Consider the following 57,671-nt stretch of genomic DNA (forward strand, 5'->3'; position numbering starts at 1 on the left):
TGTGACCATAACCACCCAAGAAGGAACAGTCACCAAACGCTTGATTAAGCGATAATGTAATTGCTGACTTTACTATTGAAAAACCGCCTGATTCCTCAGGCGGTTTTTTGCTTTTAACGTGTCTATATATGTCAAATGTAAGTATTTACCTACCAATAACATGGGTGTTCACCCCAGATTATTAAATAGTCTGAGCAATCTTATATATTGCTGTTTATCAGTTATTTAAGTTATTTTAAGGCGGCGTATATATTTTTAATAGTGCAGTTCATCGAATAAATTTGCTTATTAACTGAATAAATTGTTAATATTGTCGTGTTAATAGTTTGTTAAATCTTTAACGTCCCCGAATTATGAAAATACGACTACTTAAAAAGGGTCTAGGCATTGCCCTTATGTTTTTCTCAATGCTAATTTTCAATATGGCTCATGCCCAAGTGGGTATAAACACCACCTCTCCTGCCCCGGGTTCCATGCTCGACATCGAAACAACCGATAAAGGAATCGTTATTCCTAGAGTTGATATTGCCAATCTCGCTACTATTGCACCTGTTACCGGTGGCAGCACGGAAAGCTTGTTAGTGTATAATACCAACGCCAGTACAGGCCCTGGATTTTTTTACTGGGATAGTACCCAGTGGGTTCCTGTAGGTACTGGTGAGTTTTGGGAATTGGACGGAAACGCAGGAACTACCCCAGGAACTGGTGCGGGTCAGCATTATATCGGTACTTCAGATAATCAAGATCTCGTGATAGCCACCAATGGAACTGCTGTCGCTACCATGACCACTGGAGGTCAAATTCAATCGCAGAATGGAACAACAGGGAGTCCGGCCTATTCCTTTGCCAATGACACTAACACTGGCGTCTATCGCAGTACAGCCGACCGTATCAATATTTCCGCCGGAGGGCGAGAAATGGTAGAGTTTAGAGAAGCAGGCGGAAGCTCGGTCATCTCATTTAATGATAATGGTGATGATACCGACTTCCGAATTGAAGGAGCTAACGAAGATGATATTATTTTTGTGGATGCCGGAAACGACCGCCTAGGATTCTTGGAAGATGCCCCTCAAACCGATATACACGTTGGGGGCACCACTACCCAGATTCGTATTGATGCCTTTAACGATACTAACGACACCAATAATAACGGAGTTGACTTTTCACCACTCTATGTAGATACCAACGGGAACCTTACATTAGAAGGGCCACTTATTCAGAATAATATGCCCGAAGATAACTTTTCTACCTTTGTTCCGTTAGCGACTAATATCGACTCTCCATTAGGAACGTTTGTAGCACAACCGCTCTACAATTCAACCATCACTTTAACACAAGATGCCTTAGTAGAAGTAGTATATCAAATTGGCGTGAATGTTACTGATCTCGGACTTCCCATTACCGATGGCGATCCTCGCCAATACGGAACCGCCTTGTTTATTGACACGCAATTAGTTGGATATACTTCGGAATGTTACACGAGTTCCGGAAGCGGAACCGTGACCAGTGGTACTTTCTTCCTAAACGGAAACGGATATGCGCAGTTGGCGGGTGCTGCCGCTGGAACGACTTATAACCTTCAAGTCGTTGGTTTCGTTTTCGGCGCTAATGAAGATAGCGTGCGTGGCGAATTTGGAGGAAATGTAGGTACCGATCGTTTTCAGGTAATCGTTCACCATTAAGAACATTGTTATGAAGCAATTATTTCTATTATCGTTCTTTCTTCTGATAGGTGTAACAACCGTATTCGCACAAGAAGAAACTAAGAATACGGGCATTTCGAAAGGTCTTCTTACACTGGAAAGTTTAGTGACCGCACAACATCCAGTTGGTGTCGCAAAATCAGAAGCGAATTTCCTTCCGAAGAAAAAACAACATGACCCAACGGCCCAAACGGTTAACGGGAAGCTTCAACTATCAAATGACAAAGGTGGTAAAAATGCCTTCTTATTTGTTGTGGAAGACAGTAAGAAAAAAATGGTGCAACCCACTCCGAAGAAAACCGATACGATAAAGAACGGCCAAGTATCGGCACTAAAAGCCGCTTTAGGAATCGACAATTAATCGATGTATTTTAAAAACTCCCCCCAAGACCTCGATTGTAAATAATCGGGGTCTCTTTCATGTTGGTAGGCCTCTCGTTCAAAACTGATATTTCGATAGGCCTTGTCCCAATTTCCGGAAAACATCCAGCGTATTGCAAACTCTATCAAATACCAGATATAGAAGGGAATCACCAACAACTCCAACTGTTGCCGCAGATGTATTCGTTCATGTTGCAATAAAACAGAATTTTGCAAGCATGCCTTATCGCGAACGATTACGATAGGCCATAAGGTAATGGCCCGAATGTTCTTCCGAAGAATCGCTGGCTTCACAATAATTATCACGCCTACAAGATAAGATTTTGGTATTTTTGAGGGATGGGTTTTTTTAAAAAGAAAATCGAACTCGAAGACGGCGATTATTACCTCACCCCAGAGGGATATCGTTGCTTTACCGCACAATATCATCTCAAACGAGGCTACTGCTGCGAAAGCGGTTGTCGTCATTGCCCCTACGGATACGATAAAAAAACCAACACCTCATCCTCGTCAAAAAAATAATACTGCGTTTCTATGACTTTTGCTGAAGAAATACAACTTGGAATTCCGAAGGAACTACCCCTTCCGAAACCCTACGATACTAACATCAACCACGCTCCCAAACGTAAAAAGATTCTAACGGAAGCAGAAGAAAAGCTGGCGATGCAAAATGCGCTGCGTTATTTCGACCCAAAGCATCACCACACCTTGCTTCCTGAATTCCGTAACGAATTGCGTACCTATGGAAGAATCTATATGTATCGTTTTCGGCCAGAACATGAAATTAAAGCGCGTCCGGTGACTTCTTACCCGGGGAAAAGTCTGCAAGCAAAAAGCATTATGCTTATGATCCAGAACAATTTGGACCATGCCGTCGCGCAACATCCTCATGAGTTAATTACCTATGGCGGAAATGGCGCCGTGTTTCAAAATTGGGCGCAATACCGACTCACCATGCAATACCTCAGCGAAATGACCGATGCGCAAACGCTTGTGATGTACTCAGGGCATCCATTAGGGTTGTTTCCATCCCATAAAAATGCCCCTCGTGTGGTCGTTACCAATGGAATGATGATCCCTAACTATTCGGCTCCCGATGATTGGGAACGATTCAATGCACTGGGTGTAACACAATACGGCCAGATGACCGCCGGAAGTTACATGTATATCGGCCCGCAAGGAATTGTTCACGGAACAACGATCACCGTGTTGAATGGTTTCCGAAAAATTAAAAAAGAACCCAAAGGCGGCCTATTTGTTACTTCGGGTCTGGGCGGAATGAGTGGCGCTCAACCCAAGGCAGGGAATATAGCAGGCTGTATTACCGTTTGCGCCGAAGTAAACCCTAAAGCCACCCACACGCGCCACAGTCAGGGATGGGTTGACGAGATTATCTCAGACTTGAATGAACTCGCCACACGGGTTCGAAGTGCTCAAGAAAAAAGGGAAACTGTTTCGATCGCTTACCAGGGGAATATTGTGGAAGTATGGGAGCACTTTCTAAAAGAGAACATCACTATTGATTTAGGCAGTGATCAAACGTCCTTGCATAACCCCTGGGCGGGTGGATATTATCCCGTGGGAATGAGCTACGAGACCGCGAATGAAATGATGGCGAACGATCCCGTTCAATTTAAATCGAAGGTACAGGAAAGTTTGCGTCGGCAGGCTGCTGCCATCAATGAGCACACAAAACGTGGTACGTATTTTTTTGACTACGGAAACGCCTTTCTCTTGGAAGCCTCAAGAGCAGGGGCTGATGTAATGGCTACAGAGGATGCTTCCCCACGCGAGTTTAAATACCCAAGTTATGTACAGGATATCATGGGGCCTATGTGTTTCGACTATGGCTTTGGTCCGTTTCGCTGGGTATGTGCCTCTGGAGATCCGGAAGATTTGAAAAAAACCGACGAAATTGCTTCGGAAATATTACACGATCTGATGAAAGAAGCGCCTGAAGAAATTCAGCAGCAAATGAACGATAACATTCAATGGATTCAGGGAGCGCAAGAAAATAAATTGGTGGTAGGCTCTCAAGCGCGTATTCTGTATGCCGACAGTCAAGGGCGTATTGCCATTGCCAAAGCCTTCAATAAGGCCATTTCCGAAGGTACCATAGGTCCCGTTATCTTAGGAAGAGATCATCACGATGTTTCAGGCACCGATTCACCCTATCGAGAAACGTCTAATATTTATGACGGAAGTCGTTTTACCGCAGACATGGCCATCCATAATGTGATAGGCGATAGTTTTCGAGGGGCCACCTGGGTAAGCATTCACAATGGTGGAGGCGTAGGCTGGGGAGAAGTGATCAACGGCGGATTCGGTATGGTTCTTGATGGTACTAAAGATGCACAACAACGACTCGAATCCATGCTCCATTGGGATGTTAATAATGGGATCGCCAGACGCAGTTGGGCAAGAAATGAAGAAGCGGTTTTCGCCATCAAAAGAGCGATGGAACAAGAACCTTCGCTTAAGGTGACGCTTCCTAATTTCGTCGACGAATCATTATTTTAAAACAAAAACGCTATGAAAATTATTAACGTTATTCCGCTGCTCCTCCTTACGCTGATCCTAACTTCCTGTAGTACGGTTCGGGTAGCGACTGATTACGACCGGCAAGCTAATTTTACAGGATACGAATCTTTTGCTTTTTACAAACCGGGAATTGACAAGGCTGAAATTTCTGACCTTGACAAAAAGAGAATCCTCCGTGCTATAGACGCCGAACTTTCTGTAAAGGGCATGGTAAAATCTGAGTCTCCAGACCTGCTAGTAAGCATCTTCACCAAAGAACGAGAACGGGTAGATGTGTACAACAACAACTTCGGCTGGGGCTGGGGTTGGAATCCCTGGTGGGGTGGTGGCTTCGGAAGTACCGTCTCACGATCTACTGAAGGAAGTTTATATATTGACCTGATTGATGCCAAAACCAACGAATTGGTATGGCAAGGGGTTGGAAGTGCCAATCTGGTGACACAGAATATGGAAAAGAAAGAAGCGCGTATCCGTGAAATTGTGGCCGAAGTACTGGCGCAATACCCACCCGGAATGGCCACTAAGTAAGACACGCACTAACAAAACAATTTCAAAAACAACAACGCTATCATCTTCTTCTCAAGACGAAGAAGATATTTTAGTATGAATCAATAAAAAAAAGCTATGAAAATTTTTAATGTATGTATGATTTTTCTTTTGTCTGGAATCACCTGGGTTTCAGCACAAGATTTTCAACGAGGTTCGATCACCAAAAGTGACGGAACCGTAGTGGAAGGACGCGTTGCGATTGATAACGATCGGCAGCAAGTAGTCCTCAAAACAGGCGGAACCACCCAAACGCTATCTGCGAATACCGTGGGTTCTGTTCAATTGGGAGAAGTCACGCTTCGCCCAATGACCTTGGATGGCACAACGCTCTTTGCTGCGCCTTTGGTAACAGGTAAAGCGACCCTGTATCAAGTAGGTACGAATGAGTATTTTATTCAGAATGAGAATGGCACATCACAACGCATTCCACTTCAAAAGGAAGAAGAGAAAATTCCCGGATTGTTATCGGTTCTTTTTAGCGATTGTAACGCCATTCGCAGGGAGGTAACGCAGGAAGACACCTTTAGTGAATCGGATCTTATAGAATTTACCGAAAGCTATAATTCGTGTGCTTACAGCGCATACCGTCCTACCGAAATGGAAGCTGAAAAAGCAGCGCGACACAATACCGATAAAATGCGGTGGTACTTCGGACTCGGAGCGAACTTCAATAGTGTTGCATTTTTTGACAGTGCCAATACCGAAAACCAAACAGCAGCTACCCTGCACGCCGGAGTGGCAACCACACCGTCTTTCACAGGATCGCTTCAAGGGAATTTGTATTTCTTTTTAGAAGGTTCGGCTGGTTTTTCAGAAGATAAAGACTTTTCAAATAGTCCGGAAGCGGCTAATTTTCGTGTGAATCATTTTCGTGTCATCGCGGGAACCGAATTCCATTTTAACAAAAATGGCAAATTTCAACCGTTTCTTGGTGCCGGTATAGGCGCCGCGGGTGACTATTTTAAAGGTAGCTATCAAGGATATAATTTTGAGATCAGCGGCGGAAACGTATTCTTCGCCCCAAGTGCTGGCGTCGTTTTTCCTATAGGCAACGGAAAGTCACTCGGACTCAAAGTGACGTATCTTACCGAATATGATAATGATCTTACCTTCCCTGTAGCGGCGAATACACCGCTATTCTTAGAGGTAGACAGCCAGCATATCAATGCTTCAGTGAATTTTTACTTTTAAGCCAATGAAGGAATGAAATTAAAAAAGCCTCCATTTTGGAGGCTTTTTTAGTATGCTAAGAGTTCTTCAAGTTTCTTTTTCACTTTTTCTGTAGAAGGAATCATGGTTTCTTCCAGGGTAGAATTCAACGGAATAGCAGGCATATTTTCGGAACCGATCACCATCACCGGCGCGTCTAATTGCTGGAAACACTCTTCCTGAATTTTTCCAGCGAGTGCTCGGGCGAAGGTATTTTCGGAAGGTTCTTCAGTAACTACCAAGCATTTTCCACATTTTCGAACGCTTTTAAACACCGTTTCATAATCTAGCGGGTGCAGCGTTCTGAGATCCACCACTTCTATTTGATCTTCCAATCCTAATGCTTCGGAAGCATTTAGTGCCCAATGAACACCCATTCCGTAGGTAATTACAGAAATTGTTTCTACGTCCTCCTGCTTCCAAATTTCTTGCAATACCCAGGCTTTTCCGAAGGGTAACATATAGTCCTCCGCAGGTTCTACGGAAGTGGCTCCTTTGGTTCCCGGAACTTTACTCCAATACAAGCCTTTGTGTTCAAAGATCACCACCGGGTTGGGATCATAATAAGCGGCTTTCATCAACCCTTTCAAGTCGGCCCCATTACTGGGATACGCAATTTTGAGTCCGCGTATGTTGGTCACCACACTTTCCACAGAAGACGAGTGATAGGGCCCGCCACTTCCGTAGGCACCAATAGGCACACGCAGGATCATGGAAACCGGCCATTTTCCATTCGACAAATAACAGCTGCGGGAAACTTCCGTAAATAATTGATTTAGTCCCGGCCAAATATAATCGGCAAATTGAACCTCAACAATAGGTTTTAAGCCCACCGCACTCATCCCCACGGTAGATCCGATAATAAACGCTTCTTGGATGGGCGTATTGAATACCCGATTATCGCCAAACTTCTGTGCTAAGGTGGCTGCTTCCCGAAACACACCTCCCAGTCGACCGCCAACGTCCTGGCCGTACAGCAAGCATTCCTTATGCTTGGTCATCAATTCTTCGATCGCAAATAACGCGCAGTCTACCATCACCACTTTGTCGGCGCCTTGCGGACTCCGTTCTCCGGTTTCCTCGGTGATATCAGTAGGCGCAAAATCATGGGTAAACAGATCTTCCGGTGTGGGATCTTCTGCTTTGAGCGCTTCGGAAAGAGCCTCTTTTACTTCCTGGCTGCAACGATCTTCAATTTCTTGTAATGCTGCTTCAGAAAAATCATTTTCTAACAGCAATTTCTTCAACTTCGGGTAGGGGTCTCGAGCGCGAGACTCTTCCAGATCATCACGATACCATTCCATGCGAACTCCTGAAGTATGGTGATTGAGGAGTGGTACTTTGGCGTGGATAAGGAATGGGCGACGTTCCTTTCGAATGGTTGCTATTACTTTTTCTACTGTCGTATAACTTTCGTGAAAGTCAGTTCCATCGATCGAAATAGCTTCCAATCCGTGAAATCCGGCTGCGTATTCTGCCGCGTTTTGAGCGCGAGTTTCTGCTTCATTGGCAGAAATATCCCAACCATTATCCTGTATCAAATATAGAATGGGTAATTGTTTTAGGGCTGCCATCTGAAACGCTTCAGCAATCTCTCCTTCGGTAACTGAAGCGTCACCGAGGGAACAAACAACCAACGGGGCCGCTTGGTCCTTCTCAGCCAGACCTTCTGCTTCCTTATACCACATTCCCATAGCGGTTCCTGTGGCGGGAATGGCCTGCATTCCGGTTGCCGAACTTTGATGCGGAATTTTAGGCTTGTCGTCATCCCGCAAACTTGGGTGGGAATAATAGGTTCTGCCTGCAGAAAAAGGATCGTCCTTCTTCGCCAGCACTTGTAACATCAATTCGTACGGTGTCATCCCAATCGCCAATAACATACTATCGTCACGATAATACGGGAACGCAAAATCCTGTGGCAGCAGCTGCATTCCTACTGCGGTTTGAATTACTTCATGACCGCGAGACGTCGCATGTACATATTTAGAAACGACTTTAAAGTTCTCTTCATACTGAAATGTCATGGCTTTTGCCCGACACAAATTGGTATAGGCCTTTTCCAGAATTTTTCTTGGGATGGTGTTCGCCTGTTTCTCTTTTATCTCTTCCTTCATCATATTCCTCTGTTGGTATCAAATTCTTCCATATAATCGGCTACTTTCCGAAGAAAAGAGCCTGCTAAAAATCCATCAACAATACGATGATCGAACGATAGGGACAAATACATCATGTGACGAATTTCAATAGTATCTCCATGTTCTCGTTCCATTACCTCGGCACGTTTTTTAATCACTCCGGTCGCCAAAATAGCTGCTTCGGGCTGATTGATAATTGGGGTTCCCATCAAGCTTCCAAACGTTCCCACATTACTGATCGTAAACGTACTGCCTTTGGTATCGTCTCCTGTTAGCTCGTTGTTTCGTGCGCGAACAGCAAGATCGTTAGTCACTGCGGCAAGGGATTTTAAATTCTTTTGATTGGCGTCTTTCACTACGGGAACGATCAAGTTTCCGGAAGGTAATGCTGTAGCCATCCCAATATTTATGTTGTCTTTCACAATGATTTCGGACCCATCTAAGGAGGAATTGATCTGCGGAAATTCCTCAATTGCTTTGGCCACACATTCCACAAAAAGCGGCGTAAAGGTTAGCTTTTCTCCATATTTCTCTTGAAACGGCTTTTTGTTTTTATTTCGCCAGTTCACCATTTCGGTCAGGTCCGCTTCCACGTATGCTGTTACATGTGGCGAGGTGTGTTTACTGAATACCATATGATCTGCGATCATCTGCCGCATGCGGTCCATAGGAACCCGTTTTCCTGTTCCTTTGTCGAACGTCAGCTCGGGAACTTGAAATCCAGAGGCTTGTGGCACGGGTTGTGCGAATTGATACGGTCTTCCGTCTTCAAGATAGCCAGTAACATCACTTTTTTTGAGTCGGCCGTCCTTTCCACTTCCCGGAATCCGCGCCAGTTCTTCGTAGCTGATATGATGCTTTCTAGCCATGCTATCTACCAACGGAGAAATAAAGACATTGTCTCTAACGTGCACTGCATTGGCAGCCTTGGGTGATTTCAAGGATTTCTTCTGAATCTTTTTGGTAGCAGCTTCAGCAGCCGGTTTTTGGGTTGCAGGAGAAGATTTCTTTTTGCCAATTGCACCGTCTTCTAATGCTAACATCGCAATGGGTTCCCCCACCGGAACCACCTCTTTCGGACCTTTCAAATGTTTGACCATCACCCCATGACCGGGCGCAGGTACTTCATTATCTACTTTATCAGTGGCCACTTCCACGAGAATATCCCCTGCTTCGAAGGACGCACCCTCCTCCACCAACCAATTGATGATGGTTCCTTCAGTAATACTTTCGCCCATCTTGGGCATGTTAAACTCGGTTTCAGGCATCTACCCTTGTCGTTTTATTTCGTTCAATGTTTTATAAAAATCTTTTTGTCCCGGTCGCTCCTTCGGAAGTTCTCGCAGCGGCGCTACTTCGCGAAGCGATTCATGACAGTCGGTTGGCAATTGCTGGTACAGTTTCGTTCCGGCTGTTTTCCAGGCAATCATATCTTCGGAAACTTCCTTGATCGCCTTCGCCGGATTCCCTACGATTAGCTGGCGTTCAGAAAAAACCGTTTCCGCTTTAACAAACGCCATAGCACCCACGATACATTCGTCACCTATGATAACATCGTCCATAATCACGCTGTTCATTCCAATCATGCAATTATTTCCTAACACGGCCCCATGAATAACGGCTCCGTGCCCCACATGCGCACTTTCTTTCAGAAGCACTTGTTTCCCCGGAAACATATGTAGGGTACAGTTCTCTTGCACATTAACACCATCTTCCAGAAGGATCTCTCCCCAATCGCCGCGGAGGGCTGCCCCCGGACCGATATAACAATTTTTTCCTATGATCACATTTCCGGTCACCGCCGCAAGCGGATGCACGAAACTTGATTCATGTATGACTGGAATATGACCTTGAAAACTATAGATCGCCATCTTATTCTTGAATTACGTTTAGGAGTTGCTCAATCCAATCGGAGTCGGTAGCCAGCTCTTTATCAACCGGGATCCCAACGCTCTCGTATTCCATAAAATCTTTGTAGTCCAAATCTGTAAGAAAAAAGCTAAAGCGACCTGAAGGAAGCACCACCTTTTCCCCATAATTCAGACCGTAATTAATGATACCCATGGTGCGGTCGCCATAGACCGTCACATTATCTGACTTTCTAAGTACCTGTGTAGTTTGCTCTGCGTTGCTTCCAGAACGACCATTGACCAGTATGTGTACCTTATTTTTCTTCGCATATTTCTTCACAGCTTTCCTCAGCGGTTTACCTATCTGATCCGTACCTCCGCCGTTGTGTCTCAAATCTAGAATGAGGTGTGTAGCCGAAATATTCGGAAATGTCTTTTCAAAAAAGGCCAGAGCCTTATCCACATTTCCATTCTTCCAACTAAAGGTTTCAATGCGCATGTATCCGATGTCTTCGGAAAGAGCCTCATAGAAAAAAGTCTCCGTATCCTCAGGAGCATAGTAGTAGGGCGCCTCAGCATCTTTTGCGATATTCATGATAAGAAATCTGCCATTCACAACGCGTTCAGCATTCAAGGATCGGTATCCGGAGAATTCCTGAGGTATCCACGCAACTCTATACTTATCTCCCTGTGCCGGGCGTAATTCGAAGGCAACCATTCCGGGTTTCCATGACGGCAAGGTAGTCTTGAGCACAATTCCAGTATATCCACTCCCCTCAGAAACGACCGCATAGGTCGCGTTTTCACTGTAATAGATCCCTTCCACTGCCTCAAAAGGCCTTTGCTGTAACGCTTGCTGAAGACTATCCAAATCGTAGCTAACATCGGGAAGTTGTTTATAAAACGTTGTTTGTTCGATTGGACTTTCTTCATTCTTAGGGCCCTGGGCCATCACTCGACTATGTTCATCTCTAATCACATCTTTGAGTGTGGTGAGTTTTAGAAAACAATCCCATTGCGATTCCTGGCAGCTGATAGAGTTTTGAAGTGAATCGTAAGTTTGCGTAAATTGCTTCTCGATCTCTGAGTTTTTACTCTGTTTTTTATATGAGATGGTACGGGTGTAAGCAGTTCTAAATTCCGAAAGGTCGGTACGACAATCACAATCCTGCCCGAAGAGCGTGTTAGCAACAAAGAGGAATAATATTACGCTAAACAAACCGTTCATCTTACTTTATTTAAATCGTTTTAATGTTTCCTTGGTAAATTCGGAAAGCACCAGGCGTCCGCTTATTTCGGCGCGTTCCGGTAATAATTCATCCCAGTCTTCGGTTCCGCGCCAAAACACTTTTTTCATTTCTTTCATCGCTTCCGGATTGTAGGTACACAAATGTTCCGCAAACTGCTGAACCGCTTTGTCTAATGCTTCCGTAGATTCAAACACCGAAGCAAACAAGCCTTTTTCTTTGGCCCATTGTGGTTCGTAGAAGGTGTTGGCATCGATCGCGATTTGAGACATTCCGCTGAGTCCGAGTTTTCGCTCTACGGCCGGTCCTACAACAAAAGGGCCGATTCCTATGTTCAACTCACTAAGCTTAATAGATGCATATTTTGTCGCCATGCAATAATCCACGGAAGAAGCAAGCCCTACTCCACCTCCTACAGTTTTACCTTGGACCCGACCAATGATGAACTTCGAACATTTCCGCATAGCGTTGATCACGTTTGCAAAGCCCATAAAGAAAGTTTTTCCGGTGGCTTCATCTTCAATATTGATCAACTCCTTAAAACTAGCACCCGCACAAAACGTACGATCGCCCCCACTTTTTAAAATAATAACCTTCACGGCATCATTCGTTCCTGCTTCGGTAATGGTCTTAGCAAGCTTAGCTAAGACGTCGCCAGGCAAACTATTATGAGCAGGGTGAAAGAATTCTATGGTTGAAATTCCGTTTTCTATATGTTCTTTAACGTAAGGTTGCGTCATGATAATAAGTTGAATTGTTCAAAATGGTGATTGAGGTGCTTTCGTTCCAGGAGGTACCACTCAAATTTATTGAGGGCGCCAAATACCGGACTCAATGTGCGTGCCTCAGGGTTGTGTTTGAAATAGTTTAGATATTCCTCGCGGGCTTCCAGCATCTTTTCTTTTGCTGAATCAAGCGATTGGTGTTGTAATGGCAAGGTTTCCCCTTCCTCATACAAGGGGAAATTGTACCCGTGCGGCATTTTTTTATAGTTGTAGAGGGTCGCGTGTGTTTTTTCCAGATACTCTTCAGGAGTCGCTACCTCAAAATCTTGTATTTCTCCAGAAGCGATGCGATAACTGTGCTCCAAATGTTCTACCATGTGTTGCGGCGACATATTACCCCATTGCGGTTTAGTATCTTCGGAAAGTTTTGCGAGGGAGTCTTTGATGGAGGTTTCGGTCATTTCCGCGAATACCGTTTGTTTCTTCTGAACCATGGTCAAAATCGTTGCAATAGCTACCAGTGGCTCCTGATCTTCGGAAGGTTCGGCATCGAACACTTCAACAAACCATTTCACGATACCGGAAGGCAACTCAGTACCTTTTTGTTCGCGATCTACTTTCTGTTTGCATGTCAATCGGACATAGATTGTGTCGTTGTGATAGAGCGGTCGCAAAAACCGAATCTCTTCCAGTCCGTAATTCGCTGCCACGGGTCCTTTGTTCGGATACACAAAAAGTCCGGCTGCCGCTGAAATGATAAAATAGCCGTGTGCGGTTCTCTTTTCAAAAATACTTCCTTCCAAAGAAGTTATATCGGTATGCGCGTAGAAGTGATCCCAGGTAAGATTTGCAAAATTGATGATATCAGTATCTGTCAACGTACGTTTGTGGGTTTCTAATGACATGCCCGGCTGAATGTCTTCCCAATGGTAGGCAAAGGGATGCTTCTCGGTTTCTTTATACGCCGCATTGGCTTGATAGATTCCGGTGATCTCGGTGAGGGTCGTCGGACTCCCCTGTACGGCACAGCGCTGGAGGTAATGTTTGACGCCGCGAACACCGCCCATTTCTTCACCTCCTCCGGCACGTCCAGGGCCTCCATGGATCAAATTAGGAAGTGGTGACCCATGACCGGTGCTTTGTTTGGCACTTTCACGGTTTAATACGAGAATCCGACCGTGGTGTGTGGCTGCGGAAACAGTGTATTCCTTGGCGATTGAATCGTCATTCGTAACTATGGAACTCACCAACGAACCTTTCCCCATTTTTGAAAGCGTAATGGCTTCTTGTAAATCTTTGTACGGCATCAAAGTGCTAACGGGTCCGAAAGCTTCAGTTATGTGTGCGGCCTCATTCTGAAGTGGATTATCTTCGCGAAGTAGGATAGGCTTTATGAATGCTCCTTTTTGTGTGTTGTCACCAAGGGCAGCTACCTCATCAAAATTTCCGTAGACCATTTCCGCGGAAGCGGTGATCTTCTGAATTTGCTCTTTCACACTTTCACGCTGCTTGTGATCTACCAGCGACCCCATTCGCACTTCTTTTAAGCGAGGATCTCCAATGGTTACTTTGTCTAAGGCCTTCCCGAGTGCTATTTGCACGTCTTCAACTAGCTTTTCAGGAACGATAATACGGCGGATTGCTGTACATTTTTGTCCGCATTTCACCGTCATTTCATTGCGAACCTCCTTAATAAACAAGTCGAATTCGGGAGTGCCCGGAACCGCATCTTCTCCTAGAATAGAAGCATTTAAACTATCGGCTTCCATGGTGAAAGGCACCGATTCTTCAATGAGTTGAGGATGATTTTTTAATAGTCGGCCTGTACTGGCAGAACCCGTAAACGTGACCACATCCTGAGAGGTGACCGTTTCTAACACATCTTTTCGTGTTCCGCTGATGAGTTGTAGGGCGCCTTCCGGAAGAATCCCCGAGGCAATAATTTCTTTGACAACCGCTTCGGTAAGATAAGCGGTTTGAGGCGCCGGAAGTACGACAGCCGGCATACCCGCCATCCAATTTACCGCACACTTTTCGAGCATGCCCCAAACCGGGAAATTAAAGGCATTGATATGCACTGCAACTCCTTCACGAGGCACCATGATGTGATGCGCCATAAAACGACCTCCACGCGAGAGATCAATGGGGTCACCTTCTACGTGATATGGCTGATTGGGAAATAATTTCCGCAGGGATGCATTTGAAAACAAGTTTCCGAAGCCCCCTTCAATATCGATCCAACTATCGATTTTGGTCGCTCCCGTACGATAGCTAATTTCATAAAACTGTCTTTTTTTCTTGGTGAGATAGAACGCTAATTTTTTCAGCATCAGTCCGCGTTCCTGAAAGGTCATCTTTCGCAGGGTATTTCCTTTATCTCGCCCGTATTGAAGAATTGCCGGCACGTCGAGCCCTTCCGTAGTTACGTTGGTAAAATGCTCCCCTGTCACCGAATCGAGGATCGGAATACCGTCTCCCGTTCCGTCGGTCCAATTTCCTAAAACGTAATGTTGTGTTTTGCTCATCACTTATACTTTTTCAATGATCGCCGCATAGCCTTGACCTACCCCCACACACATGGTGACAAGGGCATAGCGCTTATTTTGTTCATGTAGTTCCAAGGCTGCTGAATACGCAATGCGCGTTCCGGTAACGCCCAGTGGATGTCCGATCGCGATGGAACCCCCATTAGGATTGATGCGCGGGTCGTCATCCTGCAATCCCCATTCCCGAATACAGGCTAGCGCCTGCGAGGCGAAGGCTTCATTCAGTTCTATTACGTCCATATCGGCCATGGTCAATCCGGCTTTTTCCAACGCTTTGTTGGAGGCTGCCACAGGGCCAATTCCCATAATTCGTGGTTCCACGCCTACAACAGCAGAACTCACGATGCGAGCAAGCGGTTTCAAATTATATCGTTGAACGGCAGCTTCGGAAGCAATAATGGTCGCCGCAGCACCGTCATTTAGTCCCGAAGAATTTCCGGCCGTCACGCTTCCGTCTTTTTTGAAGGCAGGTCTCAATTTAGCCAACACCTCTTTGGTGGTGTTCGGTTTTATAAATTCGTCTTGGGAAAACAAAATAGGGTCTTTTTTCCGCTGCGGAATTTCAACCGTAACAATCTCCTTTGCCAAGCGGCCGCTTTCTTGGGCTTTAGCGGCTTTCATCTGACTATGATAGGCAAACGCATCTTGATCTTCTCTTGAAATGGCATGTTTATCAACTAAATTCTCCGCGGTGTTGCCCATGCCATCCGTTCCGTACATATCGTGCATCTTCTGATTCACGAAGCGCCAGCCAAAACTACTGTCGTACATTTTCGCATCCGTTCCAAACGCGGAAGAGGGTTTTGCAATGACGTACGGGCCACGCGTCATGTTTTCTACTCCTCCCGAAAGAAACACATCACCGTCGCCCGCTTTGATCGCACGATTGGCGTGAATAATAGCTGAAAGACCGCTGCTGCACAGTCTATTGACTGTTTCACCGGGTACGGTGAATGGCAGTCCTGCCAGCAGCAGCGCCATGCGAGCCACATTTCGATTGTCTTCACCCGCTTGATTGGCGCACCCTAAGATCACGTCATCATACGCTTCTTTTGGGATAGAAGAATTTCTTTTGACGATTTCAGCCAACACAAGTGCGGCGAGATCGTCGGTGCGAATTGTACTTAAACTTCCTTTATAATTTCCGATAGGCGTTCGCACACCATCTATGATATAGGCTTCTTTCATATTATGTTGTCCATTCTTTAGAGGTTCGGTATACAATGCCTTTGAACAAGGCCACCAGCTCTTCTCCGCGTCTTACCTCAACCACATTAAATCCTAATTTTCTATTTACTTTTTCGATCACCGATTCGGCTACGAGATAATCTCCCGCTTCCAAAGCTTCGATATGATTGATGCTCGTTTCAATAGAAACGGCATAATTTCCGTGTGTATTCGCAGCAAAACCGAAAGCCGTGTCTGCCAGTGAATAACTGATGCCACCGTGCGCTTTGTTCATGCTATTCAACATTTCAGGGCGAACGGTCATCGCCACGCGGCACCGCCCTTTTTCAACTTCAAGTATTTCAATCCCCAACCACCGACTAAAAGCGTCTTGCGCCAACATTTTGTGAGGGATGTCTGTCGCTGCGATCATGAGAAGAAGGTTTTTTGTGCTGCATTCATCTCACGGAGCAAAGGCGAACAGCGATAGCGGTCTTCCCGATAGCGCTCATAAAGCGCATCCAGTTTTGTTACACACCAATCGATTCCTTTCTCATCGGCCCAGTGTAATAGCCCTTTGGGATAGTTGACGCCTTTGGTCATGGCATTATCAATATCTTCTGCCGAGGCAACCTGCCAGAACAAGGCATCGGCGGCTTCGTTGATAAGCATCACCAACACTCTATCGAATAATTGTTGCGCCAGCGCCACGTCTTCTTTGGGCTCGGGATTCTTTGCATTCGCTCCGTACTGATAATATCCTTGTCCGCTTTTTCTTCCTAAGAAACCGGCTTCCGCCATACGTTTCTGAGTAAAGGACGGCTTGTACCTCGGGTCGTAGTAAAACGCTTCGAAGACGGTTTCAGTAACCGTATAGTTCACATCGTTCCCAATAAAATCCATCAGTTCAAAAGGGCCCATTCGGAACCCGCCAATCGATTTCATCGCCCAATCAATGGTAGCAAAATCGGCCAATCCTTCTTCATACATCCGTAAAGCTTCCCCGTAGAAAGGGCGTGCAACGCGATTTACAATAAAACCGGGAGTGTCTTTAGCAACCGCCACCGTCTTCTTCCAGTTTTGAATGTTCATTACTACTTTCCGAAGTACTTTTTCAGAAGTTTGCACCGCAGGAATCACTTCCACTAATTTCATCAAAGGTGCTGGATTGAAGAAATGAATCCCAATACAGCGTTTCGGCTTTTTGAGGGACGCCGCAATAGAAGCAATCGAAAGCGATGACGTATTACTTGCCAGGATGGTCTTCTTAGAAACAATAGTTTCCAGTTTTTCGAACACCGCTCTTTTGATGTTGAGGTCTTCAATAATGGCTTCGATTACGAGTTCACTTTTTGAAAGCCCCTCCAATTCATTGGCGTAGGTTATATGTTCTTGAATACGTTGCTTTTCATCTCCATCGATTCGTCCCTTTTCAATGAGGCGTGACAGAATTTTATCCAACGCCTTTTCAGCGTTCTGAAGGGCTTCTTCCCGCGTATCATAGAGCACCACATGACAACCCGCGGTCGCAGCCACTTGGGCGATTCCGCTTCCCATGGTTCCAGCGCCTATGATTCCAACATTTTTTATCATTACTTACTTCCCTTTAAAGTTCGGTTTTCGTTTGTTCACAAAAGCATCTACTCCTTCGGCATAATCATCCGACTGCGCAGCTTCTATTTGAAGTTTTCCTTCGAGTTCTAATTGCGCTGTCATATCATTGGTCATGGATTCATTCAGCAATCGTTTTGTCATCCCTAATGCTTTGGTGGGCATTTGCGCTAGTTGTGCTGCTGTGTTTTGAATAACTTCGGAAAAATCTTCCGCAGCCACCACCTTATAGATCATTCCTAACTTCTCTGCTTCTGAAGCCGACACTTTATCGCCAAGCATCATCAAGGCCGAAGCTTTCTGAAACCCGATCAATCGCGGAAGAAAAAATGTTCCCCCACTGTCGGGTATGAGTCCGATTTTACTAAACGCCTGAATAAAACTTGCCTGTTCGGTAGCGATGACCACATCACAGGCCAAGGCGATATTCGCACCCGCTCCGGCCGCCACGCCGTTCACCGCTGCAATAATGGGTTTTTCAATGGCTCTAAGTCTCTGAATGATGGGGTTGTAGTGTTCTTCCAATATCTTTTTGAAGCCGGGGTTTTGCTCCGCACTTGTTACTTCCTTCAGGTCTTGACCCGCACAAAAAGCCTTGCCATTTCCAGTCAAGACGATGGCGCGTACGGCATCGTTCTTCTCCATATCGTCTAAAATAGTTTGAAGTGCCAACGCCATCTCACGATTAAAGCTATTAAACACTTCAGGGCGATTTAGCCGAATCGTGGCCACATGATTTGAAATTTCTGTCTGTAGGGTTGTGCTCATTGTTATTGCTGAATTAGGTTAGGCATTTGAAATAATCAAACGGTTCTTGACAATCGTTACATTGAAAAAGCGCCTTGCAGGCCGTAGATCCAAACTGACTCACCAATCGGGTATTCTTACTACCACAGTTGGTACAGGCTACCACTTTCGCTTCCCCCAATAAGGCTTCTTTATCGGCTGTGGCATCTAGGGGGGCGGCAATGCCATAGGCTTCCATTTTCTTTTTACCCGCTTCTGAAATCCAATCGGAGCTCCATGCCGGTGCTAATACCAATTTCACGATTGCCTTTTTTCCTGCTTTCTCAAAGGCCGTTTTAAGGTCGTCTGACATCACATCCATGGCCGGACAACCCGAATAGGTGGGTGTTAATTTTATGCGCACCACGCCGTCAACTTCCACCGCTTCTCGAATCACTCCCAGATCCAAAACTGTCAATACCGGTATCTCCGGATCGGAAACTGTTTCCAGAATGTCGAGTAAGTGAGGTTCTATATGCGGTGCGACTTCAGTCAATAAACTATTTTTTGATTACCAATTCATGTTTGGATAGGTGCGCTGCATATACTGCAGATCAGATAACAAATATCCCATATGCTCTGTGTGAATCCCGTCTTTCCCGCCTTTCTGAAAGTAGGTATTATCGGGAACCGCTAGCGTTGCATCAGAAAGCACCGTTGTGATCGTTTCGTAATAGGTATCCTTCAAATGGGACAAATCGACTCCTATGTCATTATTAAACATCGCTTTATCGGCTTCCGTCATGTAAAAAAGCTCGTCTGTGTAGCGCCAAAGATCATTTACGGCCTCCTGTACTTTTTGATGACTTTCTTCGGTGCCATCGCCTAGGCGTTTGATCCAATCGGATGAAAACCGCTGGTGATAACCAACCTCCTTCACCGCCTTGTTAGCAATGGCCACTAAGGTCTCATCGGCGGACTGCTGTAGTTCTTTCAGAAATAACAAATGAAAAACATCAAAGAAAAACTGTCGCACCATCACGTACCCAAAGTGCGTATTGGGCTGTTCTACTAACAACACATTACGATACTCTCGCTCCTTCCGAAGAAAGGCAATGTCATCTTCCGTAATACCCTCATCACTAAGCCCCGCTGCGTATTGATAATAACTACGGGTTTGGCCAATGAGGTCTAAGGAAATATTGGTTATGGCGATATCTGTTTCGAGGGTAGGACCGTGCCCACAAAGTTCGCCCAGACGTTGTCCTAAGATGAGTGAATTATCGGCGATTCCTAGAATATATTGGTATAATGTATCTTGCTTCATAAAAGGTCTTTCTTACATATGTTTTACCTCATCAGGCAAATTGTAAAACGTGGGGTGACGGTACACCTTATCCTGAGCCGGTTCGAACATCTCTCCATTTTCAGAAGGGTTCGACGCCGTAATATGTTTACTCTCTACCACCCAAATGCTCACGCCTTCGCTTCTACGCGTGTAGACATCTCTAGCATTTTCTAACGCCATTTCGGCATCGGCAGCATGTAAGCTTCCGAAGTGACGATGTTCCAAACCATTTTTACTTCGAACGAAGACTTCCCATAAAGGCCAGTTGTTTTTCATTGTATATGATTTTAGTATTGAGTAGCGAGAAATGACAGCATCTAAGATCTAAATTCTCATATCTCCATTCAGCTTGCTTTCGCCACCTTCTTATGTTCTTGTTTTTCGGCGTATGCCATCGCAGCATCACGCACCCAGGCACCGCCTTCCCATGCATTCACACGCGCTTCCAGGCGTTCCTTATTACAAGGACCGTGTCCTTTCACCACTTGCCAAAATTCATCCCAGTCTATCGGACCAAAATCGTAGTGACCGGTGTCTTCATTAAATTTCAACTCCGGATCTGGAATGGTAATTCCTAAAATATCTGCCTGAGGGGCTGTCTGGTCAACAAATTGTTGACGAAGTTCATCATTTGTCTTGCGTTTTAGCTTCCATTTCATCGACTGCTCGGTGTGGGTCGATTCTGCATCGGTAGGACCAAACATCATCAAACTCGGCCACCACCAACGATTTAAGGCATCCTGTGCCATTGCTTTTTGCTCTTCCGTACCATTGCAAAGGGTGAGCATGATCTCATATCCCTGGCGTTGGTGGAAACTTTCCTCTTTACACACACGTACCATCGCACGTGCATACGGCCCAAAGGAGGTATTACACAGCGGTACCTGATTGATAATCGCCGCTCCATCTACGAGCCAGCCAATGGCTCCCATATCGGCCCAAGTAAGGGTGGGATAATTAAAAATGGAGGAATACTTCGCTTTCCCGCTGTGTAGTTGTTCGTACAATTCTTCTCTTGAAATACCTAAGGTCTCGCAAGCAGCATACAGATACAATCCGTGTCCTGCCTCATCTTGTACTTTCGCAAGGAGCGCTGCTTTCCGCCGTAGAGAAGGCGCCCGGGTGATCCAGTTACCTTCGGGAAGCATTCCCACAATTTCAGAATGGGCATGCTGACTGATTTGTCGGATATGCGTTTTGCGATATTTCTCCGGCATCCAGTCTTTGGGTTCAATTTTTTCGTCACGGGCAATCCGTGCTTCAAAAAGGGCTTCTAAATTCTTTACTTCTGCATCGCTCATAACAATTGTTTTTTCAAATTATACGTCAAAATCAACTTTTACCGAATCGGAGGTCGGTACGGCCTGGCAACTCAGCACAAAATCCTGAGCTACTTCATGTTCTTCCAGGGCGTAGTTTACTTTCATCTCTACCGAGCCCTCTAAAAGCTTACACTTACAGGTACTGCAAACGCCCCCTTTACAAGCAAAAGGAAGGTCGGCTCCCGAAGCCAACGCGGCGTCTAAGATATTATCGAAATCTTTGGTCATGGTGAAGTGGAATTCTTTTCCCCCATCGAGCAAAGTGATCTCTACGCCTTCAACATTTTGCTGTGCTAAGCGCTCGGCCCGTTTTTTATCTTCTTCGGAAAGACCCGTCACGAATAATTCGTAATGGATATGGTCTTTGGACATTCCTGCCGCCACCAGTTCGTCACGTATGAGGAAGATCATGGCTTCCGGTCCGCAAAGAAAGACCTCATCGATTTCAGAAACAGTTACAAGTTTTTTAAAAATCTCTTGTAATTTTTCCGAAGTAAACCGTCCATTCAGCAATTCAATATCGCGCTGTTCGCGTGTGAGCAAATAATAGATCTCAAAGCGTCCAAAATATTGATTTCTAAGCTGTTCAAGTTGTTCTTTAAAGATAATGGATTTCACCGTCCTGTTCAAGTAAAATAACTTGAATTTAGCATTCGGTTCTTGCGATAAATGGGTCTTTATCATCGATATTACCGGAGTAATACCACTTCCCGCCGCAAAGGCCATGTAGGTCTTAGGTGTTTCCGAAATGTCCACCCCAAACATACCACTGGGCTCCATGATCTCTAGGGTATCGCCGGCTGAAAGCTCTTCGTTCACGAAGGTGGAAAATGCACCCCCGGGGATTTGCTTGACCGCCACTTGCCAGAGTCCTTCGGTCGGACTGCTACACAGACTGTATGAACGCCTGGTATCCTCTCCATTAATCATGGCGCGAAGCGTAAGATGCTGTCCTTGGCGAAAGGTAAACGTATCTCTTAATTCCTCTGGAATCGAAAATGACACCACTGTGCAGTCGGTTGTCTCCTTATACACTTCTTGAATCGGAATGGAATAAAATTGCGCCACGTGTTTCTTTCTTACTACAAAACTAACGTTTGTTAGTTAGAATCACAAATGCAATGCCAAAGCTTATACAATGCCCCGTAAAAGGACTGAAACCATGTCTTTTTTTAAGACGTTCACATCCAGTTTTCCTCGTTTCTGATACCATATATAAAGGGTGCGAAGGGTCGATAAGATGGAAAATAAAATTACTTCGGGATGATGCGGTTGTAATTCGCCGTTTTCAATGCCTTTTTTGATAATACTTCGGAAATTCTCTTCGTAGGCTTCCCGCATGTGCACAAAGCGCTTCAGATCTTCACCTTCCAAGTGCATCCAATCGTTGTTTAGCGCCGCCAACGCTTCCGAAGCATTGACGGTAATATCAATATGAAGTTCTATAATACGCTTAATCTTTGAAACCTCAGAACCCGGTTGCTCCTGAACCGCTTCCATACCTTTGGTAAATTCTTCCGCCAGACGCAACACTAAACGAGACAACAATTCTTGCTTACCCGAAATGTGATTGTACAAACTGGCCGCTTTGATGCCCATTGTTTGGGCGATGTCGCGCATGGTCACAGCAGTATAGCCTTTTTCTTTGAACAACCTACTGGCCACCATAATGATTTCTTCCTTTCGAGTATTTCCGCTCATAGACGCTGCAAGATACGTAAATAGCATAAATGACTTATGGCTCTTGGAAAGCTGTACCGACTATAGTACATTTGATAGCCTATGGAAACTTCCTATACCTCAAACGCGTTGATAGATCGGTTGCCGCCTCATTTGAAGCAATTTATCAAGCCGCAGAATTACGACCAGTACACACCGGTAAATCAGGCGGTGTGGCGTTATGTGATGCGCAAAAACGTAGATTATTTGAGTCAGGTGGCCCATGAAAGCTATGTAGAAGGGCTTCGGAAGACAGGAATTTCTATCGAAGAGATACCGTCGATGTACGGAATGAATAGAATTCTAAAGGAAATTGGCTGGGCTGCGGTCGCCGTGGACGGTTTTATCCCTCCCAACGCTTTTATGGAATTTCAAGCCTATAAAGTATTGGTGATCGCCAGTGATATCCGACAGCTAGAAAATATTCAATACACACCTGCCCCCGATATTATTCACGAAGGCGCCGGGCACGCCCCCATTATTGCCAGTCCCGATTATGCCGAATATCTGCGTCGCTTCGGAGAGATCGGTGCAAAGGCCATTAGCAGCGCGCATGACATGGAATTGTATGAAGCGGTTCGGGAATTATCTATTTTGAAAGAAGCCGAAGGTATTTCAGACACCATGATCAACGAGGCCGAAAAACGCGTACACCAACTGCAGCAAAAAGAAGTGACCCCTTCTGAAATCGCGCTCATCCGAAACCTGCATTGGTGGACCGTAGAATACGGCTTGGTGGGAACGCCCGAACAACCAAAAATTTACGGCGCCGGCTTGTTATCTTCTATCGGCGAGAGTACGTGGTGCATGAAGCCTGAAGTAAAAAAAATACCGTATTCCATAGAGGCGGCCTATCAAGAATTTGATATTACCAAACCTCAACCGCAGCTCTATGTTACGCCCGACTTCGCCTATTTGCAAGAAGTATTGGAAGAATTTGCAAATACCATGGCAGTGCGAAAAGGCGGGTGGCGTGGTCTCAACAAACTCATTGAATCCAAACAACTTGGGACTATTGAATTGAGTACCGGGTTGCAGGTAAGTGGCGTGTTTTCCCGAATGATCCAAAACGAAGACAATGAGGTGGTTTATTTTGAAACGGAAGGTCCAACAGCCCTGGCCTACCGCGAAAAGGAGGTGATCGGTCATGGAATCGATCGCCATCAGAACGGCTTTCGGTCTCCCCTCGGAAAATTAAAAGGAATCAATCTCGCCATTGAAAATATGGGTCCGCGTGACTTACAAGCCTATAATTTTTATGACGGAAAGGCCATCGAATTTGAGTTTGAAAGCGGCATCACCGTGAGCGGAATGAACGTCACCGGAATTCGAAACCTCAACGGAGAACTGATGTTAATTCAATTTACCGATTGCACCGTCGCCTATCAGGACGAGATTCTCTTTGCGCCTGAAGACGGCGATTTTGATATGGCGGTGGGGAAAGAAATTGTTTCGGCCTTTGCCGGGGCAGCCGACTATCATTCGTTTGACGTGAACACCCATATGGTAAGCGACACCAAGACGGTTCGTGTACACTATTCCGAAGAAGACCAGAAACGCTTTGCCCTGTATCAAGAAATACGCGAGATGCGGACACAAGATTCCGTTTCCGAAGCGCGCCTGGCGGAAATATTTTCAGAAATAACGCAGCTAGAAAAAAACACCTGGTTGCTGCCGCTCGAAATTTTTGAATTGATTGCCGGTACCGATAGTTCGCTAAGTAATACCATACTTGATTACTTGCTTACACTGAAAAAAAACAAACCGGCCGTTGCCCATTTGATAGACGATGGCCTATTGCTAATTGAAAAACAAGCACACAACTTACAAACCAACTAACCATGGGTATATTAGATTTTCTCTTCGGAAATAAAAGTGAAAAAATTCAAGACTTTAAGGAGCGCGGAGCGGTTATCTTAGACGTTCGCACCAAAAACGAATATGAGCAAGGCGCCATTCCTAGATCCAAGCATATTCCATTGCAGCAATTGCAGTCGCACCTCAACAAAGTAAAAGGCTGGAACAAGCCGGTCGTCACCTGCTGTGCCAGTGGGGTTCGAAGCGGAAGTGCCGCAGCGCTTCTTCGAAACAATGGGGTGGAGGCCATGAACGGTGGCGGCTGGATGAGCCTTCATAAAAAATGGGAAGCGTGAAAGCCTACCTCGCTCAATACGAACACGTACTTTCCAGTAGGGATGCCTTATTCGCCTATTGCGATACCTTGCCTGAGGCGGCACTCTATGAAATACCCCAACCGTTTACTGCTTCCATATCGCAGCTTCTGGGGCACACGATCAATTGCTATTATTTTTGGATGGGAGAGACTGTTTTAGACAAGACTCCTGAGTTTATCGAAAAAGACGCTCAGCTTTCCCTTTCTGAACTTTCAGCGCATTATGAGAAGGTCAATGGATTTATGAACGAGCTTTGGGAATTTCCCGCAACACGAGCTATTTCCTTTCAACTACGCGATCAAAAAGGCGCTGCTTCTTTGTTAAAACTGTTTACCCATGTGATAACGCATGAGTATCATCACAAAGGACAAATTGTGATGCTCAGCAGAATGCTAGGTCATACTCCAAAAGACACCGACATTATGCGCTAAGGTTGCAGTGGTTGCCAGGCAGCTTCAGAATCGATGATTTGCTGATTGTATTGTAAGGTCCACCCCATAGACGCGGTTAGAATATACAACTTCTGAAGCTCAGAAATAAGTCGGTTTTCTGCATTCCCCATCAAATCGGAAGCACGGATCTTGGCTTCCAGTTCTTTGGAAACCCGGTTTTTGATCGTATTGTAATCGGCTGCTTCAAACTGGTTGAGATAGTCTTGCTGTACATCGTAATATTCAAAATCGGGATTGATTGTCAGCTCGGGCTCAGGTATTGCCGTGATGGTAACGGTTTTCGTTTCCGCATTCACTTCGGTTTCCACCTTTCGCAGGTCATACGCCACGGTGGCTTTGGCATTCACCACCACCAAGGCTTTCTTTCGAGCCGAGAAGATATCGACGTAGAATTTTTTCCAATCTTCATAAGTGTACACCTGCGCGTAGTTGCCTTCGGTGACGATCAACTTCCCTACATTCTTAATTTCTTTCTCCAATAATGCAGATTGTGCTTCCAACTGTTCGCGTTCCTCCTTTTGGTGTTCACAATAACGAAGCCCGAATATAATTATGAAGGTTAACACCGCCCCTAGCAGGATGTTTCTCATGGCTTGATTCTTTTCTGAAAGATACGAAAAAGCGTCACTCCTTACGAAGTGACGCTGACAAAAAACCCATTCCCATGGTACTAATTCTTGGATATGGAAACCGGAAAATCTTGACCAAATCCGAAACTTGACGGGTACTGCGGACTTCCCTTATACTGCTCTGAAATTTCGGGAACACGACTCTCAATATATGCCTTCAATTCGTTTACCGTAATACGCTTATCGCCGCTATCGGCCTTCCCTGATAAGGCTTCCAACAACACATAGGTAAAGACGCCATGTCCTAGTTCATCAAATTCGGTGGCGAATTGCTGACTCCCGGAAGCGGTAAGCCAATGGGTCCCCGTGCTGCGCGCTAACTGCGCAATCGCTTTCTCTTCGGCAGCCCCACGAGCGGTAAGACTGGTAAGCGCTCCTGCACTTTGGCAGGCATCGAGTATGTACAATTGCTTTTGCGCCGGGATGCCCGAAGCGATCAAGGTAAGTTCTTCCGCGGAAATCCCTTTTTGTGCCAAGGCTCCGTCATTCCCATACAATTGCGTCACATCGCTAGGCACCAAATAGAATTGTTGATCCCCTTCCGAAGCAATCACGCCGTGTCCCGCATAATAGAAGACGAAGATATCTTGCGGATTGGCTGCGGAAGCAATCTCGGTAAGCTGATCGAGTATCGTACCGCGAACGGCATCGGTGTTTTTGATGAAATAAAGATGTGTCTTGGTGGTGATGTCCTTCAATCCGCGCGACACGGTTTCCTGAAAACTGGAAGCATCCGCTACAGCGTAGTTCAGGTTGTATTTCGGGTTTTGGTATTCGTCAATTCCCACTACCATAATATGCGCTTGAATTCCCTGAGGCTGCAAGATTTGTTGATTAGCAGGAGTATATTGCACCAGAAGCTTTTCGGGGGCGCTTTCGGTTCCTTGCGCATTGATCGCAATAGCCGAAAATTCATTAGCTCCTTCCACCAACTTGATCGCAAACTCTCTTTTTCCGGGATCTGAAGGCACATCATCTTCTACCACTAAATTTCGGGCGCCACTCCCCACACGTTTTCCATTGTGATACAACCGCAATTCTTTTATGGCGTTACCCTTCGCGACTCCCGACAGCAGCAACGTTCCGGTACCATTCTCAGTATTGATTTCTGTAGGAGACGTATCGTCGTCCGTTACATACAGGTTGCGACTACCTTCTTTGTAGGTAAGCGAAACCACCGGAGGGGACGCTAATTTATTGATATTGGCATTCGATTTAAAACTGGATTGTGCCAGTACTTGATGGACCAGCCGCGGGGTATAGAATTGGTCAAAAACGCTTTCGAGCGGTATCAACTCCTTTTGCTTCAGAAACGCTACTTTCTCCCATCCTTTTTGAGAACCGTCAAACTGTCCTGATGGGGTATACGCAATCCAGCTGTCGTCTTCAAAGACGTACATCCGCAACACCTCCTCCTGGGTGGTAACATCCATAAACTTCAATGCGCCTGACTCGGCATAGGCCAGGATATTATCGGTGATAAAATCTCCAAAGAGTTTACTGAAGTTTCCCAGATTAAATACCTGTAATTGTTTTCCGCTAGGGATGTGAAACACACTTTCGCCGGTGGTATATCCTGAGTACAATAATAATTCTTCGTTGGGAGACATAAAGCTGTCCATCAAGGTACCGTCGAAGGAGGTAGGAATACTCCGAAGCAAGGCCCCTGTTTGCGTGTCTAGTATTTCAATTTGATTGGACGTCGCATTAGAAACCAAAAGTTCCTTCCCGTTCTTCAAATGGAAAATCCCGAAATACCTGCCCTCTTTGCTCCATTTTTCGGTGTTCGAACCAAAATCGAAGTAATGTAATTTGTCGTACATGGGTTGATCTCCCTGAATTTCCCTGCTGGTGTAGGCTACGGAATTGTTTACCGGAGACAGACTCATTCCCTTCCGAAAGGCACCAATATCCAAATCAAGGGGTTTGTAAAATACCTCCGCCTTGGTTTCGGTGTTCACTACACGCAAGCCCGAAGTATACAAAAGGGCGAGCAATTTGGTTGTCGGACTAAAATCTGCGTACTGGGCATTGCGATAATTATCGATCAAATCGTTAAAACTTTCCGGTTTTCCACGATGAAATACTTTGATGGGATCTGCCGTGGTGGTGATACCAAACACCTTATCGGAGGTAGGGTCTGCGATCATTTCTCCATAGCCATATTCATCGCGATAGGTGGGTTGGTATTTTGTAAACTGCGTCACTCGGGGATGTGCCATGAGTGAAAAAGTCTGACTCCCGTACTGTGCTGAAAACACGAGCTCGATGGCTTCCCCGTTCTGAAAACCGATAATATCCCGTGGCTCAATCACTTTATTACCGTATTGTAGTATAGGGTTGGCTTCAAACAATCGGTGTTTGGTTAGCGGCGCTTCGTAGCCCATTTGTCCATAAATATACTGGCCCGCGTCTATAAGTCCGTAGGTTTCTTCCAGTTCCGAAAAACTTCCCTTCACCGCTCCTGTTTCTGCATCGATCAAGGTTAGCGGTAGTACATAATTCTGAAGCCACACTCCCTTGCGATCTTTAGAATACATGGCATCGAAACGGGTGGGCGCAATAATGCCCTCAACCTCTTTTTCATACGTAAATGTTTGATTCCAAAGAATGCTTCTCGTCGTGGGATTCATACGCATATAGACAAGCCTCTTGTCTTCCTGACGATATACAGCACGCAGTACATCCCCATTATCAAACATCATAATATAGTCACCCTCTAGGGCGGTGTATTCTTGAGTAGCGAAAGAATACACATAGTACCTTCCATAATCGGGTGCCAAATACAGGTAGTTGCCATCGGCGCTATATTCAAAGAACAGTTGTTGCGCTTCAAAAGGAAGCGGTTGCATGTTGGCCGGAAGAAAGGTGCCGGTGATTTCATCCAGCGCGTATAAAGCGATCATATAGTTCTGATCTTGCGCCAGCAGTGTAAGCTGGCCTTTCCCCGCCTGTTCGAAATACGCAATGCTATAAATGCGCCCTAGCGGATATTCCTTCAACTTTTGAAAGGTCTCGGTACTATAGGTGGTAATCACATTATTTCCTAAGGTGTATACTATCCCTGACTTCTCGTTAATTTCTAGTTCGGTGATGTTGTCGGACAGGTCGATGGTTTTATACAACAAACCATTTTTCTCATTCCAGAATTTCAGGGTTTTGTCCATGCTCCCATGGGTTACCAAAACGTTTCGTTTAGCGTCTAAGACGGTGGCGGTAATTTGCTGTGAATGATTGCTTTGAACCACGAATTGTTGCTGCGCTTTCGCGGAAATCCCAAACAGTACACACCAAAGAATGAATACGGCTCTCATCTTATTGGTGTGTTATTTCTACCATCAACGGAACCACATAGCCTTCGGCTCCTTCTTTTACGCTAAATCCGGGTGTAGCCGATTCGTAGCTTACCATTTTTTTGTCGATGAGTTTATCGCCCAAGGCCGCCTTGATCTTGGTAGTTAATCCGCCTTCTGTCGCCTCCATTTTAGCCAGTAGATCGGCCTCGTCTAATTGTTGTTGACTGAACAAGATCAGTAGGTAGTCGGTTCCGGGGTTATCGTCCATCCGAATCACCTTCTTTTCGCTAGGGAAGGCCAACTCGGCATTGGCAGAAATCAAGGGCGACATTCCGTCTTCAAACGGAAGAATCTTGTTGATTTTTTGGGTGAGGTCGGTAGCGAAGGCATAGATATACCCTTCATTTTCGTTTTCTAAATAAAATCGGAAACGCGTCCCGCTTGGATAGGCCTTGTCCATTTTGTAGGCAACCAGCTCCTCTCCCGGAACATCATCTTCCACCACGAGATTTCGAGTAGACGTGCGCTGGGTTGGCATGTCCATTCCTGTATTAGTTACGAATCGCAAGCTTCCTTTTGGGAATTTTTGAGCAATAGGCGATTGATCCAAGGCTTCCGGTAAACTCGGTTGCCCCGGGCGCCCGGGCTTGCTAGGTGACCCTTTGGGTTGGTTGGGCACTACCTTTGGTGCACCAGGCGGACGCGGCACTACCTTCGGCTTCCCAATATCTTCTTTCTTCGTGTAATAACTGTACGCCTGTAAGGCTCCCATGGCCCACTCTTCGTATTCGGTATAGGGTACCCATATAAAGCCACCATCACCCCATTGGGTTCCCCAGCTATTCAAAAGACGAAAAGCGCCCCCTTCGTAATTGTCGTCATAGCCAACCACTACCATGGCGTGATACCCGTGTTGCTTGGCTGTAGTTCCTTTTTCTTCCGGAGAAGAACGCCAAACTCGCTGTGCTTTGAAAAAGCTCTGCGGAAGTTTCATTCCCAACAACACCGGGTAGCCTTCTGCCAATGCTTTTTTCGTAGCATTGGTTTTTACACCATAGTCGGTTGTATTAAAAAAGAATAAGGTTTGATAGTCCCGGATACGATAATCGATAGCCTCCATTTGTACCGTCGTGGAAATTTGCGGATTACAGACATACGGCAGCGTACTTAATCGCGGAGCCCCATATACTTTCAGCGCCTCTAAGCCCAACTTCGGATTGGCACCTTTATCACAATTGAGGTCGTCTTCTTTTTTGATCAAGGAATAGACAAAGGAAGGCGATAAGGCATTGGCCGTTATGGTTTGTTTGTTGGTGAGTCCGTTGTCCTTCGCTAGCATAATTGTGCGTAAGCCGTAGGCCGAAGCGTAGGCCACACAGGTTCCGTATTGTCCCTGGTTTCCGGGAATGGGAGCGTATTGCTCTAGCGAATAAGAGGAAGGTAAGGTTTCATAAGTCGAAGCGGTGAACTGCGCCTTATATGGAATGCTTCGATAGGATTCTTCATCCCAAACCATTCCGGTGGGATACTGTTGCGCAAAAGAAATACTAACGAATAATAAGAGTAGTAATGATAAGTGTTTCATAACGTAGGGTTTTTACGCTATAAAAGTCTATCAATTCAGAAAAAATTGAAATACGGCAATTGTCGTATATCTGAAAGAGACGTCTTACAAATTGTAGCGAACTACCAACATCATGATGCGTGGTAGGACGAAATACTGACTCGTTGTATTGAACTGATCGTTAAAACTGTCGTTATTCAAGAATTCCGTATTGAGCAAGTTGGTACCTCGAATGGAAAATTCCCACGGACTATCGCCTTTTTGGTAATACAGGTTGGCATTGACGAACGAATAACTATTATCTACCGTATTGTCTTTGTTGGTGTAATTGTAGTAGTTCCATTCGGCGTCAAAGGTGAAATCCTGCAGAAAACGAATATCTACATTCGCGAAGGGCTGGTGGGTATAGAACGTTTGTTCGAGTCCGCCATTGTCATAGTCATTTAAAATCAATCCGTACCCAAGCTCGAAATTCGGCCACTCTTTAAAATTACTGCGAATACTTCCGCGGTAATTCTGTGTAAAGCTCTCGCTGGTTCTTATGTTTTGGGTATCATCATTGGCATCACCTCCGCCCCCCGGAAGCGACTGAATGATATTGTTCGATTTTAAATACGCGACGTTGGCGTTGGCAATAAATTCGACCTTCTTGACTCGCTTGCTAAACCTTCCGAAGGCAGAAAGGGTTTCATCGGGAAAGTTGCTGTTTAGGTTCACAGGACTGCTTACCTGGTTGATGGCGATAATATTGGTATTGTTTTTAATCCCTTCCACACGACGGGTATAGCTAAGGTTTCCACTGATGTTGGTATAGCTGAAGAGGTTGAAATTGAAATAGGTTAGATTATACGTATGTGAAATGGCGTTTTCTAAGAATCGATTCCCACGAAAGAGTCGGTTGTAATTATTGAACACAAACGCTTCCGCATAATTGATCACGTCGGTATATTCAGCTGCCAGCGCATAATTAAAGCGCAACGATTCACTTTTCTTGATCTGCCAGATGGCATTCACATCCGGTAGCAGCATCCAATTGTTTTGTCGGTTTTCAAACCCCAATTGCTCGTTTACCAGCGTATAGTTGTGTAAGGTCACTCCGGGCGTAAAAATGAACTGTCCGGTCTTTACTTTGTAATGTAAGCCCAAAAAGATATCAGAGAATCCGTAGGCCACATCATTTTGAAGGGGTTGTGCGTTTCCGTCGATGGGAGGTGTTTCGGTAAGATCGCTTTGTGAGCCGTTGTCGAGCAACTGGAAAATGTTCGAGTCAAATTCTTGATCGCTAATTGTGGCTCCTGCTGTCACGTTTAGGTTGCTCGTATTATTCAATACATAAAACCAATCGACCTTCGCATCCAGCTTATGGGTTTTCACATTTTTTTGCTGATTCACATTAAAACGAGTTTGCGTGGTATCTACGGGAAGGATGCCGGGGAAAGGTTGCAGGTCGGTAATGGCATTGTAAAACGGATCTTCCTCCTGCCACAAATGTTGTACTTGGCCGGCGAAGATGTTCTTTTCATTTAAGGTATAATAGGCATTGATATTTTGATTGATGCTGAAGGGGTCGTTCTCTTTGGCTTCGGAAATATTGTTAGTCGCCGTTTCAAACTGCGAAACCGTCATGGCATCTTCGGTTTGCTGAGATCCTTTCACCAAGACATCGTAATCTAACTGAAAATCTACGTTCGGCTTGTACACCGCACTTCCTTTGAACATCCCCAGTTGCGTTTGTTGGTCGTTGGTAGAAGTGGTCGTTTCGGTCGTTCCGGTAGCGATATATCTTCGGATGGAATTCTGAACAATATTCGTTCGGTTATCTGAAAGGATTGTAAAGCCGCTAAGATCTAAGCTTTCCGAGGTATTCCAACTAAAATTACCGGCCACGAATTTAGCTTCAATCGCATTAGCGCGATTGTTCTGTGCCACAGCGAAACCCAGATCTCCTTCCGAAATATTAAAACGCGTTCCGCCGCCGCGATTGAAATTTCGGAAGCCTCCGGTAAAGTTGAAATAATCGCGCCAGGTAAACGGTACTTCGCCAATATCGTTGAAGTCGGTGATCAGGTTAATGCTGTATTTCGGACTGTAATAAAACAATTTGGGATGCACCAAATAGCGCGCATCGTCATCGCCATCAATACCTGCTCCGGCTGTTAGCTCCCCGAACCAGAAATTCTTTTTTCCTTCTTTCAGTTTGATATTAATAGCCACATTGTCCTGATCGTTCCCCAAACCGCGCATCTGGTCGACCTCATTGTAATTCCGAAGCACCTGTACCTTATCGACGGCATCGGCCGGAATATTCTTGGTAGCGAGCTTTGAATCGCCATCAAAGAAATCTTTTCCTTCCACCATCACCTTGGTTACCGGCTTTCCTTCTACTTGTATCTCACCATCGTCGTTCACCTCGATTCCCGGTAGGTTTTTCATAACATCGCCTAGTTTCCGCTCGTCGCCTCGATTAAAAGAATCGGCATTGTAGACAATGGTATCTCCTTTTACCGTCACAGGCATTTCGTACACAATTTCCACCCCGTCTAATTGGTCGGCCTTCGATTGTAGCACAAAATCTTGTGTCATATTCGCAGCCCCTTCTGGCACTTCTAAGATGAGCTCTGTCGTTTCATAGCCTAAAAAGCTCGCCTTTAACAAATAAGTATTTCCCACGGGCAAATCGACTTGATAACGACCTTCGTAGTTGGTAATAGCATACGATTCGATAGCCCCGGTTTCCTGCACGGAAGCGATCACATTCGCCAATTCTAACGGGTCTCCAATACTGTCTTTAATGGTTCCGCGTACTTGAATACTTTGCGCGGTTGCGCTGAGGCAAAAGAAGAGGCCAAGGGCCCACAAATAATGATTCATGAAGCTAGTTCAAAGTAAGGAAAATTATCCGCCAAAGCGTCGGTTTCCACGACCGCCGCGTCCTCTAAAGTTCTCTCGCATTTCCTGCATTTTCTCGGCTACAATTTCGTTGTATTCAGAACGAGAGACCTCTTTTCCTTTAGTTGGTTTTTCGATTTCTATAGTTTCTTTTGGGTTCAAAACGATCTTTGAACATAAAATGGTAGTTCGGTAGGCATTCAATTCGAGGATTAAACCCGGCAAACCGGCGTATTCTCCGGGACCGTTTCCTACCGGGATCTGAGGCGTAAACCACGCTGTTACGATGATCTCCTTCGGAATTTCAATCTGCTCAAAAGGGTCTTCCACTTCGGTTTCGGTTTGAGTAGAATCAGTTTCCTTTTCTGCACCTTCGTCACGATCTCTTCGACGCGCCATGCTAAAGTCGTTTTCGTCAATAGGTTTAACAGCCGTTGCCTTGATGGCTAAGTATTGGCCGATTTGTTTCGACTCTTTTCCGACTTCCCATTTTAGGTTCGCCAAGGTATCATTAATCAGAAATTCTTTTCCGAAGAACTCTCGCTCTTCCAAGATCTGATTGTCCTTCAAATTTTTATACTGTGCTCCGGGGGCGAAGCTTCCCATCATCATCCCGAAGCCGCCACCGGCTCCCGCTTCCAGCTTTTCCTCTTCTTCATATACCGATTCGTTCCCGTTGAAGGTTAGAATATAGGTTTTTTCTAAAAAGCTCTTCATTCGCTGCGCGATCATCTGTTTCATCTGTTCGCTCATTTCCCGATTTCCAAAATTATCCATATCAATGGTCGTTTTGGATTCGTAATAGGCTTTTCCGCTAATGCTTTGAGCCTGAACCGACAGCGTGAGGAATAGGACTCCTAAAAAAGTAAAGAATTTCATTTTCATAGAATTATAACGTCTTATAAGTACCAAGGTACTCTTTTTGTTACAAAATCTTAGACGCTTTTTACAGGAAATGGTTTAGCCACCTATTTTGATCTCGAAGTTGTTTCCATGCTTTCCACCTCTACCTTGTTGTTGCTCATGAATCTCTTCCATTTTCTTGTCGACGATCTCTTGGTATTCGGCATCGGTCACTTTCTTCCCTTTTCTCGGTTCTTTAATAGCAACTCCGTCTTCGGGATTCAACACGATCTTAGAACACAAGATGGTTTGAGAGCCATCGTTGACCTCCAGGATAAGCCCCGGCAAGCCTTGATAGTTCGCCGGACCGTGACCTATGGGAACTTGGGGTGTGTACCAGGCGGTTACCAAGACCTCTTCTTCATCCTTCTGATTCGTAGAATCACTTCCCTTTTCGTCGGTGGATGAACTTACCGAACGAATCGTGCGCGTGGTTCGATAGGTAGCTTTAAAGCAGGTGTATGCTCCAATATTCTTAGTTTCCTTATGCAACTCCCAGTTAGCTTGTTCCAGACTGTCCTGAATTAAAAATTGCTTTCCGAAGAGCTCTACTTGGTTCGCAAATCGTTGTTCTCTTAAGTTTTTATACAGTTCATCATTTCCTCCCGCCCCGGCTACAATTACCTGAACACCGCCAGAGGATGCCATGGGATTCGGACTATCGAGGCTTTGGTTTTCCTTGTAGCTCGATTCTGTTTCCGTGAACGTGAGACTGTACTCTTTCTCAAACTGTTTTCGCATCATGGCCAGCATTTGTTGTCGCATGTCATCCGAAAATTGAGTACTGTCTAGCTGAATGTCTAATTTACGTTGTGATTTGTACGTGGCAATTCCCGTAATGCTCTGCGCTGTAAGCGGTAGCGCGAAAATTGAAAACGCCAATAAAGGTAATAGTTGTTTCATATTAGTAAAGTTACACCATCTTTGCTAAAGACGACATCATCTTGTCTCTGTTACACCTGCCATCATTGGCCCGCATTTTGTATCTTGCCTGGCATGAAATGGCTTTTTACCATCTTACTGTTGAGTTCGATGCTCACCCATTCGCAGGAACTCAAATTAGTGGCCTCTGTGCCATTGGTCGCCGATCAATTTATTGGAATTGACGCGTACGACAATACCTATTTTGTGCAGGATATGGCGCTTCGGAAAGAAGGTCCTTTAGGTTCCTTTGTTTTTCAGGATTTTCAATTGGGGCCCTTGGCTTCTGTAGACATCATTAATCCACTGAATGTCGTCTTGTTTTTTGAGGAAGCCAATACGGTGGTTTTTTTAGACAATCGATTAAATGAAATAGAGCGACTTAACTTCAATACGCTCACCGAATTCACCAATGTTGGGAAGGTAACCAATGCGGGGAATAATCGGTTGTGGCTTTTCAATATTGACACCCAACAATTAGAACTGTATAATTACCGCAGCGGAAGAAAAACCGTGGTATCGCAGCCTTTTCGAGGTTCCGTCTTAGAACAGGCAAGTGATTTTAATTATTGTTATGTGCTTACCGACACTTCCTTATACGCTTTCAATATCTACGGAAGTATTCTTTGGAAACGTCCTATGGAGGTTGCAACCCATGTCTTGCAGCAAGACGAAAACCTGTTGTTGGTATCTAACGGAAGCTTACAGTGGTATCCGGAAGGCAGCAGCGAACCACAGGCCGTATATACCCCGGAAATAAACATAAAAGACTTGCAGCTTACCGTGGATTTCCTGTATATTTATGACGGTAAAAAACTGCACAGCTTTACCCTAACCCAACCAAAGAAATAATACGTATGCACGTTGCGATTGCAGGAAACATAGGCTCCGGAAAAACTACGCTTACGCGCCTTTTAGCAAAACATTACAAGTGGAAACCTCAATTTGAAGACGTAGAAGACAACCCGTATTTGGATGACTTCTACAACAAAATGGAACGCTGGTCTTTTAACCTACAGATCTATTTTCTAAACAGTCGGTTTCGTCAAATTTTGGAAATACGGGAGAAAGGTAAAGATGTCATTCAAGACCGCACCATTTATGAAGACGCCTACATCTTTGCGCCTAACCTTCATGCCATGGGGCTGATGACCAATCGTGATTTTGAAAATTACCGTTCGCTTTTCGACCTCATGGAAAGCGTCACCGAGGGTCCGGATCTACTTATCTATTTACGCAGTTCAATTCCCAATTTGGTAAACCAAATCCACAAGCGCGGACGCGAGTACGAGAACAGCATAAGCATCGATTACTTGAGCCGCCTCAACGAACGCTACGAAGCCTGGATTCATGACTACAACAAAGGAAAATTGATCATTCTCGACGTCGATAATCTCAACTTTGTAGACAAGCCCGAACATTTGGGAGAAGTGATCAATAAGATCGATGCCGAGTTACACGGGCTCTTTTAAAACTTAACATTTCGCTGACATAGATTCGAGGTGAATATATGTACTTTGCCGGCAGATTTATGGCGAAATTGTACAATACAAAATACTATCATCGCGACCTGTCCTGGTTGCGATTTAATCACCGCGTGCTGCAAGAAGCGGCCGATACGCGCAATCCGTTGTACGAACGCATTAAGTTCTTGGCCATTTTTTCATCGAACCTCGACGAGTTTTACCGCGTACGGGTTTCAGACATTCGGCAGATCAAACACGTTGAAAAACCGCTTCGGAAGAAGTTGATCACCAAACCCAATAAAGTGCTGAAAGAGATCAGCAAACAGGTGGCCATTCAACAAGAAGCCTTCGGAAAAATCTTTCAGGAGACTATCATCCCCGATCTGAAACGTGAGGGCATTCATCTCCTTCGGTTCGAAAATTTCTCAGCCACCCAAAAAGAAGTAGCAAAAACTTACTACGAGGACATACTTCGGGAGAAAATCACCATCGAACGTTTTTCCAATTCCACCAAAGAGCCCGTTTTTATTGAGAATGAAGAGCTGTATCTCGCCGCCCAAATTTCCGAAGACAACTTCGTACTGGTAAAAATTCCGGAAGACGAACCTAGATTCTTCGTATTTCCGAAGCAGAATGGAAATTACTACATCACGTTCATTGATGACATCCTGCAATTCAACCTGAAGCAGAGTCCGAAGAAAGAATACGCCATTCAGTTCTATGCCATCAAGAAATCTCGAGATGCCGAACTCTATATTGAAGATGAGTTCTCGGGAAATCTCAAAGAAAAGATCAAGAATTCACTTTCCAAACGAGAAACCGGACAAGCTACACGACTGCTGATCGATGAACGCATGCCCAAAGCTTTGCGGGAAATTTTAAAGAATGCTTTGGATGTTTACAATGCCGACCTTATAGAAGGGGGGCGTTATCATAATTTCAAGGACTTTTTTAGTTTTCCGAATCCAACTACCAAAAAATTATCACAAGAAGAATGGACTCCGCTAGCGCACCCCATACTTGATGCTTCCCAGTCTTTGTTGGAATTAATCGAAGCAAAAGATCGCCTGGTTCATTTCCCATATCAGTCGTTTGAGCCGGTGATCCGATTGATTGAAGAAGCCGCTAATGATCCAAAGGTAACCACCTTAAAGATCACCATTTACAGGGCTGCCAATGAATCGCGTTTAAATGATGCCATCGCACTGGCCGCCAAAAAAGGTAAAAAAGTGGTAGTTTTTATTGAAGTAAAGGCGCGCTTTGACGAACAGAATAACTTAAAGTGGGGAAAGATCTTCGAGGAAAATGGAGCCCGGGTGATCTACAGTTTCCCAGCCATTAAAATTCATTCAAAGATCCTCTACATAGAGCGAGAAGAAGAAGGAACTATCACACGCTATGCCTACATCGCTACCGGAAACTTCAATGAAAAGACCGCTACTCTCTACACCGATTACGGACTTCTAACGGCCCATGAAGAAATAACAGAAGACATTAATAAAGTATTTCTGGTGCTTGAAGGTAAAATGATCATCCCCAAGCCCGAACAACTGCTGGTGGCGCCATTCACCGCGCGAGAAACCTTCGAGAAATTAATTGAAAGTGAAATTGAAGCTGCTAACGCAGGAAAGGAGGCGTATATTTTAGCGAAGATGAATAGCTTGCAGGATAAGAAAATGATTAAACTGCTGTACAAAGCGAGTAATGCCGGGGTTAACATTCGCATGGTAGTACGTGGCATTTGTTCGCTCGTACCCGGGATCAAAGGGCAAAGTGAAAATATATACATTACCAGCATCTTAGATCGCTTTTTAGAGCATGGGCGCATGTACGTTTTTGGAAACGAAGGTGAGGAAAAAGTGTTTATTGGTTCCGCCGATTGGATGAAGCGAAATCTTAGTCACCGTATTGAAGTGGTGACCCCGGTTCTTGATCCGGATATTCGAAAAACGCTTCGTAAACTCCTCGACATACAACTCAGTGATACTGCTAAAGCCAGAATACTCGATAAAGACCAAAAAAACGAGTATGTTTCCGAAGAGAAGGAGGGAAATCGCGCACAATTGGACACCTACCAATATTTCGAGGAAGCTATTGAATAAGTCCGTTTTCACGGGCGTGTTGAAGCGCCGCTTCGCTGTCTTCTACCAGCAGTGTTGGCGTTGTGGTATAGGTTGCCAGCAACCCTTGTACCCGCAAGACCTTTTTCTTGTGTTTAACGCTTCGTAAGTAGATGGCCTTTATCCTGCCGGGAAATTTTTCAGCTATTTCAATGTAGATATCCGCGTCATGTTCTCCACTATCGCCAATCAAAACAAACTTCATTTCTGGATACATGTTCAGGATATCGATAATTTCTCGTTGCTTTTGCGGTTTCTCCTCCTCTTTTCTGCGTTTGAAGAGACTCAAAGATCGGAGCAAAATGGGGCCTTTGGGAAACGAGTTCTTCCGAAGAAATAATGCCAAGTACCGATATAAGTTCCACGGACTATGACTTACGTAAAACAAAGGGTTGGCACCATCACCCTGAGGCCCGCGATGCAACTCGTGATAGAATTCGGCTGCGCCTTCCAGCGGACTCCTACTTTCGGCGTTTCTAAAGAACGTATTGAAGATCAACTTCATTTTTAAAAAGGAGGTCACGCCCGTTTTTAGTATCGTGTCATCGATGTCGCTAATGACTCCAAAATCTACTGTTGGTGATGGAATCAAGACATCACCATGGAATCGGTTGTCATTTATAATCACGCGGTTGGGGTGCGGGTCATCGAAGGAAAGTTCGTAGGACAGCCAGCCTTCTTCGTTCGTTAGGTTTGCAAGGTCGGAAAGCTTCTCTTTAAATTTAAAATAGCCTTTCTGATCGGTGGTAGTGTAATAAAAAGATTGATCAGGCAGTTTTATTTTGATGGAAGTATGTGCAACCTCATCGGTTTCAAAGCGTTTCCAAGAATTTTTCAGCAATCCAAAGAGACCTTTTCGCGAAAGATCGATGCTTTCGTCTTCTAAGGCTCTGCCGCGGATATAGAGCGTGTTATCGGTTCCGTAGCTTGCAAATGCAATAATCTGCAGTGGATCTTTTTTGAATAACCCCATGCTATAGCAATCCGCTTTGTGGCCATAGCCATATTAGTAAAAGGCCGAGTACAATAACAATTCCGAAAGTTGCGCCCACCCATTTCGCCAGGGTGCGAGTACCCAGTAAGGCTGCCATGACCCCTTTGAAAGCAAGGTTCGACAAGGATGCCAGCAGAATGAGCCTCCACCCCACCGAAGTTTGTAGTCCGCCTCCTTTCATCAGGTTTGAAAGCGATAAGGTAATGGCATCCACATCGGTGAGTCCGCTTATAATGGCCACGGCGTACAAGGCTTCATTCCCGAACTCCTCTTTTGTAAATGCTACCGCAAGTAAAATCAAACCGTATAATAGTCCGAATACAAGCGCGCTTTTAAATTGCGCCGGATTCTTCGGTTCCGGCATGGTGTCGTCTTCTTTCGAGTCTTTATTTATTCGGTAAAACAACCCGACACACAGCAAGGCCATAAAAACGAATTCTACTACCAATGGAGGTAATAAAGCCCCCATTTTCTGCGGAACCACCACGCCAATTTCAACCATAACCCGAACAAGGGCAATGGCAGAAGCGGTCATTATCACAAAGGCGGCAATTTTATTGATGTTTTTAGCCTGCGCCGTTTTTCGAGCGTAGCTTACTGTCGTTGCTGTACTGCTAATCAAACCTCCCAAAACACCATTGGAGATGATGCCAACTTTCTTTCCAACAAATTTATAGATGAAGTATCCTATCACACTAATACCCACAATCAAGGTAACCATCAACCAGATATTTCTTGGGTTGAGCACATCTAAAGGGCCATAGGTTTGATCGGGAAGAATAGGAAGAATGACCAATGAAATTCCGGCGAAGGTCATTATAGCTGCGATATCTTTATCTTTCAGTCGTTCAATAAATTTGTGCAGATGCTCTTTTACGTAGAGCAATACCGCTAAAGCTCCCCCCACCACGACACCCACAATTTGACTTCCCAAGACCAAATAGGCCCCAATGGCAAACATTAATAGTGCCGCGACCTCGGTAGTTTGACCAATATCACTTTCCTCCTGTTTTCGTAATTTGATAACATTGGCCACCACCAAGAGCGCCGTAAGGGCAAGTCCGAATACCGGAAGGATGAACGGATTGTCATAGCTTTCTGTTAGAAAACCTGCGACCACCCCCAGTACCGATATCAGGGTAAACGTACGAACGCCTGCCATTTCATGATCGGAGCGTTGTCGCTGCACTCCTACCAACATGCCAAGGCCAAAAGCAATTCCTAATGTGATTAGGTCGTTATAGTCCATTGGATAAAAGATACGGTAATTCCATAAAAAAACCCTGCCGTAGCGGCAGGGTTTATCAGTATTTTAACGAAGTTTCGTCGCTTATTGTTGCTCTTCAATTACTTCTACTTCTTTCACAACAGCACCGCCTTCTACCTTGATATTAGCTTCTTTTAAGGCTTCTACTTGCGCTTTTACCTCTTCCATGGTTCCAGTGAAGGTTTTTGTTTCGGAGGTAGTTTTTCCGTCTTTCGTGGTCTTGATGGTCACGTTGGCCGTGGTCAAACTATCACTCGAAGACATTTCCACCATCACATCACGCGAAACTTCCGTCTTATTCGCTTTTTTGATCTGATCGGCTTGCGCTCCCGTAAGCACGGTACGGTTTCCGTCTTCATCAATAAACACCATTTCTTCAGTATCGCTCATGGCAGTTACATCACCGTGATGCCCTCCTAAAATCGGAGCAATTACCAATCCAACCAAGCAGGTTAACTTAATAAGAATGTTCATAGAAGGTCCTGAAGTATCCTTGAAAGGATCCCCTACGGTATCTCCGGTTACAGCAGCTTTGTGTGCTTCACTTCCTTTGTAGGTCATTTCACCATTAATCATTACTCCGGCTTCAAATGACTTCTTAGCGTTATCCCAAGCGCCTCCGGCGTTGTTTTGGAAGATCGCCCACATTACACCGCTCACACATACACCGGCCATATAACCTCCTAAGGGTTCAGCACCAAAGATCAATCCGATAAGAATTGGGGTGATGATCGTGATCAATCCCGGCATCAACATTTCCTGAAGGGCCGCTTTGGTTGAGATATCTACACACTTACCGTATTCTGGCGTCCCCGTTCCTTCCATAATTCCAGGAATTTCTTTGAACTGACGACGTACTTCCTGTACCATTTTCATGGCTGCTTTTCCTACCGATTTCATCGCTAAAGCGGAAAAAACAACCGGGATCATTCCACCCACAAATAACATCGCTAGTACATCGGCACGGAAGATATTAATTCCGTCAATACCAGTGAAAGTTACGTAAGCAGCAAACAAGGCCAAGGCTGTCAACGCAGCCGAAGCAATGGCAAATCCTTTTCCAACGGCAGCCGTTGTGTTTCCAACTGAGTCTAAAATATCGGTACGCTCACGTACATGATCTTCCAATTCGCTCATTTCAGCCACACCACCTGCGTTATCGGCAATCGGTCCAAAGGCATCAATCGCCAACTGCATTGCGGTGGTAGCCATCATGGCAGAAGCCGCCAAGGCCACTCCGTAGAATCCAGCAAGTTCATAAGAACCGTAGATCGCTGCCGCGAACAATAAAACACTCCAAAGAGTTGATTTCATTCCAACGGCAAGACCTGCAATAATGTTGGTCGCCGCTCCGGTAGAAGAGTTTTGTACGATATCCAGTACCGGCTTTTTACCAAGACTGGTGTAGTAGGCCGTTACAAAAGAGATCAACGCACCTACGGCAAGACCGATGCACGCTGACCAGAACACATTAATTGATGGAACTTCGATGGCCCCTTCACCGAAAAAGTTCATGGTCATGGTTTCAGGCAACATCCAATCAATTAAGAAATAACTTGCCGCTAGCGTAATAATGATCGCTGTCCAGTTCCCCATATCCAGTGCTTTTTGCACTTGAGGTTCTTTCGCATCGTTATTTTTAATACTCACCAGGAAGGTTCCGATAATGGAGGCTAGTACTCCTACTCCGGCAATTACCAGCGGAAGCAAGATAGGTCCCATATTATTGAAGGCATCTGTAAAGGGAGCGGTTGCGCTCATATCACGGATCACGTAGTTTCCTAATACCATTGCCGCCAAAACCGTAGCAACATAACTTCCGAAGAGGTCAGCACCCATTCCGGCCACATCACCAACATTATCTCCTACGTTATCAGCAATCGTAGCTGGGTTTCGCGGATCGTCTTCTGGAATACCCGCTTCTACTTTTCCCACTAAATCGGCGCCAACATCGGCCGCTTTGGTATAAATACCACCACCAACACGAGCGAAGAGTGCAATACTTTCAGCCCCTAAAGAGAATCCGGCTAAAGCTTCCAATACAATGGTCATATCGGTATAAAAATCGCCGCCTTCTACGAGAAACTGACTTAAAAAGAATAAAAAGAACAAGCTAAGTCCCAATACCGCCAGACCCGCAACACCAAGTCCCATTACGGTACCTCCACCAAAGGAAACTTTCAAGGCTTGTGGTAAGCTCGTTTTAGCCGCTTCTGCCGTACGCGCATTCGCTTCGGTAGCAACACGCATTCCGATGTTTCCTGCCAAAGCAGAGAAAATTGCCCCGAAAATAAAGGCAGGTACAATCATCCAACTGGTGGTTTCAACCATCGTTGAAATGAAGAAAAGCAGTCCCGCAGCAATTACCGCGAAAATAACGAGCAACCGGTATTCTGCATTTAAAAATGCCAAAGCACCTTCTTTAATGCTCTTTGAAATAGATTGCATCCGTTCGCTTCCCGCCGCTTGTTTCTTTACCCAGCTCATTTTCACAAGCATAAATAAAAGCCCCAAAACAGCGAGGGCAATAGGTACATAGATAATGTTCTGTTCCATGTTATATTATTTAGTTGACATTAACATTTTTGCGGTGGCAAAAGTAGTAAATTTTTGCGGCGTGGTTACTATTAAATCGGATAGAAATACAATCGATAGGAACGGGGTGTAGCGCAATTGATACTGAAGTACTTGACAACTCTTTGTTATCGCCACACTACATACGCTCTTAAAATCGCTTTTGAATCCTCTTATTTTGGCTACATTTGTCCAAACGCCATGAAGCACTATATCGCTGTTTTTTTAGTTGCCTGCCTGATCCTTCCGGTATCGGGAACATTTCTTTGGCTCACCTTTCAACAAAAGCAAGTGCGGAAAGAAGTAAAACGTGAACTGATGGCGAACGCTCACGAAGCCGACTTAAAGCTGCTTATTTTCAGCAAAGAAGACAGTGAACGCCTGGACTGGAAACATGAGAAAGAATTCGAGTATCAAGGCAGCATGTACGATATCGTTTCGACAGCGATAAAAAATGACAGTCTTTATTATCGCGTGTTCCCCGATAAAAAAGAAACGAAGTTAAATCGGCAATTAGAAAAACTGGCAATCGATGCGTTCGGAAAAGATCCGCTGCAAAAGGACAAGCAGCGCCAACTTCGGCATTTTCTTTCGATTCTGTTTTTCTCAACACCAGATGAATGGCATCCATGGAGCCCGAACAGCTTCTTAACAACAATAGACACCTACGCCAATACTTTTCATTCGATAGTACTGTTATTGGACGACCCACCCCCACAGTATTCTCTTCATACGTAAGCTTATTTACTATTTCTAATCATTTCGGGAACGGTTCTTGTGGCCGTATTCCCGAGCCTATTTTTTTTTACAACTACTATGAAGAAACTATTACTGGGTCTTGTGATATGCCTACTGGCGAGTCCGGTGCTATCACAAACCATTACTATTACTGATGCCGAAACAGGAGAACCGTTAGAACTGGTTACCTTATACAGTGCGGCTCCACGGGCATCAGCAACTACAAATTATGAAGGACAAGCCAATATAGCCGCTTTTGAAGATGCCGAGGCAATTGAAATTCGATCGCTTGGATATGCACAACAAACAAAGAGCTATTCGGAGCTTTCCAACCAAAATTTCGAATTGGCCTTGACACCGCAAAATTTTACCATGGATGAAATCGTGATCTCCGCGACCCGTTGGAATCAATCTTCGAAAGATATTCCTTCCAAGATCACCACCATTAGTCCGCAGGAAATTGCGCTTCAGAATCCTCAAACAGCAGCAGATCTGCTCGCGCTCTCAGGCGGTGTTTTCATACAGAAAAGTCAGCAAGGCGGGGGAAGTCCGCTCATCCGCGGGTTTGCCACCAATCGGCTATTGTATACCGTAGATGGGGTTCGCATGAACACCGCCATTTTTAGAGGCGGAAACATTCAGAACGTGATTTCCTTAGATCCCTTTACCATTGAAAATGCTGAAGTATTATTTGGTCCTGATGCTGTTATCTACGGAAGTGACGCAATTGGAGGCGTGATGAGCTTTCGCACTTTAACACCACAATTTTCAACGGAAGACAAGCCTCTGGTATCCGGAAAGGCCGTCGCTCGATTTGCCTCTGCTAATAACGAGAAAACCGGCCATTTTGATGTGAACGTAGGCTGGAAAAAATGGGCGTTCCTTTCCAGTATTAGCTATACCGATTTTGATGATCTGAAACAGGGCAGTGAAGGACCTAACGAGTTCTTGCGCCCCTTCTATGTGGAGCGTCGCGACAGTATGGATGTGGTGGTGACCAATGAAGATCCAAGAGTACAAGTTCCTTCGGGATACTCACAGATCAATATGATGCAAAAAGTGCGCTATCAACCTAATGAGAACTGGGATTTTCAATACGGATTTCACTACTCGGAAACCTCCGATTACGGTCGCTACGATCGTCATCTTCGAATGCGCAACGGAGCACCACGCTATGGAGAATGGAGCTACGGGCCTCAAAAGTGGATGATGAACAACCTCAACGCTACGCATTATAGCAATACGACACTCTTTGATGAAATGGCTATTCGATTGGCCATTCAGAATTTTGAAGAAAGTAGGATCAGTCGCAATTTTAATGATGAGACGCGTGAAACGAGAGTCGAAAAAGTGGATGCCTATTCGGCCAATTTGGATTTTACAAAATTGATCGGTGAGCGCCATTCGTTATTCTACGGACTGGAAGTGGTTTACGATGACGTGAATTCAACCGGAACCGACACCAACATCCTTTCCGGCGAAAGTCGGCCCGGACCGAGTAGGTATCCACAGGCCACCTGGGCTTCTTATGCCGCGTATGTTTCAGACCAATTTAAAGTAAGCGAACAGGTGCTACTTCAAGGAGGTTTGCGATATAATTATTTTACGCTCGACGCCGAATTCGATACTCGGTTTTACCCCTTTCCTTTTGAAGAGGCTAATTTGAACAATGGTTCCTTAACCGGGAATCTCGGCGTGGTGTATCGACCAGCAGACGACTGGGTGTTGAGCGCCAACGCTGCCACCGCCTTCCGGGCTCCCAATGTAGATGATGTTGGGAAAGTATTTGACAGCGAACCGGGAGCAGTGGTGGTTCCGAATCCTGATCTTAAGGCAGAATATGCCTACAATGCTGATGTAGGTATTGCGAAAATCTTCAATGATAAGGTAAAAGTAGATGTAAGCGCCTACTACACCCGTTTAAAAAATGCCTTAGTGCGGCGCGATTTCCAATTGAACGGACAAGACAGTATCGTGTATGATGGTGAATTGAGTAAGGTACAAGCCATTCAGAATGCCGCAGTGGCTCGTGTCTTTGGAATACAAGCAGGTGTCGAAGTAAAATTACCGGCCGGCTTTGGGTTCTCGTCTCAATTTAATCTACAAGATGGAGAAGAAGAGTTGGACGATGGCACTACGAGCACATCCCGACACGCAGCCCCTTGGTTTGGCGTGTCGCGCTTGACCTTCAAAACGCGGAAATTAAATCTTCAGATGTATATTGACTATAGCGGTGAACGCGCCTTTGAAGATTTGCCCATAAGCGAACAGAGCAAAACCGAGATCTATGCGATTGACGACAATGGCAATCCATATGCACCCGGGTGGTATACGCTCAATTTTAAAGCGAATTATCGCCTTACGGAATTACTGTCCGTCAATGCAGGGCTAGAGAATATTACCGATCGAAGATATCGACCCTACAGTTCGGGAATTTCTGGGCCGGGTAGAAACTTTATTTTGGCGCTACGCGCACAATTATGACAAAAAAACCTTCAGAATTTATAGCGCTGCCTTCCTGGACGGGGAGGCAGTTTGTTTTTGTAGAATGCAGAGGGCACATGGCTTCACTACATCAAAGTAGTTTTGCGCTTCCACCAACGCTTGTTCTATTTTGGTAGCCTCTAGAGTAATCCTCGCGTGGATATCAGGAAGAATTTCACATTGAGAGCGATGCAAATAGTGTGTGTTTTGAAGACGTGCTTTTTTTCCGACGAAAAACATGGGGAACGATCTTTAGCAACAAAGTTACATTAAATTAACACTGCCTTAACATTTCAGTGAAAACTTAACATTGACCCGGTAAGTGGCTTAAAATGAGAAGCCAAAGATTCCTGTGACGCCAAATTCACGCGCTCCTGGATTGTCGAGGTAATTACCACGGAAGTTGAAGTCTAAGCGAAATATTCTGAAAATGTTGCCAATTCCAACACTGTATTCCCAATAGATGTCTTCGGGTGCCTGAAGCAGCAAACCGTTAGGCGCATTAAGCGCGATATTCTCATCTGAAATTTGCCCATAAACCGCCCTAAAGCCAATGACTTCTCGTAGGTCAAGATCGCGAAGACCGGGAATCCTGGAGAAAATACGCCCTCCAAAGTTGTGCTGAAGGTGCAAACTCACATAGGTATCGCTTACAAATTCGTAGAAATCTAAATTCGCAAACGTGTTATAAAGACTGAAGTAGGTTTGGTTTCCGGGAATCGGACTCAACAGCCCTAATGGAACGGGATCTAAGATAGTACCTGCTTCGACCGTAGATAACAGTCTTCCAAAACCACCCAGATTCCAAGGTTGCGTGTATAGCCCTTGTATTTTTGAATACTCGAAATCTCCTCCCAAAATATCTTGCATTCCGTAGGTATACCCTGCATAAAAACTGGGATAGTCACCGTCGTTGATGATGGTTCTTTCCACTCCGTATCCAGACGTTTTTCGTTGCGGGGTGTAAAAAAGTCCTACCTCGATCTCGGGTTGCTGAATTTCACTTTGAACCACACCATTTTCATCAAAATAATCCAGACTAAACGTTTCCGTGGCCGACCTTAAGGTTCGGTAGGATCCGGTCACCCGCACATTGAAGTTCTTAGCTGGTTCTAAAGAAAATCCAGCCGTGGTGAGGTTGATCCGCGTGAGGCGATCGTTCGCCCCTACGGAAATTAACGAGGAAGATGCCAGGCTTCTCCCCAACACGTCATTGCTATTGGTAAGGCTAGCTCCCGTTTGCTCTACATCCTTTCGATTTCCTGCGAAAACGGTGAGTCGCGATTTCCGATCCAGCAACCATTTTGCCGAAATCCCGTACTTAAAACGATCGTCGCGAAAACCATATGCACCGAACACTTCCACCCGCCAGGGATCATTCTGACTGAAGTAGGTGCGCCCTCCAACGCGCACCCGGAATCCTTCCGCTTCATTAAATCCGAAAATTGAGAACACAGGTCCCACATCTACATTGCCTACTTGATAATAGCCCGTAGCAAGGGTCGCTCCAATATTGTATAATGTTTGAAATCTTGGAATGGTCTTCAGCGTATCCAGCATTTGATATACGCCTTTTTCATCTTTACTGAGCTGTTCCATTCGCTTCTCATCCCAGTAAGAGTCGGGGCGATTATAGATAGCCTCACTGTACGGATCTACTTGCTCTCCGTAGAAACTTTTGTCCTTCGGAATATCGAAGGCGTAATTGTCGTATAAAGTGGTTCGTTTTCCGTAGACTCCCTGCGCTTCTTCCTTCTTTCGGAAACTAAAATCACTTAAAAAATAATCACGGGTAATAAGGAAAATTGAATCGTTTAACACGTCGAATTCCTGCTCAATATAGACCTCACGAACCCAGTTCAAATTGGCGCTTTTACTGGCCTGAAGGTTAATTTCTTTGATCGCCCAGGTGGTATCATTCACCCAGAAGTCGCCTTTAAAGGTAAGTTCGTTCTTACGTCGTGGGTAATAGACAATGTTATAGCACCACTTGTTGTCTCGATAGGCACTATCTAAGAGCACGTAGTTGTACACGTCGATTCCGGTGCGGGACAACGGACTCGTAAACGCCTTGTCAAAAAACTTCAGGTAATTATCGTAGACGTTGTATTCTTTGTACAGATCCTTTACAAAGGCGATCAAGGTTTGGTTATTGCTAAAACCACTGTTCTTATTTCCTTCCAGGATCTCTTTTTCTTCCTTCAGCACATTGTCTCCGTATACCTGACTGTACGCCTCGTTCACGAAGATGGGTAAATAACTGTTTCCAGTGACAGCAGAAGTATCAATTTGATCCCAAATGAATTCCATTCCTTTGAAAACATTGCTATTGATGAGCGTAGAATCAATGGTGTTTAAATCGAATTCCAATTTCTCGTACTTGTCGTAACTGTACTGCTTGAATTTTTTCACGCCATTCTCACGCCGATTTTCCCATATCTTACGAAGAATGACCAGTGCCGGATTATCTTTTTTAGAGGTTTTTCCACTGAAGATAACAACCTCATCAAGGGCTGCCGCCTCTTCTTCAAGAGTAACCTCCATTCCATAGGTGGCACGGGTTTCCAAAGCGACCTCTTTGGAGGTAAACCCGATAAACGAAAAAACAACTATCTCCTGCGTAGTATCGCTCTCTAAGTAAAACCTACCGTCTTCATTGGTAATTGTTCCCTCGTTGGTGTCTTTAAAGATGACGTTTACAAAAGGAAGGCTCTCACCGTTAACATCGGTTACCACCCCACTTACTTTCGATTGTGAAAAAAGCACAGAAGTAAGCAACAAAAAGATAAGGGGTAACAGTATTCTCATAGCAAGATTTGGACCTTTTGAAAAGGAAAACGGTAAGTTGCAAAAAATAGTGCGGTTCGCTTAGCGATATAACACTTTTTTAACGGCTTTCACCACATCCTCGCTGTTCGGCAACCATTCTTTTAACAAGGCTGGAGAATACGGTGCCGGAGTATCGGCCGTATTTATTTTTTCGATGGGAGCATCCAGATAATCAAACGCTTTACTTTGCACCTGATAAATGATTTCTGTTGCGACATTTCCGAAAGGCCAAGCTTCTTCCAAAATGACAAGACGATTGGTTTTCTTTACCGATTCCAGGATGGCATCGTGATCCATGGGGCGCACCGTGCGCAGGTCGATGATCTCACATTCAATACCGTCTTCTGCAAGGGTTTCTGCAGCTTTGTAAGCCTCTTTGATAATCTTTCCGAAAGAAACAATGGTCACATCAGAACCTTTTCTTTTGATATCGGCCACACCAAGAGGAATCAAATATTCGCCTTCAGGCACCTCCCCTTTATCCCCGTACATCTGCTCGCTCTCCATAAAGATCACAGGGTCGTCATCGCGAATAGCGCTTTTCAGCAAGCCTTTGGCATCAGCCGGATTACTGGGCACTACCACTTTGAGTCCGGGACAGTTCGCAAACCAGCTTTCAAACGCTTGCGAGTGTGTGGCGGCGAGTTGTCCTGCGGAAGCGGTTGGCCCACGGAAGACAATTGGACACGGAAACTGACCCCCGCTCATTTGACGTATCTTCGCGGCGTTGTTGATGATTTGATCGATCCCCACCAAGGAAAAGTTGAAGGTCATAAATTCAATGATCGGTCGGTTGCCTGTCATCGTGCTACCCACACCAACACCGGCAAAGCCCAATTCGGAAATAGGAGTGTCGATCACACGTTTGGGACCAAATTCATCCAACATTCCTTTACTGGCTTTATAGGCTCCGTTGTATTCGGCTACTTCCTCTCCCATCAAATAAATGGATTCGTCGCGACGCATTTCTTCGCTCATCGCTTCGCAAACCGCTTCCCGAAATTGAATTGTCTTCATAAAATGTTTTGAATAATTGCTGCTGAAACGTTTCAGACGGACAAAAATAATGGGAAAATGGCAAGCATGGAAACTTTTGCTCCATTTTTAGCGCGATTTATTATGCATGCATAGGAAAATTCCAATTATAATTGTATCTTCGTAGCCGCGAAAACAAACGGTCGATAACGTTTTTGTTTAGAACCGGATACTAACGATAAAAAATCTTCAAATTTTATGAAAATATTAGTGTGTATTAGCCACGTGCCGGATACAACGTCCAAGATCAACTTTACCGATGGAGACACTAAGTTTGATACCAACGGAGTTCAATTTGTGATCAATCCTAATGACGAATTTGGTCTTACGCGAGCTATGTGGTTCAAAGAGAAGCAAGGTGCTACCGTACACGTCGTAAATGTAGGGGGACCGGAAACCGAACCCACGCTTAGAAAGGCCTTAGCTATTGGGGCCGATGAAGCCATTCGAATTAATATGGCCCCTACCGATGGATACTCTGTCGCCAAACAATTGGCACAGGTGGTGAAGGAGGGTGATTATAATCTCATTATTGGCGGTCGTGAATCCATTGATTACAACGGAGGGATGGTGCCTGGAATGATTGCGCATCTTACTGGGGCAAGTTTCGTGAATAACTGCATCAGTCTCGAAATTGAGAACGATACAGCTACTGCCATTCGGGAAATCGACGGTGGAAAGGAGACCCTAAAAACAAGCCTACCGTTGGTGATTGGAGGACAAAAAGGGTTGGTAGAAGAAAGTGATCTTCGCATTCCGAACATGCGCGGTATCATGCAAGCGCGTTCAAAACCACTTCAAACAAAAGAAGCGGTGGATGCTGCTGCGGAAACACAAGCCGTCCAATTTGAAAAGCCAGCGCCTAAAGGAGCTGTGAAACTAGTAGACAGCGTGGACGCATTGGTGGATCTTTTACACAATGAAGCCAAAGTGATATAACGGATTTTTCCGAAGTCAGTTAACAATAAAAAAGAAGTACATGTCAGTTTTAGTATATACAGAATCAGAACAAGGAACTTTTAAGAAAGCGGCACAGGAAGTGGTGAGCTACGCCAAAGGGATAGCAGATGCTATGGGGACTACCGTTACGGCTGTCGCCGTGAATGGAGACAGTCCCGAATCGCTAGGGCAATTTGGCGCATCGAAGGTGTTGTCGGTACAAAATGATGCCTTAAAAGCCTTTAACGCGGAAGCCTACTCGGATGTCATTGCCGCCGCTGCACGAGAAGAAGACGCTAAGGTCGTCGTAATTTCCTCTACGGCGAATGGAAAATTTGTGGCGCCCATCGTAGCTGCCAAACTAGATGCAGGATACGTTCCTAACGTCACCGGGCTACCCGAAAACACCGAGCCATTTCAAGTAAAACACAGTGTTTTTACCAACAAGGCCTTTGCAACTACCGAGATCAAAACAGAAGTGAAAGTTGTAGGCTTGGCGAAAAACGCCTATGGCGTTCACGAAAACGCAACAGATGCAAGCACCGTTGATTTTAGTCCGGAAACCAACAATGGAAATGTAGAAACCGTTTCAGTGGATAAAGCGACCGACAAAGTGACCATCGCCGACGCGGAGATCGTGGTTTCTGGAGGACGCGGATTAAAAGGTCCTGAAAATTGGGGAATGGTGGAAGAACTTGCGGAAACCTTAGGTGCGGCTACGGCTTGCTCTAAACCGGTTAGTGATATGGGGTGGCGCCCGCATAGCGAACACGTTGGGCAAACAGGAAAACCCGTTGCATCTAATTTGTATATCGCCATTGGAATTTCCGGAGCGATTCAGCACTTAGCCGGAATCAATGCTTCCAAAACGAAGGTGGTCATCAATAACGACCCAGAAGCGCCTTTCTTTAAGGCAGCCGACTACGGAATTGTAGGCGATGCCTTTGAAGTGGTTCCCCAACTCACGGAAAAATTAAAAGAATTCAAGGCACAGAACGGCTAAAATTTTAGTAATTTGCGCCACGAAAAAGGGGCTGTTTAATAAGGTTTATCCCTTGTTAACCTGCCCTTTTTATTTTAATTTTAGTTCGCAAGCGAGGACAACGCCTAGTGGAATCGGGCGATACCCTAACGACGGGGACTCCTCTACGTATATCGCAATCTATGAGTTTGGTACGCCTCAACATAAAAGGAATTTCTTACAGTCAGACCCAAAATGGCGCCTATGCCTTGATTTTAAGCGAAAATGATGGCAATCGAAAATTACCCATTGTAAATTGGAGCCTTTGAAGCCCAATCAATTGCCATCGCCCTTGAAAAAGAAATCAAACCACCGCGTCCTCTCACTCACGATCTCTTTAAGAATTTTGCCGATCGCTACGAAATCGTCGTAAAACAGGTCATTATTCATAAACTTGTAGACGGAGTCTTTTATTCGAGCATCATTTGCGAACGCGACGCGTTGGAAGAAATTATCGATGCACGCACTAGCGACGCCATCGCTCTGGCACTCCGATTTCAAGCGCCTATTTTTACCTACAAGAATATTTTAGACAAAGCGGGAATTTATCTAAAAACCTCCGCTAAGAAAAAGGACGAAAAGGCTTCCGAAGAAAAAATTATCGAAGAACTCATTGCGGGCGAAGACAAAGAATCGGTATCGAAAGCGAAGAAAGACTACACCAAGTTCACGAAAAAGGAACTCAATAAAATGCTGGATGAGGCCGTTGCAAACGAAGACTACGAAACAGCGGCACAATTGCGCGATGAACTTTCTAAACGAGGAGAATAATGAAGCGTAACTACCTTCTCATCCTATTGGGATGTTTGTTTGCTTGCACCGGAATTTCACAAAATATAGAACGTGACTGGACGTTTTCATCCATCACAGATACCACTGGAGAAACCATTACTGCGGTCGATGACACTAAGGATTACTTCCGACTGGACAGTGGCCGTTTTGAGTATGCTCTTGAAGCAAAAGCATTGGAAGCATCAGGAGATTATATGTTTCAGAACAACCTACTCGTTTTCTTCTACGAACAACCTTCCGACACCCTTCGCAGATATCGAGTTTCCCAACTTACGGACAGTACGCTTGTGCTCACGGAAAATGACATAAAGTACGCCTTTACGTCGCCCACAGCGGTAGAAGTAAGTACGGTCACTCCAACAGAAAACGACAAAAGCAATTTGGCCTTAGACAATTCTCAAGGATTGGGGGTCAACACGCAAAGCATCTTCCGCGGCGTCTTGGGAATGGTATTTTTATTAGCGGTGTGTTTTGCACTTAGCAGTAATCGACGTCGCATTAATTGGCGATTGGTTGGGACAGGGCTCGCCCTGCAACTGCTCTTCGCAATTTTAGTACTGAAAGTTCCTGTGGTTGCACAAGTCTTTGATTGGGTTTCAGACAAGGTGGTTACCTTCCTGAATTTTTCGGAAAAAGGAGCAGAATTCTTATTTGGCGGACTCGTTACCGACATGGACACCTTTGGCTATATTTTCGCATTTAAAGTGCTCCCCACCATTGTATTTTTCTCGGCTTTTACGTCCTTGCTGTATTACCTCGGAATCCTTCAATGGATCGTTAAAGGTTTCGCATGGGTAATGAGCAAAACCATGCAACTTTCGGGCGCCGAAAGTCTTGCCGCAGCAGCCAATATTTTTATCGGGCAAACGGAAGCACCGCTCGTGGTAAAACCGTATCTGGATCGCATGACAAAGTCGGAGATCCTGTGCCTAATGGTTGGAGGGATGGCGACCATTGCGGGAGGAGTACTCGCCGCCTTTATCGCGTTTTTGGGTGGGGATAGCGATGTTGAAAAAATCATTTTTACAAAACACTTGCTTACCGCATCTATCATGTCGGCTCCGGCGGCCATCATTATCGCTAAAATGCTGTATCCGGAAACCGAAACCGTAGACCGCACCTTAGACATCAGTAAAGACAAGATAGGTAGCAACATCTTGGACGCGGTATCCAGAGGAACCACAGAAGGACTCAAATTGGCAGTGAATGTGGGTGCCATGCTCTTAGTGTTTACCGCCATCATTGCCGTTTTCAACTGGGTTACTGTTGATTGGATAGGGGCTCCGTTAGGATTAAATGAAAAGATCGCTTCGGCCACCGAAGGACGCTATTCAGGATTTTCGATGCAGTATATCTTAGGAAATATATTTGCACCCGTCGCCTGGATTATAGGGGTTCCTTCCGAAGACATTACTGTAGTAGGACAGCTGCTCGGGGAGAAAACTATACTAAATGAATTTTACGCCTACGCTACACTGAGCGAATTAAAAGAAGCTGGTACTATCATTAACTATCGTTCGATTGTGATTGCCACCTATGCGTTGTGTGGCTTCGCTAACTTTGCGTCTATCGGAATTCAAATTGGAGGCATCGGAGTGTTAGCCCCCAGCAAGCGAGTGACCCTGGCAAAATTTGGCATAAAGGCATTAATTGGAGGTACTGTAGCCGCACTACTTACGGCGACCATCGCAGGGATGCTTATCGGGTAGTTAACTTTGTTTTACTACGGTATTGGCCCAATCAACGGCTTCTTCCACCGTGGCGAAATAACTAAAAGAACCATCAAACCAGGATTGTTCGGTCATAGCACTGGTTCGGGTATTTTCATTTTTTGAAACAATAGCTATCCCAACCATGTATTTCAGGTTTATTTCTTTGTATGCTTCTTCGGAAATGACGGAAGGCAATGTTCTATTGGAAATAAAAACAAATTTTCTCTTTTGAAAATGTCCTTCTGCTATCGACACTATTTCTTTTGCCTCATTACGACTAATATTCTCAGCCTCAAGATGAAACACCAAATAGTTTTCGAAACATTGCATCGTGCCAAATGGAGTCGTATACGTTTTCACAGGGTATGCATTTCTACACCTAAATTAACAAAATATTTGAAAAATGAAACCGTTAATAACTTATAATAAAACCCGCTAGTAACGGTTTACATTATAGGATGGCTTTGTTACTTTTATCTCCTAATTTTTTCTCATGAAACAGTACCACGACCTCATTAAACACGTGCTAGAACATGGCCACGAGAAAGGAGACAGAACCGGGACAGGAACGATAAGTGTCTTTGGGTATCAAATGCGATTTGATCTAAGCGAAGGATTTCCTATGGTTACCACCAAAAAATTGCACTTAAAGTCCATTGTCCATGAATTGCTTTGGTTCCTGAAAGGGGACACCAATATTGAATACCTTCAAGAGAATGGAGTGCGTATTTGGAACGAATGGGCGGATGAGGCAGGAAATTTAGGTCCGGTTTACGGACATCAATGGCGCAATTGGAACAATGAAGAGATCGATCAGATCAAAGACATCATCACCACCCTCAAAAACAACCCCGATAGCAGACGCATGCTGGTAAGCGCCTGGAACCCCAGTGTGATGCCTGACACCTCCCAATCTTTTGCCGATAATGTGGCGCAAGGAAAAGCCGCTCTGCCGCCCTGCCACGCCTTTTTTCAATTTTATGTCGCCAACGGAAAATTATCCTGTCAGTTGTACCAACGAAGCGCTGATATTTTCTTGGGGGTTCCTTTCAACATTGCCTCCTATGCGCTACTCACCATGATGGTTGCACAGGTTTGCGGATACGAAGCGGGAGACTTCATCCACACCTTTGGTGATGCTCATATTTATAGCAATCATAGAGCACAAATCGATTTGCAATTATCGCGTGATCCGCGTCCGCTGCCTAAAATGTTGATAAATCCAGATGTAACCGATATATTTGGCTTCAAATTTGATGACTTTACCCTAAAAGACTACAATCCGCATCCTCATATCAAGGGAGCGGTTGCCGTTTAGTTGAAACCCTACTTTATGAAAAACCTTATTATTGCCCTTTTGCTAGTTAGTACTACTTCCTTATTCGCGCAGCGTGAGTGGGGAAATCTTGAAAAAAATGAATTGACCATGCGTGAACTAGCCCCCATCTGGCCGGGCTGTGAAGACGGAAATGCCTCTCAAAGAGATGCCTGCTTTAAAAAGAAGTTAGCCACGCATATCGCAAAGAATTTTAAATATCCTTCCGAAGAATACAAGAATAATATTCAAGGCCGTGTGGTAATAACATTTTTTATTACGGAAGCCGGATTAGTGGAAATCAAAAGTGTAAGTGGCGGTAATGAAAACTTACAAGCGGAAGCCAAACGCAATATCTCTTCAATTCCGAAAATGTCGAAACCAGGCATGATGGGAGGAAAACCTCGCGCCATTAAATACACGGTTCCGATTACCTTCAGCACGGGAAAATAGCATTTAACAATCCTTAAACAAAGAGGCTACCCTTATTTCGTATCTTTAAAGTGTTGCCATAAACGGCAGCACTTTTTTGTATGATCACAACCAACAAGCTGGTTTCCTTCTTTCTGGAAACGCGTGCCTATACCGAAACCCTTTGCAAACCGTTAGAAATTGAAGACTATGTGGTGCAACCCATCGTAGATGTTTCTCCTCCCAAATGGCATCTAGGGCATACTACCTGGTTTTTTGAAGAATTTATTCTGAAACCTCACCATCCGACATACGAGGTATTTCATGAGGATTTCTCTTACGTTTTCAACAGTTACTATGAAACCGT

At 45.0% G+C, this 57,671-nt stretch carries 49 protein-coding genes and 1 pseudogene (1 of these 50 running past the window's edge); 21 read left to right on the forward strand and 29 right to left on the reverse strand.

The window, feature by feature from the left end; translation table 11 throughout:
* Positions 1 to 353: 353 nt before the first annotated feature.
* Together PO830_RS05335 and PO830_RS05340 are read left to right on the forward strand one after the other, a co-directional pair.
* Positions 354 to 1,682 carry a hypothetical protein gene (locus PO830_RS05335; RefSeq protein WP_272852505.1) on the forward strand — a complete coding sequence of 443 codons (1,329 nt, stop codon included), beginning with the start codon at positions 354 to 356 and terminating at the stop codon, positions 1,680 to 1,682.
* A gap of 10 nt (positions 1,683 to 1,692) precedes the next feature.
* Complete coding sequence (locus tag PO830_RS05340) at positions 1,693 to 2,064, forward strand: hypothetical protein (protein WP_272852506.1); 372 nt, start codon at positions 1,693 to 1,695, stop codon at positions 2,062 to 2,064.
* Here the strand turns inward: PO830_RS05340 and PO830_RS05345 are convergent.
* Positions 2,061 to 2,390: a hypothetical protein gene (locus PO830_RS05345; protein WP_272852507.1), complete on the reverse strand. Its 330-nt coding sequence runs from the start codon at positions 2,388 to 2,390 to the stop codon at positions 2,061 to 2,063. The two genes, PO830_RS05340 and PO830_RS05345, sit on opposite strands and share 4 nt — an antisense overlap.
* Before the next feature lie 33 nt (positions 2,391 to 2,423).
* Here PO830_RS05345 and PO830_RS05350 point away from each other — a divergent pair, with 33 nt between their 5' ends.
* The 4 genes from PO830_RS05350 to PO830_RS05365 all read left to right on the forward strand — a co-directional run bounded on the left by PO830_RS05350 (position 2,424) and on the right by PO830_RS05365 (position 6,365).
* Positions 2,424 to 2,606 (forward strand): DUF5522 domain-containing protein, encoded by a 183-nt coding sequence (locus PO830_RS05350; protein WP_272852508.1) that lies wholly within the window; start codon positions 2,424 to 2,426, stop codon positions 2,604 to 2,606.
* 12 nt (positions 2,607 to 2,618) lie between these two features.
* The gene (locus tag PO830_RS05355) at positions 2,619 to 4,604 is read left to right on the forward strand and encodes a urocanate hydratase (protein WP_272852509.1); all 1,986 of its coding nucleotides are present in this window, start codon (positions 2,619 to 2,621) and stop codon (positions 4,602 to 4,604) included.
* 12 nt (positions 4,605 to 4,616) lie between these two features.
* Positions 4,617 to 5,153 (forward strand): DUF4136 domain-containing protein, encoded by a 537-nt coding sequence (locus tag PO830_RS05360; RefSeq protein WP_272852510.1) that lies wholly within the window; start codon positions 4,617 to 4,619, stop codon positions 5,151 to 5,153.
* A 96-nt stretch (positions 5,154 to 5,249) separates the two neighbouring features.
* On the forward strand, positions 5,250 to 6,365 hold the full coding sequence (locus PO830_RS05365; protein ID WP_272852511.1) for a hypothetical protein: 1,116 nt from the start codon (positions 5,250 to 5,252) through the stop codon (positions 6,363 to 6,365).
* A gap of 47 nt (positions 6,366 to 6,412) precedes the next feature.
* On the opposite strand, the gene PO830_RS05370 is transcribed toward PO830_RS05365, so the two are convergent.
* The 16 genes from PO830_RS05370 to PO830_RS05445 all read right to left on the reverse strand — a co-directional run bounded on the left by PO830_RS05370 (position 6,413) and on the right by PO830_RS05445 (position 22,788).
* A complete protein-coding gene (locus PO830_RS05370; RefSeq protein ID WP_442870054.1) occupies positions 6,413 to 8,407 on the reverse strand; it encodes an alpha-ketoacid dehydrogenase subunit alpha/beta in 1,995 nt (664 codons plus the stop codon).
* An 89-nt stretch (positions 8,408 to 8,496) separates the two neighbouring features.
* Entirely contained in the window at positions 8,497 to 9,786 is a 1,290-nt protein-coding gene (locus tag PO830_RS05375; RefSeq protein WP_272852513.1) for a dihydrolipoamide acetyltransferase family protein, read from the reverse strand.
* On the reverse strand, positions 9,787 to 10,389 hold the full coding sequence (locus PO830_RS05380) for an acyltransferase (protein WP_272852514.1): 603 nt from the start codon (positions 10,387 to 10,389) through the stop codon (positions 9,787 to 9,789).
* 1 nt (position 10,390) lies between these two features.
* Entirely contained in the window at positions 10,391 to 11,596 is a 1,206-nt protein-coding gene (locus PO830_RS05385; protein ID WP_272852515.1) for a S41 family peptidase, read from the reverse strand.
* A 6-nt stretch (positions 11,597 to 11,602) separates the two neighbouring features.
* On the reverse strand, positions 11,603 to 12,355 hold the full coding sequence (locus PO830_RS05390) for an enoyl-CoA hydratase/isomerase family protein (RefSeq protein ID WP_272852516.1): 753 nt from the start codon (positions 12,353 to 12,355) through the stop codon (positions 11,603 to 11,605).
* Positions 12,352 to 14,865 carry a phenylacetic acid degradation bifunctional protein PaaZ gene (gene paaZ / locus PO830_RS05395; RefSeq protein WP_272852517.1) on the reverse strand — a complete coding sequence of 838 codons (2,514 nt, stop codon included), beginning with the start codon at positions 14,863 to 14,865 and terminating at the stop codon, positions 12,352 to 12,354. Before paaZ ends, PO830_RS05390 begins: the two co-directional genes overlap by 4 nt.
* Before the next feature lie 3 nt (positions 14,866 to 14,868).
* Complete coding sequence (gene pcaF, locus PO830_RS05400; RefSeq protein WP_272852518.1) at positions 14,869 to 16,074, reverse strand: 3-oxoadipyl-CoA thiolase; 1,206 nt, start codon at positions 16,072 to 16,074, stop codon at positions 14,869 to 14,871.
* Between the two features lies 1 nt (position 16,075).
* A complete protein-coding gene (locus tag PO830_RS05405; protein WP_272852519.1) occupies positions 16,076 to 16,486 on the reverse strand; it encodes a PaaI family thioesterase in 411 nt (136 codons plus the stop codon).
* Positions 16,483 to 17,646 (reverse strand): 3-hydroxyacyl-CoA dehydrogenase NAD-binding domain-containing protein, encoded by a 1,164-nt coding sequence (locus PO830_RS05410; RefSeq protein ID WP_272852520.1) that lies wholly within the window; start codon positions 17,644 to 17,646, stop codon positions 16,483 to 16,485. Before PO830_RS05410 ends, PO830_RS05405 begins: the two co-directional genes overlap by 4 nt.
* 3 nt (positions 17,647 to 17,649) lie before the next feature.
* Positions 17,650 to 18,432 carry an enoyl-CoA hydratase-related protein gene (locus tag PO830_RS05415; RefSeq protein ID WP_272852521.1) on the reverse strand — a complete coding sequence of 261 codons (783 nt, stop codon included), beginning with the start codon at positions 18,430 to 18,432 and terminating at the stop codon, positions 17,650 to 17,652.
* Positions 18,433 to 18,445: 13 nt separating this feature from the next.
* Positions 18,446 to 18,946 (reverse strand): 1,2-phenylacetyl-CoA epoxidase subunit PaaD, encoded by a 501-nt coding sequence (gene paaD, locus PO830_RS05420; protein ID WP_272852522.1) that lies wholly within the window; start codon positions 18,944 to 18,946, stop codon positions 18,446 to 18,448.
* Positions 18,947 to 18,961: 15 nt separating this feature from the next.
* Positions 18,962 to 19,717 carry a 1,2-phenylacetyl-CoA epoxidase subunit PaaC gene (gene paaC / locus PO830_RS05425; protein WP_272852523.1) on the reverse strand — a complete coding sequence of 252 codons (756 nt, stop codon included), beginning with the start codon at positions 19,715 to 19,717 and terminating at the stop codon, positions 18,962 to 18,964.
* Between the two features lie 12 nt (positions 19,718 to 19,729).
* A complete protein-coding gene (gene paaB / locus PO830_RS05430; RefSeq protein ID WP_272852524.1) occupies positions 19,730 to 20,014 on the reverse strand; it encodes a 1,2-phenylacetyl-CoA epoxidase subunit PaaB in 285 nt (94 codons plus the stop codon).
* Between the two features lie 68 nt (positions 20,015 to 20,082).
* A complete protein-coding gene (gene paaA, locus PO830_RS05435) occupies positions 20,083 to 21,039 on the reverse strand; it encodes a 1,2-phenylacetyl-CoA epoxidase subunit PaaA (RefSeq protein WP_272852525.1) in 957 nt (318 codons plus the stop codon).
* Between the two features lie 18 nt (positions 21,040 to 21,057).
* Complete coding sequence (locus PO830_RS05440) at positions 21,058 to 22,128, reverse strand: 2Fe-2S iron-sulfur cluster-binding protein (protein WP_272852526.1); 1,071 nt, start codon at positions 22,126 to 22,128, stop codon at positions 21,058 to 21,060.
* Positions 22,129 to 22,191: 63 nt separating this feature from the next.
* On the reverse strand, positions 22,192 to 22,788 hold the full coding sequence (locus PO830_RS05445; RefSeq protein ID WP_272852527.1) for a TetR/AcrR family transcriptional regulator: 597 nt from the start codon (positions 22,786 to 22,788) through the stop codon (positions 22,192 to 22,194).
* Positions 22,789 to 22,842: 54 nt separating this feature from the next.
* Here PO830_RS05445 and PO830_RS05450 point away from each other — a divergent pair, with 54 nt between their 5' ends.
* The 3 genes from PO830_RS05450 to PO830_RS05460 are packed head-to-tail and all read left to right on the forward strand — an operon-like array spanning position 22,843 to position 25,384.
* Positions 22,843 to 24,618 carry an aromatic amino acid hydroxylase gene (locus PO830_RS05450; RefSeq protein ID WP_272852528.1) on the forward strand — a complete coding sequence of 592 codons (1,776 nt, stop codon included), beginning with the start codon at positions 22,843 to 22,845 and terminating at the stop codon, positions 24,616 to 24,618.
* Between the two features lie 2 nt (positions 24,619 to 24,620).
* Positions 24,621 to 24,932: a rhodanese-like domain-containing protein gene (locus PO830_RS05455; protein ID WP_272852529.1), complete on the forward strand. Its 312-nt coding sequence runs from the start codon at positions 24,621 to 24,623 to the stop codon at positions 24,930 to 24,932.
* Positions 24,929 to 25,384 (forward strand): DinB family protein, encoded by a 456-nt coding sequence (locus tag PO830_RS05460; RefSeq protein ID WP_272852530.1) that lies wholly within the window; start codon positions 24,929 to 24,931, stop codon positions 25,382 to 25,384. Before PO830_RS05455 ends, PO830_RS05460 begins: the two co-directional genes overlap by 4 nt.
* Here the strand turns inward: PO830_RS05460 and PO830_RS05465 are convergent.
* From PO830_RS05465 to PO830_RS05490, 6 genes are all read right to left on the reverse strand, one after another.
* Entirely contained in the window at positions 25,381 to 25,995 is a 615-nt protein-coding gene (locus PO830_RS05465) for a DUF4230 domain-containing protein (RefSeq protein WP_272852531.1), read from the reverse strand. The two genes, PO830_RS05460 and PO830_RS05465, sit on opposite strands and share 4 nt — an antisense overlap.
* Before the next feature lie 80 nt (positions 25,996 to 26,075).
* Positions 26,076 to 29,348, reverse strand: coding sequence for a caspase family protein (locus PO830_RS05470; protein ID WP_272852532.1), 3,273 nt, complete (start codon positions 29,346 to 29,348; stop codon positions 26,076 to 26,078).
* A 1-nt stretch (position 29,349) separates the two neighbouring features.
* Positions 29,350 to 30,915 (reverse strand): C1 family peptidase, encoded by a 1,566-nt coding sequence (locus PO830_RS05475; RefSeq protein WP_272852533.1) that lies wholly within the window; start codon positions 30,913 to 30,915, stop codon positions 29,350 to 29,352.
* 84 nt (positions 30,916 to 30,999) lie between these two features.
* Positions 31,000 to 33,765 (reverse strand): carboxypeptidase-like regulatory domain-containing protein, encoded by a 2,766-nt coding sequence (locus PO830_RS05480; RefSeq protein WP_272852534.1) that lies wholly within the window; start codon positions 33,763 to 33,765, stop codon positions 31,000 to 31,002.
* A gap of 24 nt (positions 33,766 to 33,789) precedes the next feature.
* Positions 33,790 to 34,662 (reverse strand): GLPGLI family protein, encoded by an 873-nt coding sequence (locus PO830_RS05485; protein ID WP_272852535.1) that lies wholly within the window; start codon positions 34,660 to 34,662, stop codon positions 33,790 to 33,792.
* Between the two features lie 81 nt (positions 34,663 to 34,743).
* Positions 34,744 to 35,589 carry a GLPGLI family protein gene (locus PO830_RS05490; protein ID WP_272852536.1) on the reverse strand — a complete coding sequence of 282 codons (846 nt, stop codon included), beginning with the start codon at positions 35,587 to 35,589 and terminating at the stop codon, positions 34,744 to 34,746.
* Between the two features lie 93 nt (positions 35,590 to 35,682).
* Here PO830_RS05490 and PO830_RS05495 point away from each other — a divergent pair, with 93 nt between their 5' ends.
* The 3 genes from PO830_RS05495 to ppk1 are packed head-to-tail and all read left to right on the forward strand — an operon-like array spanning position 35,683 to position 39,175.
* On the forward strand, positions 35,683 to 36,459 hold the full coding sequence (locus PO830_RS05495; protein WP_272852537.1) for a hypothetical protein: 777 nt from the start codon (positions 35,683 to 35,685) through the stop codon (positions 36,457 to 36,459).
* A 5-nt stretch (positions 36,460 to 36,464) separates the two neighbouring features.
* Positions 36,465 to 37,079 (forward strand): deoxynucleoside kinase, encoded by a 615-nt coding sequence (locus PO830_RS05500; RefSeq protein WP_272852538.1) that lies wholly within the window; start codon positions 36,465 to 36,467, stop codon positions 37,077 to 37,079.
* Between the two features lie 59 nt (positions 37,080 to 37,138).
* Positions 37,139 to 39,175 carry a polyphosphate kinase 1 gene (gene ppk1 / locus PO830_RS05505; protein WP_272852539.1) on the forward strand — a complete coding sequence of 679 codons (2,037 nt, stop codon included), beginning with the start codon at positions 37,139 to 37,141 and terminating at the stop codon, positions 39,173 to 39,175.
* On the opposite strand, the gene PO830_RS05510 is transcribed toward ppk1, so the two are convergent.
* From PO830_RS05510 to PO830_RS05520, 3 genes are all read right to left on the reverse strand, one after another.
* Positions 39,165 to 40,166 carry an App1 family protein gene (locus PO830_RS05510; RefSeq protein WP_272852540.1) on the reverse strand — a complete coding sequence of 334 codons (1,002 nt, stop codon included), beginning with the start codon at positions 40,164 to 40,166 and terminating at the stop codon, positions 39,165 to 39,167. The two genes, ppk1 and PO830_RS05510, sit on opposite strands and share 11 nt — an antisense overlap.
* A gap of 1 nt (position 40,167) precedes the next feature.
* Positions 40,168 to 41,436 carry an MgtC/SapB family protein gene (locus PO830_RS05515; RefSeq protein WP_272852541.1) on the reverse strand — a complete coding sequence of 423 codons (1,269 nt, stop codon included), beginning with the start codon at positions 41,434 to 41,436 and terminating at the stop codon, positions 40,168 to 40,170.
* Positions 41,437 to 41,517: 81 nt separating this feature from the next.
* Positions 41,518 to 44,010, reverse strand: a complete 2,493-nt coding sequence (locus PO830_RS05520) for a sodium-translocating pyrophosphatase (protein WP_272852542.1) — start codon at positions 44,008 to 44,010, stop codon at positions 41,518 to 41,520.
* Between the two features lie 219 nt (positions 44,011 to 44,229).
* On the opposite strand from PO830_RS05520, the gene PO830_RS05525 reads away from it, so the two are divergent.
* Together PO830_RS05525 and PO830_RS05530 are read left to right on the forward strand one after the other, a co-directional pair.
* A complete protein-coding gene (locus PO830_RS05525; protein WP_272852543.1) occupies positions 44,230 to 44,766 on the forward strand; it encodes a hypothetical protein in 537 nt (178 codons plus the stop codon).
* Between the two features lie 78 nt (positions 44,767 to 44,844).
* On the forward strand, positions 44,845 to 47,250 hold the full coding sequence (locus PO830_RS05530) for a TonB-dependent receptor (RefSeq protein ID WP_272852544.1): 2,406 nt from the start codon (positions 44,845 to 44,847) through the stop codon (positions 47,248 to 47,250).
* 327 nt (positions 47,251 to 47,577) lie between these two features.
* On the opposite strand, the gene PO830_RS05535 is transcribed toward PO830_RS05530, so the two are convergent.
* Both PO830_RS05535 and PO830_RS05540 read right to left on the reverse strand, forming a co-directional pair.
* Positions 47,578 to 50,058 (reverse strand): DUF5686 family protein, encoded by a 2,481-nt coding sequence (locus PO830_RS05535; protein ID WP_272852545.1) that lies wholly within the window; start codon positions 50,056 to 50,058, stop codon positions 47,578 to 47,580.
* A 60-nt stretch (positions 50,059 to 50,118) separates the two neighbouring features.
* The gene (locus tag PO830_RS05540) at positions 50,119 to 51,096 is read right to left on the reverse strand and encodes a pyruvate dehydrogenase complex E1 component subunit beta (protein WP_272852546.1); all 978 of its coding nucleotides are present in this window, start codon (positions 51,094 to 51,096) and stop codon (positions 50,119 to 50,121) included.
* A 216-nt stretch (positions 51,097 to 51,312) separates the two neighbouring features.
* Here PO830_RS05540 and PO830_RS05545 point away from each other — a divergent pair, with 216 nt between their 5' ends.
* The 4 genes and pseudogenes from PO830_RS05545 (at position 51,313) to PO830_RS05560 (ending at position 55,575) form a co-directional block, all read left to right on the forward strand.
* The gene (locus PO830_RS05545) at positions 51,313 to 52,053 is read left to right on the forward strand and encodes an electron transfer flavoprotein subunit beta/FixA family protein (RefSeq protein ID WP_272852547.1); all 741 of its coding nucleotides are present in this window, start codon (positions 51,313 to 51,315) and stop codon (positions 52,051 to 52,053) included.
* A gap of 40 nt (positions 52,054 to 52,093) precedes the next feature.
* Positions 52,094 to 53,056, forward strand: a complete 963-nt coding sequence (locus PO830_RS05550; protein WP_272852548.1) for an electron transfer flavoprotein subunit alpha/FixB family protein — start codon at positions 52,094 to 52,096, stop codon at positions 53,054 to 53,056.
* 161 nt (positions 53,057 to 53,217) lie between these two features.
* Positions 53,218 to 53,845: pseudogene (locus tag PO830_RS05555) on the forward strand (bifunctional nuclease domain-containing protein).
* Positions 53,845 to 55,575 (forward strand): NupC/NupG family nucleoside CNT transporter, encoded by a 1,731-nt coding sequence (locus PO830_RS05560; RefSeq protein WP_272852549.1) that lies wholly within the window; start codon positions 53,845 to 53,847, stop codon positions 55,573 to 55,575. Before PO830_RS05555 ends, PO830_RS05560 begins: the two are co-directional and overlap by 1 nt.
* On the opposite strand, the gene PO830_RS05565 is transcribed toward PO830_RS05560, so the two are convergent.
* Positions 55,576 to 55,938 (reverse strand): hypothetical protein, encoded by a 363-nt coding sequence (locus PO830_RS05565; protein ID WP_272852550.1) that lies wholly within the window; start codon positions 55,936 to 55,938, stop codon positions 55,576 to 55,578. It abuts the gene before it with no gap.
* Positions 55,939 to 56,071: 133 nt separating this feature from the next.
* Between PO830_RS05565 and PO830_RS05570 the strand changes: the two genes are divergently transcribed.
* The 3 genes from PO830_RS05570 to egtB form a co-directional block, all read left to right on the forward strand.
* Positions 56,072 to 56,896: a thymidylate synthase gene (locus PO830_RS05570; RefSeq protein ID WP_272852551.1), complete on the forward strand. Its 825-nt coding sequence runs from the start codon at positions 56,072 to 56,074 to the stop codon at positions 56,894 to 56,896.
* A gap of 15 nt (positions 56,897 to 56,911) precedes the next feature.
* Complete coding sequence (locus tag PO830_RS05575; protein WP_272852552.1) at positions 56,912 to 57,346, forward strand: TonB family protein; 435 nt, start codon at positions 56,912 to 56,914, stop codon at positions 57,344 to 57,346.
* A gap of 80 nt (positions 57,347 to 57,426) precedes the next feature.
* Positions 57,427 to 57,671, forward strand: the beginning of a protein-coding gene (gene egtB / locus PO830_RS05580; protein WP_272852553.1) for an ergothioneine biosynthesis protein EgtB. It continues 916 nt past the right edge of the window; only the first 245 of its 1,161 coding nucleotides appear in the window; its start codon is at positions 57,427 to 57,429; its stop codon lies off the right edge, out of view.

Source organism: Altibacter sp. HG106 (assembly GCF_028561755.1).
In the GTDB taxonomy this organism is placed as follows: Bacteria; Bacteroidota; Bacteroidia; order Flavobacteriales; family Flavobacteriaceae; genus DFVG01.

Bases quoted from the DNA above. Each gene is read 5' to 3' on its own strand.
- PO830_RS05335 (WP_272852505.1), top strand. From the start codon at position 354: ATGAAAATACGACTACTTAAAAAGGGTCTAGGCATTGCCCTTATGTTT.
- PO830_RS05340 (WP_272852506.1), top strand. From the start codon at position 1,693: ATGAAGCAATTATTTCTATTATCGTTCTTTCTTCTGATAGGTGTAACA.
- PO830_RS05350 (WP_272852508.1), top strand. From the start codon at position 2,424: ATGGGTTTTTTTAAAAAGAAAATCGAACTCGAAGACGGCGATTATTAC.
- PO830_RS05355 (WP_272852509.1), top strand. From the start codon at position 2,619: ATGACTTTTGCTGAAGAAATACAACTTGGAATTCCGAAGGAACTACCC.
- PO830_RS05360 (WP_272852510.1), top strand. From the start codon at position 4,617: ATGAAAATTATTAACGTTATTCCGCTGCTCCTCCTTACGCTGATCCTA.
- PO830_RS05365 (WP_272852511.1), top strand. From the start codon at position 5,250: ATGAAAATTTTTAATGTATGTATGATTTTTCTTTTGTCTGGAATCACC.
- PO830_RS05370 (WP_442870054.1), bottom strand. From the start codon at position 8,407: ATGACATTTCAGTATGAAGAGAACTTTAAAGTCGTTTCTAAATATGTA.
- PO830_RS05375 (WP_272852513.1), bottom strand. From the start codon at position 9,786: ATGCCTGAAACCGAGTTTAACATGCCCAAGATGGGCGAAAGTATTACT.
- PO830_RS05380 (WP_272852514.1), bottom strand. From the start codon at position 10,389: ATGGCGATCTATAGTTTTCAAGGTCATATTCCAGTCATACATGAATCA.
- PO830_RS05385 (WP_272852515.1), bottom strand. From the start codon at position 11,596: ATGAACGGTTTGTTTAGCGTAATATTATTCCTCTTTGTTGCTAACACG.
- PO830_RS05390 (WP_272852516.1), bottom strand. From the start codon at position 12,355: ATGACGCAACCTTACGTTAAAGAACATATAGAAAACGGAATTTCAACC.
- paaZ (WP_272852517.1), bottom strand. From the start codon at position 14,865: ATGAGCAAAACACAACATTACGTTTTAGGAAATTGGACCGACGGAACG.
- pcaF (WP_272852518.1), bottom strand. From the start codon at position 16,074: ATGAAAGAAGCCTATATCATAGATGGTGTGCGAACGCCTATCGGAAAT.
- PO830_RS05405 (WP_272852519.1), bottom strand. From the start codon at position 16,486: ATGATCGCAGCGACAGACATCCCTCACAAAATGTTGGCGCAAGACGCT.
- PO830_RS05410 (WP_272852520.1), bottom strand. From the start codon at position 17,646: ATGATAAAAAATGTTGGAATCATAGGCGCTGGAACCATGGGAAGCGGA.
- PO830_RS05415 (WP_272852521.1), bottom strand. From the start codon at position 18,432: ATGAGCACAACCCTACAGACAGAAATTTCAAATCATGTGGCCACGATT.
- paaC (WP_272852523.1), bottom strand. From the start codon at position 19,717: ATGAAGCAAGATACATTATACCAATATATTCTAGGAATCGCCGATAAT.
- paaB (WP_272852524.1), bottom strand. From the start codon at position 20,014: ATGAAAAACAACTGGCCTTTATGGGAAGTCTTCGTTCGAAGTAAAAAT.
- paaA (WP_272852525.1), bottom strand. From the start codon at position 21,039: ATGAGCGATGCAGAAGTAAAGAATTTAGAAGCCCTTTTTGAAGCACGG.
- PO830_RS05445 (WP_272852527.1), bottom strand. From the start codon at position 22,788: ATGCTATTTACGTATCTTGCAGCGTCTATGAGCGGAAATACTCGAAAG.
- PO830_RS05450 (WP_272852528.1), top strand. From the start codon at position 22,843: ATGGAAACTTCCTATACCTCAAACGCGTTGATAGATCGGTTGCCGCCT.
- PO830_RS05455 (WP_272852529.1), top strand. From the start codon at position 24,621: ATGGGTATATTAGATTTTCTCTTCGGAAATAAAAGTGAAAAAATTCAA.
- PO830_RS05465 (WP_272852531.1), bottom strand. From the start codon at position 25,995: ATGAGAAACATCCTGCTAGGGGCGGTGTTAACCTTCATAATTATATTC.
- PO830_RS05470 (WP_272852532.1), bottom strand. From the start codon at position 29,348: ATGAGAGCCGTATTCATTCTTTGGTGTGTACTGTTTGGGATTTCCGCG.
- PO830_RS05475 (WP_272852533.1), bottom strand. From the start codon at position 30,915: ATGAAACACTTATCATTACTACTCTTATTATTCGTTAGTATTTCTTTT.
- PO830_RS05480 (WP_272852534.1), bottom strand. From the start codon at position 33,765: ATGAATCATTATTTGTGGGCCCTTGGCCTCTTCTTTTGCCTCAGCGCA.
- PO830_RS05485 (WP_272852535.1), bottom strand. From the start codon at position 34,662: ATGAAATTCTTTACTTTTTTAGGAGTCCTATTCCTCACGCTGTCGGTT.
- PO830_RS05490 (WP_272852536.1), bottom strand. From the start codon at position 35,589: ATGAAACAACTATTACCTTTATTGGCGTTTTCAATTTTCGCGCTACCG.
- PO830_RS05495 (WP_272852537.1), top strand. From the start codon at position 35,683: ATGAAATGGCTTTTTACCATCTTACTGTTGAGTTCGATGCTCACCCAT.
- PO830_RS05500 (WP_272852538.1), top strand. From the start codon at position 36,465: ATGCACGTTGCGATTGCAGGAAACATAGGCTCCGGAAAAACTACGCTT.
- ppk1 (WP_272852539.1), top strand. From the start codon at position 37,139: ATGGCGAAATTGTACAATACAAAATACTATCATCGCGACCTGTCCTGG.
- PO830_RS05510 (WP_272852540.1), bottom strand. From the start codon at position 40,166: ATGGGGTTATTCAAAAAAGATCCACTGCAGATTATTGCATTTGCAAGC.
- PO830_RS05515 (WP_272852541.1), bottom strand. From the start codon at position 41,436: ATGGACTATAACGACCTAATCACATTAGGAATTGCTTTTGGCCTTGGC.
- PO830_RS05520 (WP_272852542.1), bottom strand. From the start codon at position 44,010: ATGGAACAGAACATTATCTATGTACCTATTGCCCTCGCTGTTTTGGGG.
- PO830_RS05525 (WP_272852543.1), top strand. From the start codon at position 44,230: ATGAAGCACTATATCGCTGTTTTTTTAGTTGCCTGCCTGATCCTTCCG.
- PO830_RS05530 (WP_272852544.1), top strand. From the start codon at position 44,845: ATGAAGAAACTATTACTGGGTCTTGTGATATGCCTACTGGCGAGTCCG.
- PO830_RS05535 (WP_272852545.1), bottom strand. From the start codon at position 50,058: ATGAGAATACTGTTACCCCTTATCTTTTTGTTGCTTACTTCTGTGCTT.
- PO830_RS05540 (WP_272852546.1), bottom strand. From the start codon at position 51,096: ATGAAGACAATTCAATTTCGGGAAGCGGTTTGCGAAGCGATGAGCGAA.
- PO830_RS05545 (WP_272852547.1), top strand. From the start codon at position 51,313: ATGAAAATATTAGTGTGTATTAGCCACGTGCCGGATACAACGTCCAAG.
- PO830_RS05550 (WP_272852548.1), top strand. From the start codon at position 52,094: ATGTCAGTTTTAGTATATACAGAATCAGAACAAGGAACTTTTAAGAAA.
- PO830_RS05560 (WP_272852549.1), top strand. From the start codon at position 53,845: ATGAAGCGTAACTACCTTCTCATCCTATTGGGATGTTTGTTTGCTTGC.
- PO830_RS05570 (WP_272852551.1), top strand. From the start codon at position 56,072: ATGAAACAGTACCACGACCTCATTAAACACGTGCTAGAACATGGCCAC.
- PO830_RS05575 (WP_272852552.1), top strand. From the start codon at position 56,912: ATGAAAAACCTTATTATTGCCCTTTTGCTAGTTAGTACTACTTCCTTA.